At 44.4% G+C, this 57,671-nt stretch carries 58 protein-coding genes, 1 tRNA gene and 1 pseudogene (1 of these 60 running past the window's edge); 29 read left to right on the forward strand and 31 right to left on the reverse strand.

Annotated elements, in window-relative coordinates; genetic code table 11:
- Both AACX38_RS18180 and AACX38_RS18185 read right to left on the reverse strand, forming a co-directional pair.
- Positions 1–99 (reverse strand): annotated as a pseudogene (locus AACX38_RS18180) (IS982 family transposase); the annotation flags it as partial.
- Positions 100–300: 201 nt separating this feature from the next.
- Positions 301–1,305, reverse strand: coding sequence for a hypothetical protein (locus AACX38_RS18185; RefSeq protein ID WP_228863209.1), 1,005 nt, complete (start codon positions 1,303–1,305; stop codon positions 301–303).
- Between the two features lie 605 nt (positions 1,306–1,910).
- On the opposite strand from AACX38_RS18185, the gene AACX38_RS18190 reads away from it, so the two are divergent.
- The 7 genes from AACX38_RS18190 to AACX38_RS18220 all read left to right on the forward strand — a co-directional run bounded on the left by AACX38_RS18190 (position 1,911) and on the right by AACX38_RS18220 (position 7,470).
- Positions 1,911–2,426: an antirestriction protein gene (locus tag AACX38_RS18190; RefSeq protein ID WP_228863210.1), complete on the forward strand. Its 516-nt coding sequence runs from the start codon at positions 1,911–1,913 to the stop codon at positions 2,424–2,426.
- Positions 2,427–2,544: 118 nt separating this feature from the next.
- Positions 2,545–3,087 (forward strand): hypothetical protein, encoded by a 543-nt coding sequence (locus tag AACX38_RS18195; protein WP_187650625.1) that lies wholly within the window; start codon positions 2,545–2,547, stop codon positions 3,085–3,087.
- Between the two features lie 55 nt (positions 3,088–3,142).
- Positions 3,143–3,274, forward strand: coding sequence for a hypothetical protein (locus AACX38_RS18200; RefSeq protein ID WP_228863211.1), 132 nt, complete (start codon positions 3,143–3,145; stop codon positions 3,272–3,274).
- A gap of 209 nt (positions 3,275–3,483) precedes the next feature.
- Positions 3,484–4,407 (forward strand): DUF1281 domain-containing protein, encoded by a 924-nt coding sequence (locus AACX38_RS18205; RefSeq protein WP_228863212.1) that lies wholly within the window; start codon positions 3,484–3,486, stop codon positions 4,405–4,407.
- A 108-nt stretch (positions 4,408–4,515) separates the two neighbouring features.
- Positions 4,516–5,199, forward strand: a complete 684-nt coding sequence (locus AACX38_RS18210; RefSeq protein WP_228863213.1) for an N-6 DNA methylase — start codon at positions 4,516–4,518, stop codon at positions 5,197–5,199.
- 168 nt (positions 5,200–5,367) lie between these two features.
- Complete coding sequence (locus tag AACX38_RS18215; protein ID WP_228863214.1) at positions 5,368–6,255, forward strand: TraI domain-containing protein; 888 nt, start codon at positions 5,368–5,370, stop codon at positions 6,253–6,255.
- 207 nt (positions 6,256–6,462) lie between these two features.
- Positions 6,463–7,470 carry a tyrosine-type recombinase/integrase gene (locus AACX38_RS18220; protein ID WP_228863215.1) on the forward strand — a complete coding sequence of 336 codons (1,008 nt, stop codon included), beginning with the start codon at positions 6,463–6,465 and terminating at the stop codon, positions 7,468–7,470.
- A 641-nt stretch (positions 7,471–8,111) separates the two neighbouring features.
- Here AACX38_RS18220 and AACX38_RS18225 read toward each other — a convergent pair.
- The 13 genes from AACX38_RS18225 to mutY form a co-directional block, all read right to left on the reverse strand.
- A complete protein-coding gene (locus AACX38_RS18225; RefSeq protein ID WP_228863216.1) occupies positions 8,112–8,384 on the reverse strand; it encodes a helix-turn-helix domain-containing protein in 273 nt (90 codons plus the stop codon).
- A 1,160-nt stretch (positions 8,385–9,544) separates the two neighbouring features.
- The gene (locus AACX38_RS18230; RefSeq protein WP_099123350.1) at positions 9,545–9,916 is read right to left on the reverse strand and encodes a hypothetical protein; all 372 of its coding nucleotides are present in this window, start codon (positions 9,914–9,916) and stop codon (positions 9,545–9,547) included.
- Positions 9,906–10,709: an N-acetylmuramoyl-L-alanine amidase gene (locus AACX38_RS18235; protein WP_099123351.1), complete on the reverse strand. Its 804-nt coding sequence runs from the start codon at positions 10,707–10,709 to the stop codon at positions 9,906–9,908. The genes AACX38_RS18230 and AACX38_RS18235 overlap by 11 nt, the downstream gene beginning before the upstream one ends.
- Positions 10,710–10,825: 116 nt before the next feature.
- Entirely contained in the window at positions 10,826–11,095 is a 270-nt protein-coding gene (locus tag AACX38_RS18240) for a PAAR domain-containing protein (protein ID WP_099123352.1), read from the reverse strand.
- Between the two features lie 43 nt (positions 11,096–11,138).
- Entirely contained in the window at positions 11,139–11,948 is an 810-nt protein-coding gene (locus AACX38_RS18245; protein ID WP_099123353.1) for a DUF4123 domain-containing protein, read from the reverse strand.
- Complete coding sequence (gene tssI / locus AACX38_RS18250) at positions 11,945–13,957, reverse strand: type VI secretion system Vgr family protein (protein WP_228863217.1); 2,013 nt, start codon at positions 13,955–13,957, stop codon at positions 11,945–11,947. Before tssI ends, AACX38_RS18245 begins: the two co-directional genes overlap by 4 nt.
- A gap of 370 nt (positions 13,958–14,327) precedes the next feature.
- Positions 14,328–16,328, reverse strand: coding sequence for an AAA family ATPase (locus AACX38_RS18255; protein ID WP_228863258.1), 2,001 nt, complete (start codon positions 16,326–16,328; stop codon positions 14,328–14,330).
- Positions 16,329–16,541: 213 nt separating this feature from the next.
- Positions 16,542–16,748 (reverse strand): helix-turn-helix transcriptional regulator, encoded by a 207-nt coding sequence (locus AACX38_RS18260; protein WP_228863259.1) that lies wholly within the window; start codon positions 16,746–16,748, stop codon positions 16,542–16,544.
- Positions 16,749–16,887: 139 nt separating this feature from the next.
- Positions 16,888–18,162, reverse strand: coding sequence for a tyrosine-type recombinase/integrase (locus AACX38_RS18265; RefSeq protein ID WP_228863218.1), 1,275 nt, complete (start codon positions 18,160–18,162; stop codon positions 16,888–16,890).
- Positions 18,163–18,327: 165 nt separating this feature from the next.
- Positions 18,328–18,403 (reverse strand) — tRNA-Phe (locus AACX38_RS18270).
- A gap of 151 nt (positions 18,404–18,554) precedes the next feature.
- Positions 18,555–19,628 carry a membrane-bound lytic murein transglycosylase MltC gene (gene mltC, locus AACX38_RS18275; RefSeq protein WP_099120187.1) on the reverse strand — a complete coding sequence of 358 codons (1,074 nt, stop codon included), beginning with the start codon at positions 19,626–19,628 and terminating at the stop codon, positions 18,555–18,557.
- 92 nt (positions 19,629–19,720) lie between these two features.
- The gene (locus tag AACX38_RS18280; protein ID WP_099119861.1) at positions 19,721–19,993 is read right to left on the reverse strand and encodes an oxidative damage protection protein; all 273 of its coding nucleotides are present in this window, start codon (positions 19,991–19,993) and stop codon (positions 19,721–19,723) included.
- 61 nt (positions 19,994–20,054) lie between these two features.
- Positions 20,055–21,092 (reverse strand): A/G-specific adenine glycosylase, encoded by a 1,038-nt coding sequence (gene mutY / locus AACX38_RS18285; RefSeq protein ID WP_228863260.1) that lies wholly within the window; start codon positions 21,090–21,092, stop codon positions 20,055–20,057.
- A gap of 259 nt (positions 21,093–21,351) precedes the next feature.
- Between mutY and trmB the strand changes: the two genes are divergently transcribed.
- The 5 genes from trmB (at position 21,352) to AACX38_RS18310 (ending at position 25,259) form a co-directional block, all read left to right on the forward strand.
- Positions 21,352–22,071, forward strand: coding sequence for a tRNA (guanosine(46)-N7)-methyltransferase TrmB (trmB, locus tag AACX38_RS18290; protein ID WP_099119863.1), 720 nt, complete (start codon positions 21,352–21,354; stop codon positions 22,069–22,071).
- Positions 22,071–22,397: a YggL family protein gene (locus AACX38_RS18295; protein WP_099110798.1), complete on the forward strand. Its 327-nt coding sequence runs from the start codon at positions 22,071–22,073 to the stop codon at positions 22,395–22,397. The genes trmB and AACX38_RS18295 overlap by 1 nt, the downstream gene beginning before the upstream one ends.
- Before the next feature lie 66 nt (positions 22,398–22,463).
- Positions 22,464–23,390, forward strand: coding sequence for a glutaminase B (glsB, locus tag AACX38_RS18300; protein WP_099110808.1), 927 nt, complete (start codon positions 22,464–22,466; stop codon positions 23,388–23,390).
- Between the two features lie 79 nt (positions 23,391–23,469).
- Positions 23,470–24,192 carry a DUF2884 family protein gene (locus tag AACX38_RS18305; protein ID WP_099119864.1) on the forward strand — a complete coding sequence of 241 codons (723 nt, stop codon included), beginning with the start codon at positions 23,470–23,472 and terminating at the stop codon, positions 24,190–24,192.
- A 122-nt stretch (positions 24,193–24,314) separates the two neighbouring features.
- Positions 24,315–25,259 (forward strand): siderophore ABC transporter substrate-binding protein, encoded by a 945-nt coding sequence (locus tag AACX38_RS18310; protein WP_228863219.1) that lies wholly within the window; start codon positions 24,315–24,317, stop codon positions 25,257–25,259.
- Positions 25,260–25,365: 106 nt separating this feature from the next.
- Here the strand turns inward: AACX38_RS18310 and hemW are convergent, their stop codons facing one another.
- Genes hemW through AACX38_RS18335 form a run of 5 tightly spaced genes read right to left on the reverse strand, consistent with a single transcriptional unit; the run spans position 25,366 to position 29,268 of the window.
- Positions 25,366–26,496: a radical SAM family heme chaperone HemW gene (hemW, locus tag AACX38_RS18315; protein ID WP_228863220.1), complete on the reverse strand. Its 1,131-nt coding sequence runs from the start codon at positions 26,494–26,496 to the stop codon at positions 25,366–25,368.
- Positions 26,489–27,082: an XTP/dITP diphosphatase gene (locus AACX38_RS18320; protein ID WP_228863221.1), complete on the reverse strand. Its 594-nt coding sequence runs from the start codon at positions 27,080–27,082 to the stop codon at positions 26,489–26,491. The genes hemW and AACX38_RS18320 overlap by 8 nt, the downstream gene beginning before the upstream one ends.
- 28 nt (positions 27,083–27,110) lie before the next feature.
- Entirely contained in the window at positions 27,111–27,665 is a 555-nt protein-coding gene (locus AACX38_RS18325) for a YggT family protein (protein ID WP_099119868.1), read from the reverse strand.
- Between the two features lie 31 nt (positions 27,666–27,696).
- Positions 27,697–28,518: a pyrroline-5-carboxylate reductase gene (proC, locus tag AACX38_RS18330; protein ID WP_228863222.1), complete on the reverse strand. Its 822-nt coding sequence runs from the start codon at positions 28,516–28,518 to the stop codon at positions 27,697–27,699.
- A gap of 45 nt (positions 28,519–28,563) precedes the next feature.
- Positions 28,564–29,268, reverse strand: coding sequence for a YggS family pyridoxal phosphate-dependent enzyme (locus AACX38_RS18335; protein WP_228863223.1), 705 nt, complete (start codon positions 29,266–29,268; stop codon positions 28,564–28,566).
- 22 nt (positions 29,269–29,290) lie between these two features.
- Here AACX38_RS18335 and AACX38_RS18340 point away from each other — a divergent pair, with 22 nt between their 5' ends.
- The gene (locus AACX38_RS18340; protein ID WP_228863224.1) at positions 29,291–30,307 is read left to right on the forward strand and encodes a type IV pilus twitching motility protein PilT; all 1,017 of its coding nucleotides are present in this window, start codon (positions 29,291–29,293) and stop codon (positions 30,305–30,307) included.
- Positions 30,308–30,401: 94 nt separating this feature from the next.
- On the opposite strand, the gene ruvX is transcribed toward AACX38_RS18340, so the two are convergent.
- From ruvX to rsmE, 4 genes are all read right to left on the reverse strand, one after another.
- Entirely contained in the window at positions 30,402–30,821 is a 420-nt protein-coding gene (gene ruvX / locus AACX38_RS18345) for a Holliday junction resolvase RuvX (RefSeq protein ID WP_228858297.1), read from the reverse strand.
- Positions 30,821–31,384 (reverse strand): YqgE/AlgH family protein, encoded by a 564-nt coding sequence (locus tag AACX38_RS18350; protein ID WP_228863225.1) that lies wholly within the window; start codon positions 31,382–31,384, stop codon positions 30,821–30,823. The genes ruvX and AACX38_RS18350 overlap by 1 nt, the downstream gene beginning before the upstream one ends.
- A gap of 239 nt (positions 31,385–31,623) precedes the next feature.
- Positions 31,624–32,583: a glutathione synthase gene (gshB, locus tag AACX38_RS18355; RefSeq protein WP_228863226.1), complete on the reverse strand. Its 960-nt coding sequence runs from the start codon at positions 32,581–32,583 to the stop codon at positions 31,624–31,626.
- Positions 32,584–32,592: 9 nt separating this feature from the next.
- Positions 32,593–33,324, reverse strand: coding sequence for a 16S rRNA (uracil(1498)-N(3))-methyltransferase (gene rsmE / locus AACX38_RS18360; protein WP_228863227.1), 732 nt, complete (start codon positions 33,322–33,324; stop codon positions 32,593–32,595).
- A gap of 248 nt (positions 33,325–33,572) precedes the next feature.
- Between rsmE and AACX38_RS18365 the strand changes: the two genes are divergently transcribed.
- Both AACX38_RS18365 and AACX38_RS18370 read left to right on the forward strand, forming a co-directional pair.
- Positions 33,573–34,112 (forward strand): prepilin peptidase, encoded by a 540-nt coding sequence (locus AACX38_RS18365; RefSeq protein ID WP_228863228.1) that lies wholly within the window; start codon positions 33,573–33,575, stop codon positions 34,110–34,112.
- A gap of 64 nt (positions 34,113–34,176) precedes the next feature.
- Positions 34,177–34,980 carry an MBL fold metallo-hydrolase gene (locus AACX38_RS18370; protein WP_228863229.1) on the forward strand — a complete coding sequence of 268 codons (804 nt, stop codon included), beginning with the start codon at positions 34,177–34,179 and terminating at the stop codon, positions 34,978–34,980.
- 642 nt (positions 34,981–35,622) lie between these two features.
- Here the strand turns inward: AACX38_RS18370 and AACX38_RS18375 are convergent.
- On the reverse strand, positions 35,623–36,522 hold the full coding sequence (locus AACX38_RS18375; RefSeq protein WP_370630595.1) for an MBL fold metallo-hydrolase: 900 nt from the start codon (positions 36,520–36,522) through the stop codon (positions 35,623–35,625).
- Between the two features lie 133 nt (positions 36,523–36,655).
- Between AACX38_RS18375 and AACX38_RS18380 the strand changes: the two genes are divergently transcribed.
- Positions 36,656–37,570, forward strand: coding sequence for a LysR family transcriptional regulator (locus tag AACX38_RS18380; protein ID WP_228863230.1), 915 nt, complete (start codon positions 36,656–36,658; stop codon positions 37,568–37,570).
- On the opposite strand, the gene AACX38_RS18385 is transcribed toward AACX38_RS18380, so the two are convergent.
- The gene (locus tag AACX38_RS18385; RefSeq protein WP_228863231.1) at positions 37,553–38,497 is read right to left on the reverse strand and encodes a LysR family transcriptional regulator; all 945 of its coding nucleotides are present in this window, start codon (positions 38,495–38,497) and stop codon (positions 37,553–37,555) included. The two genes, AACX38_RS18380 and AACX38_RS18385, sit on opposite strands and share 18 nt — an antisense overlap.
- Before the next feature lie 211 nt (positions 38,498–38,708).
- On the opposite strand from AACX38_RS18385, the gene lysA reads away from it, so the two are divergent.
- On the forward strand, positions 38,709–40,001 hold the full coding sequence (gene lysA / locus AACX38_RS18390) for a diaminopimelate decarboxylase (protein WP_228863262.1): 1,293 nt from the start codon (positions 38,709–38,711) through the stop codon (positions 39,999–40,001).
- Between the two features lie 61 nt (positions 40,002–40,062).
- Here lysA and fadE read toward each other — a convergent pair whose 3' ends face one another.
- A complete protein-coding gene (gene fadE, locus AACX38_RS18395) occupies positions 40,063–42,504 on the reverse strand; it encodes an acyl-CoA dehydrogenase FadE (RefSeq protein WP_228863232.1) in 2,442 nt (813 codons plus the stop codon).
- Between the two features lie 258 nt (positions 42,505–42,762).
- On the opposite strand from fadE, the gene lpcA reads away from it, so the two are divergent.
- Positions 42,763–43,344: a D-sedoheptulose 7-phosphate isomerase gene (gene lpcA, locus AACX38_RS18400; RefSeq protein WP_099119882.1), complete on the forward strand. Its 582-nt coding sequence runs from the start codon at positions 42,763–42,765 to the stop codon at positions 43,342–43,344.
- A gap of 76 nt (positions 43,345–43,420) precedes the next feature.
- Positions 43,421–44,188: a class II glutamine amidotransferase gene (locus AACX38_RS18405; protein WP_099119883.1), complete on the forward strand. Its 768-nt coding sequence runs from the start codon at positions 43,421–43,423 to the stop codon at positions 44,186–44,188.
- On the opposite strand, the gene AACX38_RS18410 is transcribed toward AACX38_RS18405, so the two are convergent.
- Positions 44,159–44,899 carry a L,D-transpeptidase family protein gene (locus AACX38_RS18410; protein ID WP_228863233.1) on the reverse strand — a complete coding sequence of 247 codons (741 nt, stop codon included), beginning with the start codon at positions 44,897–44,899 and terminating at the stop codon, positions 44,159–44,161. The genes AACX38_RS18405 and AACX38_RS18410 overlap by 30 nt on opposite strands.
- Positions 44,900–45,330: 431 nt before the next feature.
- On the opposite strand from AACX38_RS18410, the gene AACX38_RS18415 reads away from it, so the two are divergent.
- From AACX38_RS18415 to nqrM, 8 genes are all read left to right on the forward strand, one after another.
- The gene (locus AACX38_RS18415) at positions 45,331–46,674 is read left to right on the forward strand and encodes a Na(+)-translocating NADH-quinone reductase subunit A (protein WP_228863234.1); all 1,344 of its coding nucleotides are present in this window, start codon (positions 45,331–45,333) and stop codon (positions 46,672–46,674) included.
- 3 nt (positions 46,675–46,677) lie between these two features.
- Entirely contained in the window at positions 46,678–47,916 is a 1,239-nt protein-coding gene (locus AACX38_RS18420) for an NADH:ubiquinone reductase (Na(+)-transporting) subunit B (RefSeq protein WP_099110777.1), read from the forward strand.
- Positions 47,909–48,703 carry a Na(+)-translocating NADH-quinone reductase subunit C gene (locus AACX38_RS18425; protein WP_099119887.1) on the forward strand — a complete coding sequence of 265 codons (795 nt, stop codon included), beginning with the start codon at positions 47,909–47,911 and terminating at the stop codon, positions 48,701–48,703. The genes AACX38_RS18420 and AACX38_RS18425 overlap by 8 nt, the downstream gene beginning before the upstream one ends.
- Positions 48,696–49,325 (forward strand): NADH:ubiquinone reductase (Na(+)-transporting) subunit D, encoded by a 630-nt coding sequence (locus AACX38_RS18430; protein WP_099110775.1) that lies wholly within the window; start codon positions 48,696–48,698, stop codon positions 49,323–49,325. The genes AACX38_RS18425 and AACX38_RS18430 overlap by 8 nt, the downstream gene beginning before the upstream one ends.
- An 8-nt stretch (positions 49,326–49,333) precedes the next feature.
- The gene (gene nqrE / locus AACX38_RS18435) at positions 49,334–49,930 is read left to right on the forward strand and encodes an NADH:ubiquinone reductase (Na(+)-transporting) subunit E (protein ID WP_099110774.1); all 597 of its coding nucleotides are present in this window, start codon (positions 49,334–49,336) and stop codon (positions 49,928–49,930) included.
- Positions 49,931–49,945: 15 nt separating this feature from the next.
- Positions 49,946–51,172: an NADH:ubiquinone reductase (Na(+)-transporting) subunit F gene (gene nqrF / locus AACX38_RS18440; protein ID WP_099119888.1), complete on the forward strand. Its 1,227-nt coding sequence runs from the start codon at positions 49,946–49,948 to the stop codon at positions 51,170–51,172.
- 124 nt (positions 51,173–51,296) lie between these two features.
- Positions 51,297–52,328 (forward strand): FAD:protein FMN transferase, encoded by a 1,032-nt coding sequence (locus AACX38_RS18445; RefSeq protein WP_228863235.1) that lies wholly within the window; start codon positions 51,297–51,299, stop codon positions 52,326–52,328.
- A gap of 11 nt (positions 52,329–52,339) precedes the next feature.
- Positions 52,340–52,564 carry a (Na+)-NQR maturation NqrM gene (nqrM, locus tag AACX38_RS18450; protein WP_092511537.1) on the forward strand — a complete coding sequence of 75 codons (225 nt, stop codon included), beginning with the start codon at positions 52,340–52,342 and terminating at the stop codon, positions 52,562–52,564.
- A gap of 88 nt (positions 52,565–52,652) precedes the next feature.
- Here the strand turns inward: nqrM and AACX38_RS18455 are convergent, their stop codons facing one another.
- Together AACX38_RS18455 and AACX38_RS18460 are read right to left on the reverse strand one after the other, a co-directional pair.
- A complete protein-coding gene (locus AACX38_RS18455) occupies positions 52,653–53,168 on the reverse strand; it encodes a sigma-70 family RNA polymerase sigma factor (protein WP_228863236.1) in 516 nt (171 codons plus the stop codon).
- A 130-nt stretch (positions 53,169–53,298) separates the two neighbouring features.
- Positions 53,299–55,611 (reverse strand): TonB-dependent hemoglobin/transferrin/lactoferrin family receptor, encoded by a 2,313-nt coding sequence (locus AACX38_RS18460; RefSeq protein ID WP_228863237.1) that lies wholly within the window; start codon positions 55,609–55,611, stop codon positions 53,299–53,301.
- Positions 55,612–55,801: 190 nt separating this feature from the next.
- Between AACX38_RS18460 and AACX38_RS18465 the strand changes: the two genes are divergently transcribed.
- Together AACX38_RS18465 and AACX38_RS18470 are read left to right on the forward strand one after the other, a co-directional pair.
- The gene (locus AACX38_RS18465) at positions 55,802–56,308 is read left to right on the forward strand and encodes an apolipoprotein A1/A4/E family protein (protein WP_228863238.1); all 507 of its coding nucleotides are present in this window, start codon (positions 55,802–55,804) and stop codon (positions 56,306–56,308) included.
- A 161-nt stretch (positions 56,309–56,469) separates the two neighbouring features.
- A complete protein-coding gene (locus tag AACX38_RS18470) occupies positions 56,470–56,907 on the forward strand; it encodes a GNAT family N-acetyltransferase (protein ID WP_228858317.1) in 438 nt (145 codons plus the stop codon).
- 205 nt (positions 56,908–57,112) lie between these two features.
- On the opposite strand, the gene betA is transcribed toward AACX38_RS18470, so the two are convergent.
- Positions 57,113–57,671: the end of a choline dehydrogenase gene (gene betA, locus AACX38_RS18475; RefSeq protein WP_228863239.1), read on the reverse strand. 1,133 nt of this gene lie beyond the right edge of the window; the window shows 559 of its 1,692 coding nt (coding positions 1,134–1,692); its start codon lies off the right edge, out of view; the stop codon is at positions 57,113–57,115.

Here is a 57,671-nt window from a genome sequence, read left to right on the forward strand (position 1 = left end):
CAGGCGGTATCCGTTATCGAGACAAAACTGCTCCCACTGGGGGATGAAAAGACGGCAAAAGTCGTCGACATCGCAGAAAATTTCAACTAACTTGTCCATGGCCTGTTCCTCCCCGGAGTCGTTTTAGGCTTTCACCAAAACTTTGCTCCTGGAACAGGCCTCTCGTCAATTTCTTATCCAGAATTCAGGTTAATTATTCAAATCGCCGCTGTAGCCATCCGAAGATTATATAAATTCACTGTCTGTCTCCTATTCGGATTGTAGGGATTGTGTATACAGCCCCTACATGATACTGAAAAATCAAATAGAAAATGCATTTCTTTTTTGATATTTTTCGATTATTTGATTCTTTCTTATTTTATAACCACCAAATTGTTTTTCGGTTCTTTCTTTTATACGCTTAATTCGTAAGTTTATGTGTGCTTCAGATGAAACCTTAGCATTTGATATGGATAGGATGGATTTTGTTGTTAAAAATTCTTCTTCAGAGTCATTACATACATAGATTAGTGCATCTAGATTTTTGGGTTCTAAAAAAAATTTTATTTCGTTTTTATATAAATTACATTCATTTTCATAATTTTCTTTTTCAGATAATATTTCATGAATTCTTTTTAGCCTAGGTGTTTTTATTTCTTCAGGTTTAAGACTACAAACTTCATGGTAAGTATCAATTAGATACTTTATATTATTCATAAGGCTAATTATCTTTTGCATTGTTGGGATTGGTTTTAAATTACATAAGGTTCCAACAACCCACTGGGATTTATTTTTTTCAATATCGGCGTGTGGTTTTTTTAATATATCTATCTTTATCTCCCAGTTTTTGTTTTTTTGTGCATTGTAAATAAATTGTAGTACTACATTGGGGAAAATTTTATAAAATAAAGCTGCTTTTTCTCGTGTTTCAATAAGATTAAATCTTAGATTTGAAAGTTCTTCATTCCAAATTAAAACCTGAGAGCGATATTCCTGTATTTTATCTAGCGTTTTTTTTCTTTCAATTTCTTTTTTGACACGCTTTCTTTCAAGAATGAAATTTTTATCCGCCTTAAAATAATTTCGTGCACAATGACCGCCAATTAAAGCTTCTTTACCATCTGTAGTGATACCGAGCCACCCACTTTTATGATTTTGATGACAGATTCCTTTATGCCCCTTAACCTGACAAGCAACATCTTCATCAAATTTATATTGGCCAATTAACTCTTTGAAGTTTTCCGGACTAATTTCTTGTTCATTTGAAAATGCAGGGCGGTTTTCAATTTCAATAAAACTTGAAAAAAACTCCGATTTTTCTGACATTTAAGCTCCTGATATAGTATTTCTGGTTTAACATTGTCCGCTTGTTAAATATACAGTTTAAATTATGGGTGGGCAAGAGGGGTTGTACGCTAAAATCCTTGAAAATTCCGTTGAATAGGTATTGTCTGGCATATGGGTGCTCCTATTGTGAGAAAGTCTGTTCCTGAATACGAGGGTTTTAAGAATAGCACCATTTTACTAGTTATTTGGTGGGGTGCCAAAGAAACATAGCAGCGGAGAAAAAGCCATCACACTTTATTTTGACATTATTTTTTTGTCCCGGGAAATGAATTACCCATTGACCTGATGATTTCTGTTGATTAGCGTAGTCAGACTTATCCATGATCCGGTCGCTTGTGAGGAGCACCTTCGGGCAGCGACAGCAACACTCCCGTAGCCTGCAAGGGAGTACACTACGGTGTGGTACATCTGCGCCCCTTTGGAAGCAGATATCGTCAGTCTGATGACGATGAAGGTCGCTTAATCTCATCCATGATGGCCAACCGGCCAGTCACCCAACGGGGAACACATTTCCCATTGGGTCAGGTGTTCTCCGTTGTTTTTATCAGGAGAATACTATGCAACAACATACCCTACTGGCCACGGTGCACACTGTGTCCCCGGCTGAACGCTCCCCTTTTGCTGAAATTTTTCCGCACACCGGTTCACTGGAACTGATGCTGCTGGACAGCCTAGCCCTGTCGGTCGTGTTTCCCGACAAAACGCCACTGGAACGGTTGTTTCTGGGATTCCTGCTGGCGAATACCGCCTCACAGTTGTGTGGTGAATATCGTCCTGAGCAGTGGCGCAGCCGGAACGTGTCTGATTCCCTGACGTATATGATCCCCACCGCGGCAAAAACCTATTCGGTTTATCTGCCGGAGACGACACTGACGGCCACGTTGTCTGCGGATGCGTTTGGTCTGGCTGTCACCGCGATTGTGTTTGCCCGTATCGCCGAGCTGGATGAGCCGAATGCGGATGCGTTCCGGTTCTGCGAACTGCGGGAATACGCGCTGCACCACCCGGAAACTGAGCTGCTACGTGCGGTACTGGCGATGCAGCCCAAAGAGGAAATCATTAGTTCGTCACTTATCCATAACAACCCTCATCATCACTGACGTTATCAGTCCATGAGGCTGTTAACCCTTTTCTTTAGCGCCTGACCGGGGAGCCGACAACACCTTCCCGTATTGGGCGGGTGTTGTCTTTTTTAACGTCAAATCAAGGAACAACACCATGAACGCCATTTTTTTGCCCGTGCCGGAGAATACTGCTCAGGTATTACCGGAAGACATTTTTACCGTGCAGGTCACCGGCCTGATGCAGCATCCTCACCGACCGCAATCGCTGCAAGAGGAAATCCTGACCGTGTGTGAAACTGCCTCCATCACCGAAGCGGTACAACGATTGAAAGTCATCCATTTGCTGGGTGACTGGCCGATACCGGAAATCTCATCGGGTCAGTATCGACGCGCCTTTTTTCCCCTGACCGTGATGATATATGACGCCAAAGATAACAGTGTGCTCGGGGGGCGCTTTTATGACGAGATCGTCTGGGCACAGCCGGTTACACTGACGTCAGAACGTTTGTCACTGGAACGAAAACAACAGCAGTTATGTCAGGCAGCCACCGTTGAGCTGAGCTGGCAGGATCCGCAGGCAGCCCACGTTTTGTGGCAGGAGGCGAATTTGTTGTCACTGCATATGATTTCACCCGATTACCACTATCATCACGAAGTGCAGGATATTCTCCGGCATAGCGCAACGGTCAGCGTTTGATGGTGTCACCCTGGAAGCCTGACGTTTAACCGTCTGGCAGGTGATTGCCGCCGCGTTGCTGAAACGTCATTCTGGCCTGAGCCTGAATGATACGGCATTGTGTGAAACCGAAACTGTCACCGAACTTATCGCCAGTGGCATCCGGCCGTTTGATGCCATCAATGAACGGGGGATAAATACGATTTAACCCGCATGAATGCGTCTGAAATATCAGACAGTACACCATATCTGGGGATGCATGATGAACTGACGGTCATTGTCGACAGTCAGGTTGCCGGTATCTTCAGACGGGATTTCAACTGACACTTTTCTTCAATCACCCATCGGGGGAACTGACTCCCGTGGGGGGAACAGTTTCGCCGGTTTTTTAAACTTAAAAATCAAAGGAACTTAACCATGGCAGAATGGGTCACTAATCAACTGGAAGTTACGGGCAAATCCGTGTGTCTCGATGTGATGCAGCAATGGGTTTGTGGGGAAGAAGTCCCCCGTTACCGCCAGGCGGTATTACAGAGCCTGCGCCTGTTTCTGGCCGGCTGTGCGGGGATATTAAAACCCACCAAACCCCTCACTTACACACCGTATCCGGAACTGGTGCGGGGTACGGCAGCGCCGACCGCGCAGAATCTGGCGTTTGAACAGTGGCTGGCGTTGTTGCAGGACAATGTGCTGCTAACCACAGAAAACATGAAGCGGATTGACAGTATCTACCGCCAGTCGGGCTTAAGTCTGCTGCGCTGGGAGACTATACCGGCGTCAGCGCGTGACATTATCGCCCACCTGCTGACCCGCCAGTACACTGACTGGTTCGGCGTGGTGGGCTGGTCTGATAGCCTCGATATCGGCGCGTGCTGGGAGAAACTGTCTGTTTATCCGACCTCTGCTCAGCCCTGCGATATGCTGATGATACGACCGACCCGGCTGGCTCCGGAGATTAACGGTAACAGTGGTTTATTAAAAGGAATGACCACCACAGCGCAGTGCTACGATGAGCACTATGGGCTGGAGTGGCCGTTCGGCCATCATGTCCGCTGGGAACGGCGCCATGTCAGCAGCTTAACCGTGCGTTTTGACACCCCGTGGGTACCGCCGTCGGCGGAACTGATGGGCGGGCTGTCCTCGGTATTTGACTGTGAAATCCGCCACTGGTACAGCGAACCGTCAGGCCAGCTTAAAGGTTACGACTGCTATGACCAGGGCGAGCATGTGGACAGTCATAACGGGCAGGCCGGGCGCGAAAACCGTCCGGCACTGTATCTGGTTAACGGCGATAAGCCCGAAACAGCACTGGCGTTACCGGCGATGGCCGTCGGGCAGTAACTTTTTGTTCAACGCAGCATCCACTTATCTTGACTTCAACCGGAAGGGGAAACACGTTCCCCTTCCGGGGTGTGTTTTCCTTTTTGACTCTTATCAGGAAAACACGCTATGCCCTCTCGCCCTGACTACCAGAAAGACTTTATTTCGCTGTTTAAACAAACCGCCCGTTCCCGTAACCGTTATCGGGTTTTTCAGGATTTTTGCAACTGTGCGATGGCGGCCATTCACAATAAATACTGTTTCAGTGAGGAACTGGAACAATTCTATCTGAAAACCATCAATAAGTATGAACGGGAAGATATTGACCGGATTGTGGAACTTTTCTCAACTACCGTGCTGGCACTGGCGGAAGAACCCGGTGATTTTCTCGGCAGTGTGTTTATGCAGTTGGAACTGGGCAATAAGGAACTTCAGCAGTTCTTTACTCCCTGGAGTGTGGCCAGAGTCATGGCACAATTGCAGTTGAATGAGGTGTCTGAATTGTTGCAGACCCGACCCTTTATCACCTTCCACGAACCTTGCTGCGGTGCGGCCTGTATGATGCTGGCCGCTGCGGAGGTATTAAGGGAGCAGGGACATGATCCGTTGTCCAGTATGTGGGTGTCTGCGATTGATATCGACCCGCTGGCGGCGGTGATGGCGTATATCCAGCTTTCCCTGACCGGTATTCCGGCAGCGGTCACAATTGGTGATGCTCTGCATGATGGTGGCAGCCAACGAACCCGCTACACACCGGCTCATTATCTGGGCAACTGGTCGCAACGTTTGCAGGCCTATGACCCGGCGGCCTGATTTCTGTTTGCATCTTCTTTGTTTCACGACTGCGCCTTTCGGGGCGCTTTTTTACGTTTAAGAGTAAGTCATACAAACAATTTTCATTTTCGCAAAAAGAGTTTCGCCTTGTTTCAGCGTGGGATTGACCGACACTGGGCTAAATTTGAACCCAGAGAGGAAAAAACCATGTTGGAACGTTTTAAATCCCATTTTGCCCGCCCGTCTGTGACACCATCAAAATCATCCGGACAACCAGCGGAAACCCTTCGCGACAACCGGGGGTATTTCCAGCCACAGTCAGCAGAAGCGTTGCTGGCAACCTCAGAACGTTGTCAGGCTCTCCGGCAACTGTGGGAAAACAGTGCGCTGCCCGCCGGATTGTATCAGCAGTTTTATCTGGATCCGCTCCGGCAATTATGCGCCCGTGTGCAGCATATTCCTGCCACACCGGAAGGCGTCTGGTCTTATCGTGGTGGGTTTATAGATTTGACACTGCAATTTACTGCCTGTGCTGTGCGGCTGGCGAAAGGACACATGCTGCCACCCGGCGTGGCACCGGAAACACAGGCCGCACAGAGCTTGTTGTGGCAGGCAGTGGTATTCTGGGCCGCGTTGTTTTACCACCTGCCGCTGTTGCGGCAACTGGAAGGTGAACTGGATGATGGGCACCCCTGGCTGCCGGGGTTGTGGGTGCCAGTACGCCGTTTCCGCTTCCGGTTTCATGCCTCACTGTCTGAGCTGCCTGTTTCTCATAAAACGCTGCTGGCTGCCCGTTTGTTACCGGAGGAAGCGGTCATCTGGCTGTCTTTAGTGCCCGGTGCGTGGCAATGTCTGATGTTGCATCTTGGCGGGTCTCCTTCTTCTGTTCCGTTGACGGATTTACTGCTTCAGTCAGCAGCTGAGCAGGTGAAATCGCCATTGCTGAAGCCGGTTGAATCTGCTGAAGAGAGGGTGGCTACCGCTCATCCATCGCCTGCTTCGGTTACTCCGCTTGTCACACCGATGACCGTCCCAGCACCTGACACCCGCGATGATACCCGGACATTACTGTCACTGTTTCAGACAGAGGAGTGAACTTTTGGTGGGAAATAATACAAATGATAACAATAACGATTTGAAATTGTTCAAACGCCCCGTATCAGCGTCAGAACGCCTTGTTTCAGCAATGTACAAAAGGTCATTATATGAAAAATAAAATAATTCAACGTGTTAATTAATTTTTAGTTTATTAACAGGACGTGGCTGTACCGGGACACAACTTGACACACTAAGGAAACCATCATGTTCAATAATGAGGAAAAAATGGGTTGGGATGAATTACTGGAAGAATACTTTTTCTCGCATATGCTGCGACCGGCTACGGAGTGGAGTTATCGCAAGGTGACCCGGGTTTTTATCGGGTTTATGGGCGATACGGTGTTGCCGGAACAGGTGACTCACCGTGATGTACTGCGGTGGCGACGCTATCTTCTGACCGAGAAAAAACAGTCGAGCTACACCTGGAACAATAAGGTAGCCCACCTGCGGGCGATTTTTAATTTCGTGATGGAAAGAAAACTGCTGCCGCTCACTGAAAACCCGTTTAACGAGGCGGCAGTGAAAAAAGAGAAGAAGACAAAGAAAATTCTGAGTAAATCCCAGATAACCCGCCTCTATCTGCTGATGGGACAGTATGAGGAAGAAGAGCGCAGGCAGGTGACTCCCCGGGGAGGGCGTTGTGCGTTGTACCCGACCGGCTATTGGCTGACGGTACTGGATACGTTCCGGTTAACGGGGATGCGCCAGAATCAGCTATTGCACCTGCGGTTGCGGGATATCAATCTGGACAGCAATTATATTGTTCTGCGGGTCGAAGGTAGTAAAAACCACAGTGAATGGCGGATACCGATGATCCGGCAGCTTAAACCCCGCTTGGCGAAACTGGTTGAACAGGCAAAAGCCTGCGGGGCGAAAGACGATGATCCGCTGTTTGACTTAAGTCGTCTGGATTTCCATGCTCACGGGCGGATGAACCGTTACCGGTATGATCACGATAAAGAAAGGCAGCATATCCGTTCTTTCTTCAACCGGTTGTCGAAAGAGTGTGGTTTTGCTGTCTCTCCTCACCGTTTTCGTCATACGCTGGCCACTGAGCTGATGAAAGCACCGGATCGTAATTTGCAGCTGGTCAGGTGTTTGCTGGGTCATCGTAGTCTGGCAACCACCCTGGAATATATTGATATCGATATGGAGATCGCAGGGAAAACGCTGGAGAATGAACTGGCAATCTATCTGGATATTGCGGTGTAAGGAGAACTGGCAGTAAAAAAGACAGGGCAGGTCTCAGACAGGATTGAGGAGGTGGAGGCGTGAGTCACTGCCCTGCATCAATAGGGATGATATGAAAAAAGGGCTATTTGCGATCCCCTGTCCCGTAAAGTCTTTCCCTTACTTGACATCAGAATCAATTACTGAAATCATTACCTTGAACGAAAAAAGAGTGCTTGCAAATGCAGGCACTCTGTATTCTTTAATTTACGGCTTTTTTAAACATTGAACGTACAAACTAAGCGAACAATTGTTTAACATCTTCTTAACAGCCCTAAATTTTAACTTATTTGTTAATTACCTGATAGTATTCAACAAATTAGCTTTAAAATCTTGGTGCCGGAGGCGGAATCGAAAATCATTATAACGTGTTGAATTTATAAAGTCTATTATCTTTCATTCCGTTTATGCCCCTTTTAATGCCCCTAAGTTTTTTTGTTTGCTTTTTCTTCTATATCTGACTGATTTTTATTATTTATATCGCTACCTATGTGCTTTTTAATCATCTTAAAGCAAAAAAAAGCCGTGAGGGTTAAAAATGGTCAAATTGGGCTGCCATTTTACGCTCAGGGCTTAAGATAAAAATGTTCATTTTTACGACATCGATCACAAATTACAGCGGGTTATTCCTGTGGCTTAGCGCGGGCTTTCCTTTCTAATAATTCTCCGGTATGAGAATCGAAATAACGGCTGGGCCAGATCTCTGAGGGATGGATGCCAAGATAATCTGCAATAATCCATTCGCCTTTCGGCCACGGTCTGCTGAATGCATTTGCCAGTGTCGATGAACTGAGTCCTGCCTCACGAGAAACCGCTGCTAAGGTTGTCCCGCGTTTGCGCAATGCTGCGATGATATCGGCCTGATGCCAGTCATTTTGAATATTGTTGTTATTCATTCCTGCTACCCCTTCCATTAATTAATATTGATGGTGGCGATTCAAGCAGGGTTCGCAATACCGGAGATCAACCAATCCGGCGAGGCCGAAGCCTCCCCCACCTGAACCGCCATAGAAAAGGCGAACGCAGGCGCACTGGCAGAAACATCCTACCAGTGGGTTGATCATTACAGGGTTGCGAATCCCCGACCATCGGATTTTGCCAATGGCGGGAACACTTTAACTGATTGTTTTACCTAACACAATAATCGAACGGTTAAGTTTAACGGTTATTCATCCTCTCAGAGCGCATAAACTCAGGGGATAATACGGACGACTAATCAATCTTTGTTGTTTGTTCTCGTTCGTGATCGCTTCGCTATCCGTATTTTCCCTGTGATTTTCAGACTCATTTTACTCATTTAGAAACATTTTCCCTGCGTGTCGGTTAGGTTCACCGTTCCGCGGTGCGTCAGATAATGTGTAGCAGGGCGAGGGTTATGTTGAGTTTTTGCAGGAGTTCGCTGCGTGCTCAGCACGGCGATGGTTTACTCCCCGTTCAGTGCCTAATTCAATCAGGATGAACGCCTCATTATCCGTGACGTGTGATATCTCCTTTCTTTACTGCATCGGCCTTTTACAAGGCGGTGAGTGAAAAACAAACGAAATAAGTGAATTAAGGCAGAAAAATGCCAATGAAAAGTGGTGACACTGAGTAATACGGGGTTTAAATCGGTCGTAAAGCCAGACTGGACGTGCTCTGGACGTTTGCCGCCCAGCGGCGTCACTTGGTAATCGCTGCGCTTTAACGCAAGTGACGCCACCAAGCTTTCAGGGCGTTTACCGTGCGTTAATCAAAGCATAGGTAAAACATTGTGATTGTGGCAGGGGCTATTGCTCTGCATGAATGATAAGCCGGTGCATAACAAGACCGGGAGACTTTCACCGCCAGACGATAGGTTAGGTGTCTGACGATATCTGCTTCCAAAAGTGTGCAGATGTACCGCAATGCTTGCTCTCCCTTTCAGGCTACGGGAGTTTTTTTATTGTCGCTAAAAAGCGATTTAAACAAGTTTAGATTAACTGATTTTTTTAGTTGGGGCAATGAAGGCTGTCATTTGAGATAATATTAGAGATGGTCAAGATTAAAAAATAGCTTAAAGTTTGACCATCTGTTATTATTATAGATTCGTGTCATCAAAAGGAAAAAGAAAGAAAGGATCACATTCTTTCGAGTTACAACCTAGATAAATAGTATCATTGTTCTTTTTAAGAATGGTTATACCTCCTCCATTTATATAAAAATTCCATATTTCGCCATTTAAACTAACCTTCCCTTCCATATCACATGGCGCATAATCAAATTCACGGTGTGGATTATACTCATATTTATTACTTATCTTAAAGATTTTATAAATATCATCTGTATTCAAATTCCATTTTCTACATGCTTCTATAGTTCCCACACCATTGCTTTGAGATAGTTTTAATCCAATTAAATCAATTAGCTCTATTTTATCACTTATTGAGTGAGAAAAGTGACTAAATGTCATTAAAATAAAGATTAGCACCTTCACCTTTAGTTTTGTAAGCAATCTTGTCATGTTCATATATATCACCATTCTTTAAATTATATTTACATTTTAATAAATTTACTAATTTTTTAATTGACTCTTTTTGCTGTTCAGTTGCCTCTTGATAATAAGGTTCCCCATTTTTTGGTTTCTCATATTTGGCAACAACTTCAATTCCTATACTATCACTACTTGTAGGATACCTATCAGGGTACGATTTTAATCTTTCATAAGCAGTAATTTTCGATGGTTTCCAACCCCAACTGATTATTTTTTTTCTTTCTGCATCATTTTTGCAAACCCCTTCCTCTTTGCATTTTGATTTTATCTTACCTACATGCTCTGTAATTTTGTTTAAACTAGCTGTTTGTTTTATTGTGCCATCCTTGTCTACAATAAAATGCGTTCCCAATTTTATTGTTCTGAATGATGCTATTGCTGATGACATAGTATAACTATCAGTTCTATGCAGAACAATTGCATTTACTGTCTTTATATTACCTTTCTCTAAAGCAGTAACATGATCTTGAATTATATCAGTATTTTTAAAAAAACCATCCTCATTAACATATGGGATCTGATTTAATACATGTTTAATAAAATCATCTCTCGCTTCTGGCGGTGGGCATGTCGCACAGGCTTTACCAGCACTCCATGTGTTATTTTCATCATGTTTAGATAATTCTTTTATTAACTCCTCTTTTTTGTTAAAGCAGATATTGTTATTAAGTGCTAATAACATCGTTTTTTCCTTTTCGTTGATAGGTTTCATTTAGTCTTCCTTTTGACTATAAATTAACAGAATTTAAGCAATAAATGCTGGTTAAATATAGTTCATAAACTGTGTTCTTTTCTTGTATGAACCAAAAAGTGTATTTATATGTGCTTTCAGCCAATATTTACACTGCCTCCACCAATAACAACACCGCCACAATCAATAGCATCTCCTGTTCTAGCAGCAGGTTTTCCTTCAATAAATACAGAGCCAGAACCCCCTTCTATTGTTCGTGAATGTGATGAGTGTGATTCTAAAGTATCTCCCTGTCTGGCTAAATATAAACCATCTACTTTCACACTGCTGGCACCAGTAATAACAGGTGTTGCTGGGCAATCACCATGCTTTGTGCCTATATCTCCGATTCTGACGGCATTTCCCATACTGTTTCTCTCCCGAATTAATTTCAATATACAGATAGATTTATTAAATATTAAGAATAAATTTCTTAGCTCTATACCAGCCGGGAGTCTCATCATCAGAAAGTCTGGTTAAAATGGATTTATCAAACTCATCAATATCGAAATTATCTTCTCTGACCACCTTCTTAAGAATTTCCTCTATAGAACGCATGTCTGTTATTTTCTCAGAAATAAGATAATCATAGAAAAAAGCTAAAAATGGTAATGAATTATTGATACTGATACTTTTTCTTAGATTTGCTAATTCAGATAGCAAAATGGAGTCAAGTTTTTGTAAATATTTTTCTTTTTGCTTCATTTCAATTAATGTGTATTGCTCTTCATTGATTTTGAAAATTTTATATTTCCCTTTGGCGTTAGCAGGAAAAGGTTCTCTGACTTTTACAAAGTTATCCGTGTGTTCTTCTTCAAGGTAAAGTGTTGTTATCCGTGTGATTGGTCCCAAAAAACAATGCACTTCCCAATCACTCAATACCCCCAGAAAATCCCAGATATTGCGGGGATCATAAAAACGGAAAAAGACCGGTTTTTCCTGTTGGGGAAGCAGAACTTGCAGGTATTTTCGTAAATGCTGGCGCACGGTCTTCATGTCTGCTGCACTGTGGACGAAAATTCCCCACGGGGTTTTGCGGCATTCCAGCCAGATTTTGACCTCTTCCGTGACCTGTACCAGATAAGGGGCGATTTCCACCAATTCTGGCTGAAGAGGCTCACCATAAAGACAGGCGGAAGGCGGGTCATAACGTTCCAGCATCAAAAACAGATCAGATTCCGCCGCACCATCAATAATGGCGTAGAGTTTTTCCTGACTCATTCGGGCTTCTCCTTTTCTTTCATTGGGCAGTGGGCGACAAACATAGAGCCTTCGCTTGCTGCGGCCAGCAGGATGGTGGGGTTAGCGGGTGCCAGTAAATCGCCGGGGCTGCCACCGGAGTTCAGGTTAATCGCCGCACCTTTGATATCAATCCCGCCTGCGTGAAGCACAACAAAGTTTCCACCGACATTTAATGTGATTTTGCTGCCACTTTGCAGGGTGATATCGCCCTGTGCATCCACACTGACTATCCCTTGAATTTTTTCAGCCCGATCGCCTTTGAGCTGTAACGAACGGTCGCCGTCAATCTGCTCAATATAATTTCCTGTGGTTTTATGATCCTGTTGACCTTCTACGGTCACCTTGCGGTTATTGGCTATCACCAGTTCATCATCATGGCCAATGCTGGTTGTGCGGTCATAGTTAATGCGTTCCCCGCGTGAATTGCGCACCTGAATGGCGAGGTTTTTCTGAGCATGAATAAAGACCTCTTCGCGATCTTTTTCATCTTCAAAGCGTAATTCGTTAAATCCTTCACCTTTATGGGTTTTCGAGCGGATCGACATCTGGGTTTTTGCCATTGGCAGGCGGTTTGGTGGGATATTGTTGGCATGGTAGGCTCGTCCGACAATAATTGGTTGATCGGGGTCGCCGTGGACAAAATCCACCAAAACTTCGTGCCCAATACGTGGAATGGCAATCATACCCATTAATTGCCCTGCCCACGCCTGACTGACCCGTACCCAGCAAGAACTACGGTCACTAAAGTCACCGTATCTATCCCAGTCAAACTGAATACGAACGCGCCCGTGTTCGTCACAGAAAATTTCTTCGCCTTCTGGCCCAACAACCGTGGCAATATGCGGCCCTTCCATTTGGGGTTTCGGATAGGGAGAAGGTCGGTAAGAGTTTTTTCGAGTGGTAAAGGTAAAGTGATTGGACAGCCATGTACCGCTACCACCTGATTGCATTTCATCGGCTTGTGGCTGTTGACCTGAATGGGTTATCTGAATTAACTGCCATTGGTCATTAAAAACCTCTCTGGGGTGATCCATCAGGTTAAATAACTGCCCCGGCCACATGGCAAAACAGTCACTCTGACCGTTACCAAGCTGAGTGTCCCGGCGCAGGTATTCCAGACGATATTGGCTTGCCCGTTGTCCCAGATCGTCATCTTTATAGCGGCTGGGAAAATCATAATAATGGTAGCTGTTCAGTATTCGCTGATTATCAAGATTGCGCCCTTCATACCAGAATTCCCGGTTCCAGCGAGGGTTTTTAAAAGTCCTGTCTTTGGTCGTGATATTAGCCACACCAACGCGCTCTGACCAGCTAAATTGGCGGATACAGGTTGTTTCGCCAGTCACATCACTTTCTGGGCGATAAGGGACGGTAACCACCTGATTAAGAGACAGGCAGGAATCGTGAAACACAATGCGTTGCTCGTGCTGCTCCTGATCGAATGTGAAATAGTAAAAAATGCCCTCATCAGCCAGTAAACGCTGGATAAAAGCCAAATCGCTTTCATCGTACTGAACACAGAACTCTCTCGGAGGGTGTTTGTAACCAAGTGCAAAGAAAAAGTTTCGTACCCCATTTTCTCTGAGCAGGATTTCCACAATATCCACAACAGACTGATTTTGGAAAATCCGGCTATTGACCCGCAAGGATGCGCGCCATAATGGAGGTTGAAGAGTGATATGGTAGTGGCTTTGATGACGCCCGGTTGATTGCAGTGAAAAATGCGTTACCATGCCCGTGACTTGCCGTTCAATTCGCCCGTTACGATGAGCAGCAAAAGCGGCGCTACTGTCGAGGACATCGGCAAAGTCAATCTCCGGAGTTTTGCAGGTCAATGTGGCTTCCAGCCGAAAAGGGGTTGATAGCGCTTCATTCAGAGAAAAATCGACAACAGCGAAAGTTTGTTCAGGTAAATTTTCCGTAATCAGTGTATATACTAAACCTGAGCGATCAAGTAGTTGGCTGGTTTTATCCATTACCCTGCTCATTTGTATTCTCCATAATCTTTTGGTGTATCAATCCTTAGTGACTATCTGAATAGTAAGAGTAATTTAACAATAAAATTACCATTGCACATTTTTGGTACAATGAGGAGCAGGATATAATAGAATTATTTATACATACAATCACGAATAAAAGAACATCAGAAAAATTGTCATTAACGTCTCTTCTTAAATGAAATCAGCTTATTACGTCATCTCAATTTCACGTAATACAACGAATTAAATCCACACTGACGCGCTGCGCTTGTCTTCTCCATGTTACCGAGCTAATACATTAACCCGGTAACATGGAGAGCCGAAAAACACCTGCCAGAAAAAATAGTTCCTCACCGTTCCTCACTTTCTGACTCACTTTTTAATCTTTATTGTTCTGGTTAATAATTGTGAGTTCCTGCCCGTAGCGGGTAATCATCCCGGCCTGTTCTAACTTGGTTAACCAACGGCTGAAATTCTTCACATTCACGCCCATCGATTTTAAATCATCACGCACAAGGGTAATGCTGCAAGGCTCTTTCAGGGCAGTGCGCGAGCGGATACACTGCCACAAGGCTGTGTGGTTATCAGTTTTATTGGCGACATGATCGATGTCTTCCTCTTCGACCGGATCGCGTGGCCTGTCAATCAGCGCCAGTGACGTAATATCTTCACCGTCCTTATCGGTAAAAAGCTCCACCACGCGCATATCATAGGCTTTGGTGTCCGGCTCTTCGGCATCTTTCATTTTGGTGCAGCTGATAACCAGTGAGCCGCCTTTTTTCCCTTCCCGGCAGATCTTGTATTCAACATCCAATGCGGCGCGAAGGGCACTGGAGCCTCTCGCGCCTTTGCTTTCGTCTTTGCCGGAGTGGTGAACCACGAGAATACTTGCCCCTGTTTTGGCTTTCAGTTCGTCACAGCCCCGAACGAACGCACCCATATCTTTTGAATCATTTTCATCCGCGCCGCCAAAGCAGCGGGCTAACGTATCCAAAATAATCAGACGCACCGGATGGCCTGTTTCAGTTTCAACCTGTCTGGCGGCAATCACCAGCTCATGCACTTCGGCAGGCGAGGCCGGAAAAATGGGCGTATTGATCAGATACATATTTTCAACAGCCTGACCATTAACGATTTCCCATGCTTTGATGCGCCGGGGCACACCAATTCCGCCTTCACCGACCACGTACAGCACAGCACCCTGAGCAACCGATTTTCCAGCCCATGCCTTACCTGTAGCAATATGACAGCCCCACGCCCCTGCCAGAAAACTTTTATATGATCCGCTCGCTCCGTAAATGCTGCACAGGGAATGTGCCGGAATAATGCCCTTAACCACGTAGTCTAACTGAGCATCAAAGCCCTCAGAGCCAACTGACAGGGGTAATTTTGTTTTACGATTTGGATAGAGGTTTTCAACATTGTCATAACGGCGGGTTTCTATTGCATCGCTACTTATCGGTTCCCTCACCGGATATAACGCCTGACTGAATGCCTGTCGGGCTGCCTCAATGCCGTGTTGCTGGCGATAATCGTCCCAGTCGGCTTTATGTTCTGTCGGTGGTAACGTAACCCAGCCATTCACCGTCAGCGCTGCTTTCTCTGCTGAGATCCTGCCGATATTTACTTTGGGTTTGCCGTGCTTGTCCAGTTCGCCGGGGCTATGCCAGTCATTATCTGCCGCAATAATGATTTTTACGTCCGGCCAGCGTTCCCGAACAGCTTTGGCAACAGAAAATAAATTGCCAGCATCCAGTGCTGCCAGAACGCTGCCTTGATATAACTGGTTAACGGTCAGGGCTGTGGCGTAACCTTCGGTAATGATAACTGTGTCGGGGGACACTTCCAGTGCTGATACGGCAATAAACGCGCCTTTCTTCTGGCTGCCTGACAGTAATTTTTTCTCGTCATTGGGTTTGATAATCTGCGCACCGGTGATTTTTTTATCCAGTGTTGTCAGAGGCAATAAAACCGAATTATCGGACAGTAGTCGCTGATTTGGGCAGTGCAGCCCTTTTGCAGTCAAATAGGGCGATTGTCCGGTGATAGTCTGCTTCATCAGTGCCGCGACGCTTTCGGCAATGGGCTGTGTGGGATAAGTGGTTTTTTTGGCGGGCTTAGGTTCGGGCAACGGCAATGCCAGCACATCCGCGACAACTTTGGCTGCTTCTGTAATTGTGATCCGGTTGGTTCTTGCCACTAAATCCAGCCCGTCACCGTAGTTCGGGGAATCACACTGGCGGCAGTGCCAGTTGCCGTGATGGTGATCGTCGATAAAGTGGAAACGATCGGTGCCACCGCAGACAGGGCAGGCACCATGTTTACCCTTTGCCGGAACATCAATACCGCAAGCGGGCAGCAGGTTTTGCCACGAATACATAGCTGAAGTTTTTACGGTCTGGATCAGATCAAGCTGTTTTGGGTGGCCCGCTGTTTTTTGAACTGTAAATTCAGGGCGAGTTTGGGTATGCTGTGTATCAGCCATCATTTTTACCTTGCTTAATGGTTGTTGGTGAAACGCCTCGCAGTGTTGGTCGCACTTCGGGGCGTTGTGTTTTTATGTTACGTGTCTTATGTCATATTCTTTTCTGTGTTATGCCGCCCGCGATTCTGCAATACGCTGGGCGATCCAGTCATCAATTTCTGCTTCAATAAAAGCCACGGAACGCGGACCAATTTTGACCTGTTTCGGGAATTCTCCATCGCTAATCAGTTTGTAGATCCACGCTTTGCTGTAACCCGTCCTGCGTTGCACTTCCGGCAAACGAATCAAACTTGTTTTTAATGCTGCCATTGTCATATTCATTCTCCTGTTACCGAGTCCCTGAGCGCTCATCGTGGACGTTGTTTGATGACAGGCGGATTATTTAAAATGCAAGATTAAATGAACAGCGTTAATTGTTTTTCTCCCGATGAAAATTAACGGGTTGCAAATTGTACTAACGGTTCTTGCTGTCGCGCAGCGGCTTGGCGAAGTCATACGGTGTAATGGATTTTTCCCGGTTGGCATCCAGATAATCCGCCCACCATTGCACCATCAGCCGCCGTTCATCCAGATGTTTGGAGGTGTGAATATACGCAGCTCTCACGTTGTTACGTTCAATATGGCTTAATTGGCGTTCAATGGCGTCATCACTCCATAGGCCGGATTCCCCCATTGCACCACGCGCCATTGTGCGGAAGCCATGTCCGCAGACTTCGGTTTGGGTGTCGTAGCCCATCGCCCGTAATGCCTTGTTAACGGTGTTTTCGCTCATGACTTTCGCGGAATTATGATCGCTGGGGAACATGACTTCGCAGTTGCCACTCAGTGCCTGTAACGCGTTGATAAGCCGGACAGCCTGACGACTCAACGGGACAATGTGATCGGTTTTCATTTTCATGCCACGCTCAGAAAAGCGAACGCCTTTAATGGGTTGCCTTGTGGCAGGAATTTTCCACACGGCGTTTTCAAGGTCGATTTCCTGCCAGCGGGCAAACCGCAGTTCACTGGAACGGACAAACGTCAGCAGTGCCAGTTCTACCGCTATTTTGGTCAGCAGGCGCCCGCGATAAACAGACAATCGGTTCAGGAAATCCGGTAAATCTTCATGAGGCAGGGCAGGGTGATGGCGTGATTTTACGGTGGAAAGTGCGCCAGCCATATCACTGGCAGGGCTGGATTCGAGAATATCATTCTGGACAGCATAACGCATGATAGCTGTAACACGTTGTTGCAATCGCTGGGCAATGTTGTGTTTACCCGCATTATCAATGGCTTTGATGGGGGCTAAAAGCTGGCTGGTTCTTAATGTGGTGATATCTAACCTGCCAATCTGCGGGAAAATAGATCGTTCAAGGCTGCGTAGCACGGTTTGGCTATGTCTGTCACTCCAGCGTTTGTTGCTGGCATGCCATGCACGGGCGATGTGTTCAAAGGTATGTGTGATTTTCGATGGCGAGGCAGTGCCTTTTTTCTCGGCTTTGGGATCGATGCCCTGTGCCATCAGCTTTTTGGCTTCATCCCGTCTGGCGCGGGCATCGGCTAACGATACTGCCGGATAAACACCAAATGCCAGACGATCTTCTTTCTTATCGGTCGGGCGGTAATACTTCATCCGCCAGTATTTTGAACCGCGTGACGAGACTTCTAAATAAAGGCCCCCGCCATCGGCGAGTTTGTAGGTTTTTTCTTTGGGCTTTGCAGTTTCGATTTGCCGGGCGTTTAGTTTCATTATTAAGGGCATCCTTGTAATCGAACGGTAAGTGCCCCGAATTATGCCCTTCGCTGCATGTTGATTGCAACAGACGAAACTAGACGTAGAAATAGGAAATGGTATTGATTTTGCAGGACTTGCTAAGAATTATTTTACTGGGCTGGACTTTATTGGAAGTTGAAGTGGTGCCCGGAGGCGGAATCGAACCACCGACACGGGGATTTTCAATCCCCTGCTCTACCGACTGAGCTATCCGGGCTAACGGGGACGCATTAAACAGTATTCACTCCAATCCGTCAACGACTTTTTCTATAAACTTATTCAAGCGATTTTTATTTGCACAATTGGTTGTAAATATGAACAAAAATGGAGAGGCACACACCTCTCCACCTCTTATTTGTGCCGATGGTTTATCGGCGATAGCTTTTTTGCGCGTTATTCACTTTCATCAAATAACGGCGTGACTCAGCAGATGGGTGTTTATTAGTCAGTATTTCATAAAAATCACCCGGTGCCATTGTATTGATAATTTGAGCTGCTTTTTTCTTATCGCTGGAAAATACCCTTAAGACACTGCCTGCACCACCGTTGTATGCGGTAATAACAGCATATCGGCGAGAGGTTGCGTTCTGGATTTCGCCCAAATAAACGTTCTGTAAAATCGCCAGATAAGCCGTACCTGCATCTATGTTGTTTTCAGGGTCAAAAAGATAGTTACGGTCTGGCTGGCCCGATTTACCCTGCATCTTGAATACATCCCGTCCCGCAGTATGTTGCATTACCTGCATTAGTCCCAGAGCATCGGAACGACTGACTGCGTAAGGGTTAAAACTAGATTCTGTCTGCATAATGGCAAGGATCAGCGATTCATCAATACCATATTTAATCGCAGCTTTGCGGACAATAGGCAGATATTTATGAGCACGTTTATCCAAGTGATTAGGAACTAATTGCATCGTAACAGACCAAATCACATGCAATCCTGACTGACGGCGTTGTAATTTATTTTGAAGCAAGTAATCGGCAAAGTGGTTTGCGCGCCATTCCCAGCGAATTGGTTCGCCGGCATTATCCAGAACCTGTCCGTAAAGAAAGGGTTCTTTGCTTATTTGAATATCATTCGTGTCAGAGTAAAGGTCGACAGAACCCGGGTCATCCCCCATCAATAAGGTGGTGACAATGGCCCTGCGTAAATGCTCATTTGGCTCAATGGGCGATATTGTTTCAATAGTAATGGTTCCAGCATCGAAATTAATATGGCTGCGGGTTTTATATTTATCTGTATATTTTACGTAATCTTTAGGGCCTGCAATTAAAACTTCACGTAATCCCCAGATATTTTCAATATCATGAGCGAATTGCCCCATTAAGATATCAAATCCGTTAGTGTCTTTTATGTATTCTTCTTTGTATTCAATATCTTTTTTGCTTGAGCAGGAAATCAGAAGTGGGGTGAGCAGGAGCAGTGCCAGCAGTTTTTTCATTTTATGATGCCGTTGGATATTAGGATAAATTCCCATTTATTGGGTGATTTTTAAATATCCTGATTCACCCAATAAATAGCAGATATTAAAAGTTATTTTTCTGGTGGGGTGTAACCGTCGATTTTAATATCTTTCCCTTCAAACAAGAATTTCACCATTTCCTGCTCGAGCAATTTGCGATCTTCCGGATTCATCGTATTCAGTTTCTTTTCGTTGATCAGCATAGTCTGTTTGCTCATCCATTTCTGCCAGGCTTCTTTAGAGATTTCATTGAAAATACGCTTACCCAGTTCTCCCGGATAGAACTGAAAATCCTGGCCTTCGGCTTCTTGTTGCAAAAAAGTACAAAAAATAGTTCTGCTCATGATAAATCCTCAAATGTCGTTATGGAGCAAAAAATAATGGCGCACAAAATATGGGTTAATTTTATCCCAACTGCTGCAAAAGGTACTCAACGGGAGTTGCCAGCCCAATAGTTGCTGGCTGGTGTAAGTTATACCAAAGTCCTTTACTTTCATCCATGCAGGAATCAAAAGATAATATGTTGATTTTAATGGGTACGATATCCAGATGGAAATGACTGAAAGTGTGGCGAAATGAGTTTAGTTGCTCAGGTTGGCTGTGCGAGATCCCTGAATCTTCCAGCCACTGTTTGAGTGAGTTTTCATCAGTAAATTGCGGGAATGCAAATAATCCGCCCCAGATACCGGAAAGCGGGCGTTGTTCCAGCCAGACAGTATCACCATGCTGCATCAATAAAAAATACGCGGTTTTTTCAGGGATGGTCTGTTTCGGTTTTTTACCCGGATAATTGGCCCAGCTGTGATTAGCATACGCGATACAGCCTGCATTAAGCGGGCAAATCTCACATTTTGGTTTGCTGCGGGTACATACCATTGCACCCAAATCCATCATTGCCTGATTAAAATATTCAACACCCAGCGCAGGAGTAACGCGGGTACTGATGTCCCATAGTCGATTTTCTACGTCTTTTTTACCCGGCCAGCCATCAATAGCATAGCAGCGGGCCAGAACGCGTTTTACATTACCATCAAGGATTGGGAAATGCTTGCCCTGAGAGAGAGAAAGAATAGCGCCTGCGGTAGAGCGGCCTACGCCGGGTAATGCAACTACTTCATCAAAGGTGGTTGGGAATTTTCCTCGATGTAATTCAACTACCTGCTGAGCGGCTTTATGTAGATTACGGGCACGTGCGTAATAGCCAAGACCGGTCCACAGATGAAGAACTTCATCCAATGGAGCCGCCGCCAGTGAGGTAACATCAGGAAAGCGTGAAATAAACTTCTGGAAATAAGGTATGACTGTCGCAACCTGCGTCTGTTGCAGCATCACTTCTGAAAGCCAGACGTGATAGGATGTTTTTTCCAGCTGCCACGGCAGGGTTTTACGACCATAACGGTGATACCACTCAAGTACCGCCTGTGAAAATTGCTCGGCTTCCATCATTAGAATAATTGTCTTTATATCTGATAATCGTTTCGTGAACAGGATTGCAACATAGTGTAACCTCAGTGTAAACCCGAACTTTGTTTCGAAGCACCACACAATTTAACATTAAAGTTGTGCTTATGGGCACTGAACTTGATAAACTCAGCCATCTTTGCATAATTGCGCTCTCTTTAGGCAATCCTGCGGCACATAACGTCCCGGAAGCCAGAGCAAAAGCCTTTAAAACTGATAGAAAGTATCAATAGACAGTACCATGATAAATAACGTAATTTCACCGGAATATGATGAAAATGGCAGGGCTTTGCGCCGTGTCCGCAGTTTTGTGCGTCGGCAGGGGCGGTTAACGGCTCGTCAGCAACATGCACTTGATAATGTGTGGCCAAATATGGGTGTGGATTATCAGCCTGCACTGCAAGATATGGCAGAATTGTTTGGCCGTGACGCACCTGTTGTGCTGGAAATTGGTTTTGGCATGGGGGCATCTCTGGTCACGATGGCAAGCCAGAATCCGGAGAAGAATTTTTTCGGAATTGAAGTCCATGCTCCGGGAGTGGGGGCATGTCTGGCTTCCGCTGAAGATGAAAATATCAGCAATCTGCGTGTGATGTGCCACGATGCGATTGAAGTACTGGAAAATATGATCCCTGAACAGGGGCTGGAAATGGTTCAGTTATTCTTCCCTGATCCATGGCATAAAGCGCGGCATAATAAGCGTCGGATTGTACAGCCTGCTTTTGCTCAGATGATCAGAAATAAACTGAAAATCGGTGGTGTATTCCATATGGCAACCGACTGGCAGCCATATGCTGAGCATATGTTGGAAGTGATGAGCGACGCTGAAGGGTATCGCAACATTTCAGAAAGCAATGATTACGTACCACGTCCTGATTCACGTCCTGTCACAAAATTTGAGATGCGCGGTCATCGTTTGGGGCATGGCGTATGGGATCTAATGTTTGAGAGGGTAAAATAATGGCTAAAAACCGTAGTCGCCGTCTGCGTAAAAAATTGCGTATTGATGAATTTCAGGAATTAGGTTTTTCCGTCAAGTGGAACTTTCCGGCTGATACATCCGTCGAAGTCGTAGACAGCACGGTTGATGCTCTGATTGAGGAATTAATCGAGCCAAATGGCCTTGCACTGGATGCCAGTGGTTATTTGCAGTGGGAAGGTCTTGTCTGTTTACAGAAAATCGGTAAATGCACTGAAGAACACCGCCAGCTGATTGATAAATGGCTGAAAGATCGCGGTATGGAAGAAGTTGCCACATCTGAATTATTTGATATGTGGTGGGATTGATTCGCTGTTGAATTAAGAATTATGTAGGGGCTCATTGAGAGCCCTTTTTTGTCTGGAGAAAAAGTGGTGAAAGTAAGGTTCTCTAATGCGTTATTGGCAGATATCTTAGATGAAGTACGCCCTTTGATTGGCCAAGGAAAAGTAGCAGATTACATTCCTGCTCTGGCGGAAGTTCCGATAAATAATCTGGCGATGGCTATCTGTACGGTAGATGGTCAGGTCTTTAAAGCGGGAGATGCGGAAAAACGTTTCTCCATTCAGTCTGTTTCTAAGGTATTGAGCCTGACACTGGCAATGACACGCTATAAAGAAGAGGATATCTGGCAGCGAGTAGGCACAGAGCCTTCGGGGCAACCATTTAACTCATTGGTGCAGTTGGAACTGGAAAAAGGTATTCCCCGTAATCCCTTTATTAATGCCGGAGCATTGGTTATCTGTGATATGTTGCAATCACGCCTGAGTGCGCCTAAGCATAGGATGCTGGAGTTTGTACGTAGTCTCACAGGGCAAAAAGATATTGGTTATGATGAAGTTGTTGCCCGTTCAGAAATGGAACATTCTAGCCGTAATGCGGCCATTGCTTATCTGATGAAGTCATTCGGTAATTTTGAAAATGATGTGCTTACAGTACTGCAAACTTATTTCCAGTATTGTGCTCTGAAAATGAATTGTGTTGAATTATCTCAATGCTTTATTTACTTGGCGAATAAGGGACGGATGATCGATTCCGGTCAGCAAATTTTAAGTCTCCGACAAACCCGCCAGATCAATGCGCTAATGTTGACCTGTGGCATGTATGATGGTTCAGGCGAATTTGCTTTCAGGATTGGAATGCCCGGGAAATCAGGCGTTGGCGGGGGGATTGTCTGTGTTGTTCCGGGAGAGTTTACTGTAACAGTATGGTCTCCGGAACTGGATCGTGCGGGTAACTCTCTGGCTGGTTGTGCAGCATTGGAAAAATTAGCCGCCCGCATCGGACGTTCCATTTTTTAACTTGAAACATTAGCAGCTAATTGCAGTAGCTCTGAATAGAAGATAGAGGAGTGCAACGCTGAGGAGAACAGGAGAAGGTATGTTACGAAAAATTGTGGTTGCGGCATCACTGGTATTTGCTGTTCAGGCACAGGCTGGCTCAGAGTGCCGGACGACACTCAAAGATGACATTATTGTCACGGCCGATTCAGTTCAGATGATTGGTGAAAACAGGAGCCTGAAAATTATGCCAGATGGTTCTGTCTTTCGTAATGGTAAAGCACTATCGCTGAATGCCGATCAACGCAGCAAAGCAAAACAGTTTCAGCAACTTACCCGGCAGGATTTACCATGGGTGAAAAAAGAGGCTTTAAACCATCTCACAGACGCCCGTCAGGCGTTGGATAAAGTTGTCACTGAAACGATGGGAAAAGATAGCAATATCCGTGTTCGTTTGACTCAGCTGGAATCTGGTTTGAATAAGCAAATTGATAAAGTATTGGAAGCCCGTCCTGATGGTATTTTTTTCCATTACAAGGCAATCAAACAGATAGAAACGGAAGGAAAGGATCTTATCCAGCAGAGTTTGGGTGGAATATTGCAGGACAGTATTAACGAAATGAGCCGTAAAACAAGCAATCAAAATGGTGACGGCAAACAGATGTTAATGTCTCTTCTCGGCGGGCTGGGAGGTATGCAGAATGGCTTTGAGGCAGAATGGAAAAAGCAGGAAAAAGAGCTAAAACGCTTTAAAGGAGAAGTGTGCGATAAAGCCAATAAACTGGAACAGTTGCGCACCAGCTTTTTGAATTCCATTAACTAAATCACAGTATTTCATATCAAATAAGAATCATGATGAAATTGATTCTTATTTGATTGACATCCTATATTGGGCATCTAGAATGCAAATCACTTTTTATACACATGATTACTTCAGGTGCCCTAATGAAAAAAATCCTGCCGATTATTTTAGCCTCATTATTTTCTGTTACTAGTCATTCCGCATTTAGCCAGCAATCTACAACATTTACGCCAAATTCAGTCATCACTCAGTCCGGGGATTATCTCACGGTAAAACATCATTCCGGAGAAACTAAGGTTAAGAAAAATCCTCAGCGAGTGGTTTTATTTGACTTCGGTACTTACGATTCAATGGCCAAATTAGGGCTATCTGAGCGTGTTATTGCACTGCCGAAAGAAAGTTTGCCTGAATATGTGAGTAGTCACGTATCTGAAAAGATGAATGATGCTGGCGGAATGAAATCTCCGGATTTAGAAAAACTGGCTGAAATAAAACCGGATTTAATTGTGATCACCGGGCGTCAGGATGATTTTTATGATCGTTTATCCCAAATTGCACCTACAGTGGATTTAAGCACGGATAATAAAAACTACCTGCCATCTGTTGAAAATAATCTGAAGCTATTAGGTGAACTGTTCGATAAACAAGATGCAGTAAAAGCACAGCAGGCTGATTTAGAAAAAACGATAACGACTGCGCAGGAAAAAGCAAAATCTTCAAATAACAAGGTGCTGGTTTTATTACATAATGCTGGCGAGTTATACCCGAATAATCAAACCGTTGTTTACAATGTGGTGAAAGCGCAGCGCGCTGAATTACCACCGAAATCAGATAACGATAAGAGTCGTCTTGTCACTGCGGAAATGATTGCTCAGGCAAATCCTGATGTCATCTTTATTATTGATCGCAGTAAAGCGATTGGAGCAGGGGAGTTAACAAAAGCTCAGTTTGAAACCGTTCAGGTGAAGTCAACCAACGCTTATAAAAATGGCAAGATAGTCTATCTGCAACCTGATTTATGGTATCTGTCTGGTGGCGGGGTAGAGAGCCTGACGCGTCAGGTGAATGCAATCGCTGATGCTTTGTAATCATACTGATTAAATGTGTTCATAAAATAAGGCTGCTCCTTGAGTTTCAAGGGCAGCCTTATTTTTGCAGAAGTCATTTTTACAGAAATAGTGCCATAAAAACGTTCTACAAAAACATTTCTAATAACGAATTCAGGAATAATTTTCCGTGTTTCGTGATCTGCCAGTGTGTATCACTTTCAGTGATATAACCTTTTGCCAGCGCCGCGTCGATTTGTTGCCGAATAGTGCTTTCCGGTAATCCGGTAAAATCACTGAAATCCTTTCGTGGCATTGCTTCCAGCAAACGAAAACGGTTCATGAAAAATTCAAATGGACGATCATCGTGATCCACTTGATGTTGCTTATCCAAATAACGCCCTTGCATATAACCGCGCGGATGTTTGGTTTTCACTGTGCGCAGAATACGCCCGTCTTCAAACGATATTTTTCCGTGGGCACCGCAGCCAATTCCCAGATAATCACCAAACCGCCAGTAGTTCAGATTATGCTGACATTGATAATCCTGTTTGGCATAGGCTGAGGTTTCGTACTGTTGATAGCCAGCTTCTGTCAATAACTTATGCCCTTGAGAGAAAATGTCCCATAGCGCATCATCATCTGGCAGGACTGGCGGGCGTGAGCCAAAACTGGTATTGGGTTCAATCGTCAGCTGATACCACGACAAATGAGGTGGTGAGAGTTCAATAGCCTGACGTAAATCGTTCAGCGCTTCATCCAGTGTCTGGTTAGGCAGGCCATGCATCAAATCAAGGTTGAAACTGCGCAGACCAAGGCTATCCGCCAGCCGCGCAGCTCGTTTTGCTTCTTCCGGGCCATGAATGCGCCCTAAGCGGATAAGCTTATCTGAGCCAAAACTTTGTACACCGATTGAAATCCGGTTAATACCAGCCTGTTGATAAGCACTGAAACGGTCAGCTTCAACCGTTCCCGGATTTGCTTCCATAGTAATTTCTGCCTGCGGAGAGAGGGGTAGTAGCTCCCTGACACCATCAAGCAACCGTTGCATTCCTTCCGCACTAAGCAAACTGGGCGTACCTCCACCGATAAAGATAGTGGAGACTTCCCGTCCCTCAACCATTGGCAAATCATGACGTAAATCTGCCAGCAGATGTTCGACATATTCCTGATGTGGTACATCCCCCTTTAATGCATGTGAATTGAAATCACAATAAGGGCACTTTTGCACACACCATGGAATATGAATATAAAGACTTAATGGTGGTAATTTAAGCATTACGCATGGCTTCCAACAGCATTTTTAAGGCTTGTCCACGATGTGAAATAGCACTTTTTTGTTCACGGCTTAATTCTGCTGCTGTACAGCCAAATTCCGGTGCGTAGAAAACCGGATCATAACCAAAACCGCCATTACCGGCTGGTTCACGGGTAATGAAACCAGACCAGCGACCGTGGAAGACCAGAGGGGTAGGATCTTCTGCATGGCGTAAATAAACCAGAACACAATTGAATTGTGCCTGACGTTGGTCATCAGGAACATCGCTCATGGCTTCCAGTAGTTTTTCCAGATTCTCCTGATCGGAGGCATCGGCTCCCGCATAACGAGCGGAATAAATACCGGGGGCACCACCGAGAGCATTGACGGATAGCCCTGAATCGTCAGCAATCGCAGGTAAACCGGTGACTGCCGCAGCATGACGGGCTTTAATGATGGCATTTTCAATAAAGGTTAAACCGGTTTCATCTGCGGAATCTACACCCAATTCAGTCTGAGCGACGATATCTAAACCAAAGTCAGCCAGTAAACCAGCCAGCTCCCGTACTTTGCCAGCATTTCCTGTGGCAAGAACAACTTTCTGCATTGTTTCTATCCAATTAACTTATTATTTATTAACCAATTAAGCTCGGAATTAACCACGCTAAAACATCAGCACGGAGAGCATTTAGCGCATACAGGATCAGAATCACAATCATGGCTGAGAAATCTAATCCTCCCATAGAAGGGAGAATCCGACGGATAGGAGCCATCAGTGGTTCTGTTAATTGGAGCAGAACGTAATCCACAGGGTTACGCCCCTGACTGATCCAGCTCAATAATGCGCGGGCAATCACAAGCCAGAATACCAGTTTTCCTGCGGCAGTCAGCAGTTCAATTATTCCAAGAGGGAATAGCTGGACAAGAAATTGTCCTGTTGCTAACCAGTAAGGCAGCATCAGTTTGAGCATGACGAGGATGTAAGCAAAAACAACCGATGCTGTATCAATAGGGCCAATAGCGGGAAGAACCCTACGTAATGGGCGTACCACGGGTTGGGTGATTTTAACGATAAATTGTGAGAACGGATTGTAAAAATCACAACGTACCCATTGCATCCAGACTCGAAGCAGTAAAACTGCGGTATATAAATCCAGAACTGTAAAAAAGAGAAAGTTTAAGAATTGCATGTAGCAGCCCTGATCAAATTATATTGGTTGTTTAAAATAATTTTTCCATTTCCTGTGCCCGGCGTATTGCTCCCTGCATAGCTTGGGATACAACTTCCGGCAGATGGTTTTCATAAAAAACGCGTAATGCCTCGGCAGTTGTACCACCTTTAGATGTTACCTGTTCGCGCAGGATAGCAAAAGGAAGTTCTGCCTGTGATTCAGCAAGTTTAGCTGAACCCATAGCCGTTTGCAGAACCAGTTCTCTGGCTGTTTGGCTGTCGAAGCCCAGACGCTCTGCTTCCTGTTGCATCGATTCCATAAACAGGAAGAAATAAGCCGGAGCACTCCCGGCAACGGCAATAATATCATTGATGCCTTTTTCATCGTTTACCCAGCAGACTTTGCCGACACTGTTCATTAATACCTCAGCAAACTGGCGATCATATTGATTGACCTGTTCAGGTGCGAACATGCCGCTGATCCCTTGCCCGATAAGCGAGGGCGTATTTGGCATAATGCGGATAATATTGAGATTTTCCTGCAAAAATGAGTAAAAACGGGAAAGAGGAATACCGGCGGCAATAGAAAGAACAAGTTTTTGCTCGAAATTGACTTGTGAACGCAAGGAACTACAAACTTCTTCCATCATTTGGGGCTTAACAGCCAAAACAATAACATCAGCTTCCTGAGCATAGCGAATATTGTCACTCTGGCTGTTGATGCCATATTTTTCTGCCAGAACATCACGGCGAATGGTATTGGGCGAGCAGACAGTGATTTGTTTGGCAGGATAGCCTTTGTTGATCAGACCCGCGATGATGGCATGAGCCATATTCCCCGCGCCGATAAACGTGATTTTTCTATTTTCCATGAAGAAATCGTCTCGAATATTAATGAGTTAATGTTGAGCTGTTAATTAACTTGCTGTAGACCCATATTCGCGGGCACCAAAAATGGCGGTTCCTATGCGAACTAAGGTTGAGCCACTGGCGATAGCGGCTTCCATATCATCAGTCATCCCCATAGAAAGTGTATCTATCCGTGGGTATTGTGCCTTTAATTTAATAAAAGCCTGTTCCATCCGACGAAAAATAGCGGTTTGCCGTTCATAATCTTCTTCTGGCGCAGGGATGGCCATCAGACCACGTAATACCAGATTAGGTAGTAAATCAACTGTTGCAGCCAGTTCCTCAAGTTCTTCCAGAAGAATACCTGACTTACTGTTTTCCCCACTGATATTAATCTGAATGAGGATATTGAGCGGAGCCATGCTTTCAGGGCGTTGCTCACTTAAACGCTGGGCGATTTTTAATCGGTCGATAGTATGGCACCAGTCGAAGTGTTCGGCCACTAAACGACTTTTATTAGACTGTAAAGGGCCGATAAAGTGCCACACCAAATCGTTGTGGTTAGCGAACAGTTGAATTTTTTCAACCCCTTCCTGAACGTAATTCTCGCCAAACTCCCTCTGGCCTGTGGCTATCGCTTTTGCGATGGCTTCCGCAGGTTTGGTTTTACTGACTGCAAGCAATGTAATTTCTTCTGGAGAGCGCCCGCATTTCTGAGCTGCAAGGGCGATGTTGTTCCTGACATCGTGAAGATTTTGTTCGATATTGTGCATAAGAAACTCAGGAGATTAAAAAATGAATATGGAAAAGTTAGTGGCCCTTAGTGTAAAGCATAATGCCTCCGATCTGCATCTTTGTGTCGGGAAAGTACCAATTTTGCGCATCAACGATGTGTTATACCCTCAGACACATTTGGCAGAGATTGATAATGACTTCATTAATACATGGAGCAACGGAATATTATCTGAAGAACAACAGCGGCAATTGAGGAGCACAGGGCATGTTGATTTTGTCGTGGAAATGTCGAATAAAAGAAGACTCAGAGGGAATTTATTCTATCAGCAGGAGTACCTTTCATTGGTATTACGGTTAATTTCTGACAAGTGCCCGACTCTGGAACAGCTATATGCACCAGATATTATTCAGCGCCTTGTTTTACCGGAGGAAAAGGGACTGGCAGAAAATGGGTTGATATTAGTAACAGGTGCAACCGGAAGCGGTAAATCAACAACATTATCAGCGATGATTAACACTCTTAATAATCATGTCAGAAAACATATCATTACACTGGAAGACCCGATAGAGTTTGTTCACCTAAGCAGGAATTGTCTGATACAGCAAAGGCAAATCGGGGAAAATGTGCCGGATTATCAGACTGCGCTGAAAGGGGCACTAAGACAGGATCCTGATGTCATTCTGTTGGGTGAGTTGCGTGATAAAGAAACGATCCGGTTGGCGCTAACTGCCGCTGAAACGGGTCATTTGGTTTTATCAACACTACATACCCGTGGAGCAATTCAGGCCATAGATCGGCTGGTGGATGTATTTCCCGTAGATGAGAAAGGATGGATATGCGCTCAGCTGGCAGGCAGTTTAAAAGCAGTTATTGCCCAGCAACTGCTTCCTGCTAAGGATGGAGGGAGAGTGGCTATTTATGAAATTTTAGTTGTCAATCAGGCTGTCAGCCATTTGATCAGGGAAGGGAAAAACCACCAGATAGCAACGTTAATGCAAACCGGAGCCGCTTGCGGAATGCAAACCTACGAGCAGAGCCGCCAACAACGCAGATTATCGGGATTGCTGGCGGAATAGCTGGCAAAATAGTGGAACAAATTCCTATGATTATAACTTCACTGTATTATTGGTTTACGATAATAATCTATTAATTATAAATAGCTTTTTATTATCAACAATGTTGCTCAAACCAGCTTTCCAAAATGACGACAGCAGAAGTGGAATCAACTTTGCCTTTATCAAGAGCACGATATCCGCCATGAGCAAATAGATGAGAGCGCGCTTCTACCGTTGTTAATCGTTCATCGTGCAGTTCAACCTGAACACCAAAGCGGCCATGTATACGATTAGCAAATTTTTTGGCCTGTGCAGTGACTGGCTGTTCGGTGCCATCCATATTGAGTGGCAGACCAACAATGACTAAATCTGGCTGCCATTCTTTGAGGAGCTTCTCAATCAGATCCCAATTAGGAGAACCCTCTTTGGCCTTGAAAGAATCTAGTGCTCTGGCTGTGCCGGTTATTTCTTGTCCTATAGCAGCACCAATACTGCGGGTACCGAAATCGAATGCGATCACTGTGCGGTTTTTCATCAGGCATGTCCTGCTTGTAATGCGAGATTGTGGATATTAATTCCCAATAAGGATGCAGCTTCACGCCAGCGATCAGCAACGGGGGTATTGAAAATAATTGAGGGATCAGCATTGACAGTAAGCCAGCTATTTTCCATAACTTCTTTTTCCAGCTGACCTTTTTCCCAGCCGGCATACCCCAGTGTCATTAAAATATTTTTCGGCTGACGTGGAGTGCCTAATGCTTCGAGCATATCTTTGGAGGTCGTTACCATCGTCTCATCAGAGATTCGTATACTGGAACTAAATCCGGACAGTGGCGTATGTAAAATAAAACCATGTTCTTCAGATAACGGTCCACCCGCCATAACCGGGCTGTTCAGATTGATGTTATCGTCTCTGTCTTCGGCAGAGATTTCTAATTTCTCAAGGATCCCCTGAATAGAAACCTGAGCTATTGGCTTATTGATAATTAACCCCATCGCACCGTTTTGATCATGTTCGCAGATATAAACTACAGAACGGTTGAAATAAGGATCAGTGAGCGAAGGCATAGCAATAAGGAAATGGTGCTGTAAGTTCATGTTTTTTGATGATGATTTTTACGATAAATGAATAAGGTGGCCCACACAGTATGCGAGCCTATACCCTTCGTCTTTCAAGCTGCCTCTTTGTTGGCTACGTTCGCTCACCCCAGTCACATAGTTATCTATGCTCCTGGGGGTTTACTCCCTTGCCGCCGCGATGCAACTCGAAATCCATTGGGTATATATCTATATAATAAATGGCAAATGCTACCAGGAAATGGCACCAGTTTAGCCTATTATACCGTTTGTTTACCCAATCGTTTTTCAATTGCATTCATCAGCATACCCGTAACAGAGACCTCAGGGAAAGCCGCTTCTATTTCACGTGCACACGTTGGGCTAGTAACGTTGATTTCTGTCAGACGATCGCCAATGATATCAAGCCCGACAAAAATTAATCCTTTTTCTTTCAGTACAGGTGCGACAGCGCGCGCTATTGCCCAGTCACTTTCTGACAGAGGTCGGGCTTCACCGCGTCCGCCTGCTGCGAGGTTTCCTCGTGTCTCACCTTGTGCCGGAATACGGGCGAGACAGTAAGGTACAGGTTCGCCGTCCACAACCAGAACTCGCTTATCTCCATCCTTAATAGCTGGCAGGAAGTTTTGTGCCATACAGAAGTGGCTGCCATGATTTGTCAGTGTTTCAATAATCACACCGACGTTAGGGTCATCTTGTTTCAGACGGAAAATAGAAGCGCCACCCATGCCATCTAATGGTTTAAAAATAACATCACCATGTTTTTGATGGAATTCACGCAGTGTGCTGGCGTTACGTGTTACCAGCGTATCCGGCGTTAGCTCAGGGAACCATGCAGTAAACAGTTTTTCATTACAGTCACGCAGGCTTTGTGGCTTGTTGACGATCAGGCTTCCTTTAACTTCAGCCCGTTCCAGAATATAAGTCGCGTAGATGAACTCAGTATCAAAAGGCGGGTCTTTGCGCATCAGGATAACATTCAGTGTATCAAGGGCAATATCCTGTTCATGACCAAACTGATACCACTGCTGAGGGTTTTCTTCCACAGTCAGCAAACGGGTGCGCGCACGGCCTTCCCCCTGATGCAGATAGAGATCATTCATCTCCATGTAATGGACTTCCCATCCACGTTTCTGTGCTTCCAGCAGCATGGCAAAACTAGTGTCTTTCTTAATATTGATGGATGAAATTGGATCCATCACTATACCGAGCTTGATCATTCTTTCTCCTTAACCCAGATCACCAAAACGAACTTGTAGTGCTGTAATTGCAGTGAGTGCCGTAGTTTCTGTCCGCAGGACACGAGGACCTAACAGGATATCAGTAAACTGGTGATTTGCCGTCATTTCTATTTCTTCGGCGGATAATCCCCCTTCCGGGCCAATCAGTAGGCGTACCTTTTCCACTGGCAACGGTAGAGTATTGATACTTTGGCTGGCACGAGGGTGCAGATTTAATTTTAGGCTGTTATCGGTTTCTGCACACCACGCTTCGAGTGACATAACCGGTCGGATCTCAGGGATCTGATTACGTCCGCATTGTTCACAGGCAGAAATTGCTATTTTTTTCCACTGTTGCAGTTTTTTTTCCAGCCTTTCCGCATCCAGTTTTACACCACAGCGTTCAGAAAGTAGTGGCGTGATAGTGTTAACACCCAGCTCCACCGATTTTTGGATGGTGAATTCCATTTTTTCACCGCGGGACATAACCTGACCCAGATGCAGATCTAATGGTGATTCGTGATCAGCCAACTCCCCTGTATGGATATATACTTTGACCGTCTTTTTACTGGCTTCTGTAATTTCTGCATTAAAAACCTGATTGCTTCCATCAAAGAGCTGCAACCGTTGACCGTTACTCATTCTAAGTACACGGCCAACATGGTTGGCGGCATCATCACTAAGGCTAATTTCAGCTCCTACAGTGAGAGGATCAGGGTGATAGATGCGGGGAATTCGCATATTTTTCTTTCCTTTTTTCTCCGGATAACCCCGGTATGGCATATGCTGCCATGATAAAGGAGCGCTGGTAGCCTAATCAAGTTGTCTATCAGGCAAAAAGACCTTGCGAGCTGGCTCGCATATTTATTTCATAATGGCAGTTTTAATAGATTTTTCATTGCTAATGACCTGTGGGAAAATTTAATATTCACCGTGTTCTGATTAACGTCAGGAAATAAATAAGGGATATCATTACAGGGATGTTATTTATGGAAGAAGTATTGAGCATTTTCGTGGATGGAAAAAATCAGTGGTTCAATAATCCAGTTAATCTGAATGATATAATAATTTCGTTTTTTTGCATTACTTTAGTTTTCTTAGCCATTATTGATATAAAGACTTATCAGTTACCAGATGTTTTCACTCAGCCTTTATTATGGTTCGGATTGGTGTTTAATAGCGGTGATAATTTAATTCCGATCAAGAGTGCGATATATGGCGCCATATCAGGGTATTTATTTTTGTGGGTATTATATTGGTTATGTCGGTGTATTTTTAAGAAAGAGGGGGTTGGCTATGGTGATTTAAAGCTGGCTGCTGCAATAGGAGCATGGATTGGTATAGAGATGATCCCTGTGTTGATGCTTCTGTCTTCAATCTCCGGACTGTTAGGGTTTGCGATTATCTGGCTGAAAAGGAGAAGTTATCCAGGGTTTATTGCTTTTGGGCCTTATCTTTGTTTTTCTGCCATACTTTTGATGTTTTTTTATCTATCTGGGATTAATATTATCGAGCTAGCTCAAGTTTAGATAACTCAGCATATTGTATATAGTCAGAAAACGATAGAAATATTACAGCTTAAAAGAGTGTACTATGACACTAAAAATAACAGCATTATTAGAAAATCAGGTTTTTGCACCCTACAAAGGAAGCTTAATCAATAAGCAGGGGTTAAGCTTATTAATTCAGGATCAAGAAAATACAATTCTTTTTGATACCGGCCCAGATGGCAGTTTTATCGATAACGCAAAGAAATTAAATATAGATTTATCGAAGATTTCTACAGTTATTGTTTCTCATGGTCATTTTGACCACTGTGGAGGTCTACCTTTTTTTTCTACGAACGCTAAAGTTATTTGTCATCCGGAGGTGAAAAACGAAAGATATTATGGTTGGTTAATAACGAAAAATAATGCTATGAAATTTAAAAAATTATCCAGACAGGTTAATTATGCCAATTTCGACACTTTTTTTTCAAAAGATGAAACTCACATTAATGATAGCTTTATTTATTCAGGTGAGATTAAAAAAGAAGAAAGTAAAAGTTATGGTGTGATTGCAGGTGAGAATTACTCTCCTGATTTTGTCAAAGATGAAGGAGCTTTAATTTATAAATCTCGACACGGATTAATTATTTTTATTGGCTGCGGGCATCGTGGTGTTATCGATATGGTTGAATTTTGTAAATCTATAACGGGTATCGATAAGGTCTATGCCATTATTGGCGGTTTACATTTACGTTATGCTTCTCCCTTGAAGCTATTGCGTATCAGGCGATATATTAAAAAAGAAAATATACAGCATATTTATGCTTGTCACTGTAGTGGTAGATGGGGAAGGTTATGGTTACCGAATGCGAAGAATCTTTCTACTGGGCAATCTATTGAACTTGGTTAGTATTAATTGGGAAATGAATGTAAGAATTGAAAATATGGGAGAGAGCAGGATTAGAGCCTATAGTACACATTAATTACATGGTAGATGTTAAAAGCATCTAATGTATTGGGCTACTTTCTGCATACAATAGATGTTAAAAGCATCTAGTAGGCTGGGTAGCTCCTGTATACGCTAGACGTTGGAAGCATCTAGCTGGTTTAGGCTATTCATCCTGCTTGCGCTAGACGTTGGAAGCATCTAGTTGGCCTTAAGCTGCCTACCTTACATAACCTAGACGTTAGAAGCATCTAATTATCTTAGGTTGGCTTGCTTATCTCTCCGTTGAAACCAAATCTAAATAAAGTGGGTTTTTTATTCAAGTTGATTTATTGCAGTATGGCTCATTGGTCACAACTTCAGTTTATTAATGAGTTATAAAAATAAAATAATGACAAATGTCACTTAATTTAGGAATTGTTTGTGTTTAATTGGTGGATTTGTTTTTTATATTTTTATTATAAGTTTTGTTCGTATTTAAATATAAAGTATTAAAGAGATTTTTGAAATGATAATTTTATTTTTTGTTATGGTGTTTTTTTCGGGGAATGACTATTTGAATAAAATATGGGTGCTACTATTCGTAACACCCATGATAATTTTAATTTATTGAGGCCACGCCATTTCGCCTTTCAGAACTTTTGCACTTAACTCAAGGCTGGATTCTTCCGCAAGGTTTGGATAATGTTTTTTCATAACTGAGATTAATGCTGTGGAATCTTTTGCTTTTGGTAATTCTTTCTCCAGTGTAGCCAGGTAATTTTGAGTAAAATTCACTGACTCCAGTGTCATGGCTGTATGACCGATATAATGACCTGGCACCACAGTTTCAGGTTGCAGGTTTTTAATTTGGTCTAATGTTTGCATCCAGTTCTGACGAGATGATTTAGTCTGAGTGTCCGCAATCCATACATGAATATTTTCAGATACAGTAACACCACCAACAACAGCTTTTAATTTAGGAACCCATACGAAAGTACGATCTGCTGCCGGGCCATTCAAACCTTCAACAATCAATTTTTCACCGTCTACAGTGAAAGTATTTCCTTTCAATGGCTCAGGGACAATAATTTTTTTCGGGGCCTGATCTTGCAGAACGCCACCCCAGTACGCCAGCTTGCCATCTTTGGTTTCATTGATAGCTTTAATCGTTTCTGGCGAAGCGATCACTTTGGCTTCAGGGAAAGCTTCAGTGATCACATCAAGGCCAAAGTAATAATCTGGATCAGATTGGCTGATGTAGATCGTCGTCAGTTTTTTCCCCGTCTTCTGGATCATTTTGACCAGTTCCTGAGCATCGCTTTTTCTGAACTGTGCATCAATCAGCACAACTTCATGTTCACCACTGATAACTTCAGAAGAGACAGGAAAAATGCTTTCTTCACCCGGATTGTAAATATCCATTTTAAGTTCAGCGGCCTGAGCGAATGTCCCCATTCCTAATGAGAATGCTGTGACCAGTGCGGTATTTAATATTGTTTTATGTACTGTAGTCTTGTTAGCCATCATCGAATTCCTAAATGCTTATCTGCTTGAATGGCGCCTATAATAGATTGCATACACCGATTGAAAAATCCCATAATTGGCAACTGTTTGTTGCATAAATCAATCGAATCAGCGTGGGGATACAGAAAAATAGATGGACAGGATCACAGCAGCACAGGTTTTTGTCACAATTGTTGAACAGGGTAGTTTGAGTGCAGCGGCAGAACGGCTTGATATGTCACGGGCAATGGTGTCACGTTATTTGTCTGAAATGGAACGATGGTCAGAAATTCGTCTTTTACATCGTACAACTCGCCAAATCAGCCTGACATCAGCGGGAGAACAGGCTTATCAGCGAAGCCTTAAGCTGATAGAACTGGCGGAAGCAATGCCGGTTCAACAATCGACAGAAGCTAAAACTCTGAAAGGGCAGTTGAGAGTAAGCTGTTGTCAGGCACTGGGAATGAGTGCACTGTCTGTGGCTATCCCCGAATTTATGCGCAAGTATCCGCAAATTGGGGTTAGTCTGGAAATCAGTAATAAAGCGACTAAGTTGGTTGAAGAGCGTATTGATTTAGCCATTCGTATTACTAATAATCTGGGACTGAATTTAATCGCCCGTCCGCTATCGACTTGCCGTTCTGTTATTTGTGCCGCTCCTTCTTATTTAGCCGGAAAAAGGCTTCCCCAGAAACCCGATGATTTGGCGATACATAATTGCCTGACTTATAACCTTTTTGACAAAAATTTATGGTTATTTGAAAAACAGGATGAACAATATTCGGTTCCTGTCAGCGGCACGTTAAGTGCTAATGAATCAACGGTTCTGATGGAAGCGGCTTTACAAGGAGCGGGTATTTCTATGCAGCCTTATTATTCCGTCTCACCCTATTTAAAATCAGGGCAATTAATTGAGTTATTACCTGATTATCAGCCTCAGACGATGGGGATTTACGGTATTTATGTCAGCCGTCAAAATATGCCCGCTACCTTACGGGCCTTATTGGATTTTCTGGTGGAGTGGTTTGATTCATCCTCTCACTGGCAGCAATTAACGTTGAAAAGCTGATGCTAATTTCTGAGGGAATAGCTTAGCCTGTTGTTTTAAATGGCTAATAAATATTTCAACCGGCTCGGAAGATGGGCGATGGAGCGGCTTAATTAAGCTAACGATAAAAGGAATTTCTATACTGAACGGCCGTATACAGAACCCCGTATTTTTATGCTGTGCTTTTTTATTCAGATAATCGAGAGCGGTCAGAGGATTGACAATCGATACTCCGATATCTTCACTGACCATAGCACATACTGATGATGCACTGTGGGTTTCCATAATCATCCTGCGTGAAACCTGATGTTCGTTAAATATCGCATCGATAAGCTTTCTGTAGCTGTCAGTAATAGAAAGGCTGATAAAGGGCTGATCATGAAAATCTTCTGGTGTCAGCTGTGGTTTTTGTGCAAGTGGATGGCTCTCCGGCAGAACGCAGACTTCATTCAATGTCAGTAAAGTTTCACGTTCAGTTCCGGCAGGTGTCTGCATATGTTCGGTTAAACCGATATCGTGGCGTTGTGCCGAAAGCCACTCTTCCAGTAGTGGAGACTCCTGTGGAATGATGGTCAGTTGTGCATCAGGATAGGATTGAATGAAACTGCGGCAGACTGAGGGTAATAAAGATTGTGAGAATACCGGCAAACAGGCGATAGATAGTTGCGCATACTCAAATTGGCGAATACTGTCCGCTGCATTGAGAATCCTTTCCAGCCCATAATAGGATCGCTGGACTTCTTCAAATAACCTCAGCCCTTGCGCGGTCGGGAATAAACGCCCTTTGATCCGGTCAAACAGTTTAAATTTCAACAGATGTTCTAAGCGCGCCAACTCACGGCTTACTGTTGGCTGTGAGGTTTTCAGTAAAACCGCCGCATCAGTCAGGTTCCTTGTGGTCATTACGGCATGAAAAATCTCTATATGTCGCCATGAGCAGGCGTGCATAGTGCTCTCCTTTAGACTTCACTTCGAGACTGTTTCACGAAGAAAATAGTCTGTTAGTGTGTACCATACAACGACGTGTTTAAAAATAAAGCAAAACAATATCAGAAATGAATAGTCTTTAGCAAAATAGATATTTTTCTTCCCGCCTTTTTGCTGACAATAATGAAGTATCTGCTGATTTTGTGAGAATGCTTCAATGACAATACCCACTATGACTGTTAATTCAGGTACTGATAATTCAGGCAATAATTTTACGCCAGAAAACCTTCTTGCTTTGCCCGCGGTTTACGGAACGCCATTATGGGTTTATGACAGCGATATTATTAGCAGACAAATTGGGAAGCTAAAGCAGTTTGATGTTATCCGTTTTGCACAGAAAGCCTGTTCTAATACCCATATCCTACGCTTGATGAGGGAACAGGGTATTAAAGTGGATTCGGTATCACTGGGCGAAATTGAACGAGCTCTTCATGCCGGGTTTCAGCCCGGACGTGATAAATCTGAGATTGTATTCACCGCCGATCTTATTGATGAAGAGACACTGGAGCGTGTCATTGAGCTAGATATTCCTGTCAATGCCGGTTCCATTGATATGCTGGAACAGATTGGTCAGCGTCAGCCAGCACATCCGGTTTGGCTGAGAATTAACCCCGGATTCGGGCATGGTCATAGCCAGAAGACCAATACGGGTGGTGAAAATAGCAAACATGGGATCTGGTTTCAGGATTTGCCTTTAGCTCTTGAGAAAATTCATCAATACAACCTGCATCTGGTTGGTTTGCATATGCATATTGGTTCTGGTGTTGACTACCAGCATCTGGCTAATGTTTGTAATGCGATGGTGGAACAGGTTGTATCGTGTGGAGTAGATATTCAGGCAATTTCAGCAGGCGGAGGATTATCCATTCCCTATAAAAACGGTGAGGAAGCCGTGGATACTTGCCATTATTACAATTTATGGCATGAAGCCTGCCAGCGTATAGAGCAGCACTTGGGACATCATATTAAGCTGGAGATTGAGCCTGGTCGTTTTCTGGTTGCTGAAGCCGGGGTTTTGATGGCAGAAGTGAGAGCGGTAAAGTCAATGGGAAACCGTCATTATGTGCTGGCGGATGCCGGTTTTAATGATTTGATGCGCCCAGCGATGTATGGCAGCTATCACCATATTTCTGTTTTGCCTGATAATCGTGACGGAAAGCATAGTGATATTGGGAAATACAGCAGTGGTTCTGGCTTGAGAGAAACACTAGTGGCAGGGCCATTATGTGAATCGGGTGATGTTTTTACCCAGCTGGAAGGAGGGGAGGTCATCCCGCGTATGTTGCCTGATATTTCTGTTGGTGATTATCTGATTTTTCATGATACCGGTGCTTATGGTGCATCGATGTCTTCAAACTATAATAGCCGCCCTTTGATTCCGGAAATATTGCTTGTTGAGGGACAGCCTCATTTAATTCGTCGTCGACAGACAATACAGGAATTGTTATCACTGGAAGAAGTGTAAAAAAAACGGGGCTGTGATGTGCCCCGCTTTGTTTACTATTTACTTATCACTTGTATCAGCATTAAGCCGCTTTGATTTGCTTATTCGCTTTTTTTGTTGCATTAGGTACAGAGAGTGCGTCTGCTTCAAATTCATCAACATTGATTGAACGCAGTCTGCTGGCTTCCGCTCGTTTCAGAATATCAGCTTCTTCTTTGGTGATCTTATTATCAGATAATGCTTTTTCAGCTAACTGATCCAGACGTGTAAAGCCCAGATTTTTGCCTGCTTCACGGCTCAGGCGGGCATGAATAGGCTCTGCAGCAATAACGTCATGCAGGGCTTCTTCCAGTAATCCATGAGGATTATGCTCGCTTGGTGTCAGATACTGACCACGACCAATCCGATCACGGGTTGCAGAAGGAGTCTGTAATATCTGAGCCAGTTTGTGATCCAGTTTATCCGCTGGAGCAGTGCGTGAACGACCCAGAGGGAAGACAATTCCTCGCATTAAACCAGCCACCAGACGGTTAGGGAAGTTACGCAGTAAGTCATGCAGAGCCAGTTCCGCCTGATACAGAGCATCTTCTACCGCCCATTGTACTAATGGTAAGTCTTCTTTCTGGCGCCCTTCATCTTCATAGCGTTTTAAAGTGGCACTTGCCAGGAAGATTTGGCTCAGAATATCACCCAGACGGGCTGAGATGCGTTCACGGCGTTTCAGGCTGCCACCCAACACTCCCATGGAAACATCAGACATCAGGGCAAGGTTGGCACTCAGGCGATTGATGAGCTGATAGTAACGGCGGGTTCCATCATTAACAGGTGTGCTACTCGTTCTGCCATTAGTAATACCTAACCAGAGGCTACGCAGGGTATTGCTGGCAACATGCCCGAGGTGACCAAACAGCGCTTTATCAAATGCTTTGACATCATTTTTCTCAGCCGCAGCTATTTCAGCCAGTACATAAGGATGGCAGCGAATGGCGCCCTGACCAAAGATAATCATGCTACGGGTCAGGATATTCGCACCTTCTACAGTGATGGCGATAGGTGCGCCCTGATAAGAACGGGCCAAAAAGTTAGATGGGCCAAGGCAGATACCTTTACCACCAGCGATATCCATTGCATCAATGACTGCACGCTGACCTCTGTGGGTACAGTGATATTTCACGATAGCCGACAGAACAGCAGGTTTTTCACCCATCATAATGCCGTTTGTGATCATCGTTGCTGCTGCATCCATCAGATAAGAGTTACCGGCAATACGGGCCAGAGGTTCTTCAATACCTTCCATTTTACCGATAGGCAGTTTGAACTGACGGCGAATGTAGGAGTAAGCACCAATAGCCATAGCGATACTTTTCAGCCCGCCAGTTGCGTTGGACGGCAGAGTGATACCACGGCCAACTGACAGACATTCAACCAGCATACGCCAGCCTTGCCCAGCCATTTTCGGCCCACCAATAATGTAATCGATAGGAACGAAAATATCCTGACCACGGGTTGGTCCGTTCTGGAATGGAATATTCAGTGGGAAGTGGCGATGACCGATTTCAACACCCGGGGTATTGGTTGGGATAAGAGCACAGGTAATGCCCAGAGATTCTGTCTCACCCAGTAAATGGTCCGGGTCATACAATTTGAATGCCAGCCCCAGTACAGTCGCGATAGGTGCAAGAGTGATATAGCGTTTATTCCAGTTCAGGCGCATACCAAGAACTTGTTCACCTTGCCATTCGCCCATACAGACGACACCAGTATCCGGAATTGCACCTGCATCAGAACCGGCTTCCGGGCTGGTCAGAGCAAAACAGGGAATTTCTTCACCACGGGCAAGACCGGGCAGGTAATGTTTTTTCTGCTCATCGGTACCATAGTGCTGCAATAATTCACCCGGACCTAATGAGTTAGGTACGCCGACAGTGATCGCCAGAATACCGGAGACACCAGACAGTTTTTGCAGCACTTGTGATTGGGCGTAAGCTGAGAATTCCAGACCGCCATATTCTTTCTTGATGATCATCGCAAAGAAGCGATGCTCTTTCAGGTAAGCCCACAGCTCCGGAGGCAAGTCAGCTAATTCGTGGCTGATTTGGAAATCATTTGCCATACGGCAGGCTTCTTCCACAGGGCCATCAATGAATGCCTGTTCTTCAGCAGTGAGTTGCGGTTTAGGGTAATTGTGCAATTTTTTCCAGTCAGGATTGCCACGGAACAAATCACCTTCCCACCATGTTGTACCTGCATCAATAGCTTCTTTCTCTGTTCTGGACATGCTTGGCATAACTTTACGGAATGCTTTCAGGCCGGGAGCGGAGAATAAAGAGATTCGGGTCGGGGTGAAAACAAGAGGGAACAGGATAATAGCGAGTGGCAGCAGTAGCCAGTAGCTCCATAAGCCGGTAACACCCATAATGAATGTATAGGCAATAAGCAGCAGGCTGCTAACAGTCAGGCTGACTTTGCGGTAACAAAGCCCGCCAATTAAGGCTAAAAATAAGATGATACTGAGGACGGTCATAGTAAAACTCCTGTAAATCTCAGGTTGAGTTGTCAGAGGTCTGACCTGTTGTGATGTTCTTCTTTTTTAGATGAGGAAAAGGCTTTTATCAATATATTTACATCTTAATTACAATCTAGCTCACAAAGTGATTGCTGTTTTTGCTGTGATAGTTTCGTCAGGGTGTAATGAAATCTTCTTTCAGGAGGGGGAATCCGTTACACTGAATAGCTGTTGTTATTAATCCCGAAGACCTTTCCTTTCAGGAGTATGAGCCCCATGTATCAAGATCTGATCCGCAGTGAATTATCTGAAGCCGTAGAGACACTGACCAACTTTCTCAACGATAATGCCAATATTGATGCCATTCAAAAAGCGGCGGTTTTGTTGGCAGATTCATTCAAGGCGGGAGGAAAAGTACTTTCTTGCGGCAATGGTGGTTCACATTGTGATGCCATGCATTTTGCGGAAGAGTTGACAGGCCGTTATCGTGAAAACCGTCCGGGATACCCTGGTATCGCTATTTCTGATCCCAGCCATCTGTCCTGCGTGAGTAATGATTTTGGCTATGATTATGTGTTTTCCCGCTATATCGAAGCTGTTGGCCAGCAAGGTGATGTTCTGCTCGGAATCTCAACCTCAGGTAATTCCGGTAATATTATTAAGGCAATTGAAGCTGCCCGTGCGAAAGGGATGAAGGTGATCACCCTGACCGGCAAAGATGGCGGCAAAATGGCCGGAACAGCGGATGTTGAAATTCGTGTGCCTCATTTCGGTTACGCGGATCGTATTCAGGAAATTCATATCAAAGTAATCCATATTTTGATTCAGTTAATTGAAAAAGAGATGGTAAAAGCCTGATTGCAGCGTGTTAATAGAAACCAGTGTTAACAGAAATCAGCGTTAACAGGTATCAGGTTCAGGTTAGAGGTAGGCAATGTGTGAATTACTTGGCATGAGTGCCAATGTGCCAACGGATATCATTTTCAGTTTGAGCGGTCTTATCCAGCGAGGCGGGAATACAGGCCCTCACAGGGACGGCTGGGGAATTACTTTCTATGAAGGTCTTGGGTATCGAACCTTCAAAGATCACCAGCCCTGTTATCATTCTCCTGTTGCCCGTTTTATTCAGGGCTATCCGATTAAATCAGAGGCTATTATTGCCCATATTCGTCAGGCTAACCGCGGCAATGTATCCCTTGTGAATACTCATCCGTTTACCCGTGAATTATGGGGAAGATACTGGACTTATGCCCATAATGGTCAATTGAAAGGGCATCGTAACCTGAAAACGGGAAACTATCGTCCGGTTGGTGAAACTGACAGTGAATGGGCATTTTGCTGGATACTGCATCAGTTATCGGTGAAATATCCTAAACGGCCTTCCAACTGGCCAGCGGTATTCCGTTTCATCGCATCACTGGCAGATGAACTTCGGGAAAAAGGTGTGTTCAATATGCTGCTATCTGACGGGCGATTTATGCTGGCTTATTGCTCGACACAATTGCACTGGATTACCCGCCGTTCTCCTTTCGGTAAAGCAAAATTGCTTGATCAGGATATTGAAATTGATTTTCAGGAACATACGCAGCCTGATGATGTGGTATCCGTGATTGCAACTTTACCTTTAACGCATAACGAAGAGTGGCATAAAATTGAACCGGGAAGTTATGCATTATTTCACCTTGGTGAACGCATAGTCTGACGGAGTTTGGCTATCTGGTTGAGCTACCTGATTTAAAACATATTGTCCTCTGATGACTTTAACAGTTGCAGGTGTGCTATGTTGAACGAAATATTCATAAGCAGGCTGCAACTGTTTCCAAAATGGGTAATTGACGTTATTGTGATGGCGTTTCATATTTGATGACGTCATCCTGAAGGGGTAAATGTCAATTTTAATTTCTCGTTGTCCACGATGAAGCGCACTTTCTGCATATCGGTATATTTCATCCATATAAAGATTGGTCATGGCATAGCAGCCAATAGATTTACATGCACCATGGATCATTAAATTCTTGCCGGAATACCCCCGGTATTTATCGAATTGATTGGGAAAGCCTATATTAATGGCTCGGTAGTAGCTGCTGTCGGGTTTTAACTGTTTAAGGCTGACGTGGTAAAAACCTTCCGGGCTTTTTAAGTCCCCTTTCAGGGTCTTAGGGCCAAGCCCTCCGGAGTAATTACAGATAGGATATTGCCGGATTAATTGATAATGGCCTGTGCTGTTTTTGGTGTAGAGTTCAAGTATTTTTTCTTCTTTGAATATTTGAATGAAGACATCAGAGCCGAGCTGTTTTAATGGTGATTTTTCACTTAATTGTTTACTGCCTGATAATAAGCCCTGAGCCTGAGTAAATGCTGATACACTAACGAGAAACCAGCTCAGCGAAAAATAAAGAATACTTTTTTTCATAATATAACCACCTAAGAAGGTAATAACTTAATGACATCCTGCGATTGAGGTTATCATGTCGTGGCAATATGCTGAGTAAATATAACAACGATATTTTGTACCCATAAAAAGACAGTCTGGTTAAAAAGTCCTCCGTAGTAGGGAAAAGTGATGATTGTGCTCGGCTTTATCGAGTAGTTAACGGTTCAGCAGAGAAATTATTCTTATTTGCTTGAGCTAAATCACTCGATTAGTCAGACAGCGTTTGGGGGAAATGTTAGAATCGTTGCCGGCGAAACTTAAGAGAATATTGTAACGATTATCGGCATGAATAACTTGAGATATATGCCGCTCAAGCTGTTTTTTATTACTGAAGTCGCTGCATCACCCCGCGGAAATACCACTGGGTGATCTGTAGCATATGATTTAACTGATAAACTTGTGCAAATCTTATGATTAAAATTAAAAAAGGACTCGACCTCCCGATAGCAGGAGCGCCTGCCCAAGTTATAGAAGATGGTCCGACAATTCGCCATGTCGCCTTATTAGGCGAAGAATATGTTGGAATGCGTCCTTCTATGCTGGTTAAGGAAGGTGAGCATGTTAAAAAAGGGCAAATTCTTTTTGAAGATAAAAAGAATCCAGGGGTAGTATTTACCAGTCCCGCAAGTGGGAAAGTTGTAACCATTGGACGTGGAGAGCGCCGTGTACTGCAATCTGTTGTGATTGAGGTTAATGGTGACGAACAAATAACGTTTGATCGTTATGAGCGTACAGAACTTGCAGGGCTGACCCGTGAACAGGTAGAAAAAAACCTGCTTTCATCAGGAATGTGGACGGCATTACGTACACGTCCTTTCAGTCGTTCTCCTGCTCCAGGCTCCACACCAAAGGCAATCTTTGTTACGGCAATTGATACTCAGCCACTGGCGGCTGATCCGTCCGTTGTTATTGCAACACAAGAAGAGGCTTTTGTTGATGGTCTGAATGTTCTGTCAAAACTGACAGAAGGAAAAATCCACGTTTGCCACGGCGCGGGGAAAATTCCGGCATCGGGGAACAATCCTCAAATTACTTACAGTCAGTTTACCGGGCCGCATCCCGCTGGATTGGTTGGAACACATATTCATTTCATTGAACCGGTCAGTGCTCAGAAAGCAGTATGGCATCTTGGATATCAGGATGTTATTGCTATCGGTAAGCTATTCACAACCGGTGAATTGTATACTGATCGCGTCATTTCTCTGGCGGGGCCGCAGGTTAAAACACCGCGTCTGGTTCGTTCCCGTCTGGGTGCTGACTTGCTGGAAGTGACTCACGGGCAGTTGAAAGAGGGTGAAAACCGTATTATTTCCGGTTCAGTACTGTGTGGCGCTAAATCAGATGAAGCTCATCATTATCTGGGCCGTTTCCACACTCTGGTCTCTGTTCTGTCTGAAGGCCGTGAGAAAGAATTATTTGGCTGGATAGCTCCCGGTACAAATAAATTCTCCATTACCCGCACCACCATCGGTCATTTCCTGAAAAAGAAGCGGTTTGCTTTCTCAACTTCCACAAATGGCGGAGATCGCTCCATGGTGCCAATCGGCAACTACGAGCGAGTAATGCCACTGGATATCATGGCTACTCACTTGCTTCGTGATCTGCTGGCTGGGGACACTGATGGTTCTCAGGCTCTGGGTTGTCTGGAGTTAGATGAAGAAGATTTGGCACTGTGTACTTATGTTTGCCCGGGTAAATATGAGTATGGTCCGGTACTGCGTGAAGTGCTAACTAAGATTGAGCAGGAAGGGTAATTCATGGGCCTGAAAAATTATTTTGAAAAAGTAGAACATCACTTTGAGGCCGGTGGCAAGCTGGAAAAATATTATCCTCTCTATGAGGCAGTGAGCACCGTCTTTTACACGCCGGGCACGGTGACAAAAGGGAAAACTCACGTCCGTGATGCCATCGATCTCAAGCGTATGATGATTCTGGTATGGATGTCTGTTTTTCCGGCGATGTTCTGGGGAATGTATAACGTCGGGAATCAGGCGATACCAGCCCTGACCCATCTATACAGCGGAGAGGCATTACAGCAGGTTCTGTCTTCAGACTGGCATTATATGCTGGCTCAGTATCTTGGTGCATCACTGACACCGGATGCAGGGTGGGGCAGCAAAATGCTGTTGGGCGCAACCTATTTCCTGCCAATTTATGCGGTTGTTTTTGTTGTTGGGGGTTTTTGGGAAGTTTTATTTTCCATTATCCGTAAACATGAAATCAACGAAGGCTTTTTTGTCAGCTCGATTCTGTTCGCACTGATTGTTCCGCCAACGCTGCCATTATGGCAGGCGGCACTGGGTATTACGTTTGGTATTGTTGTCGCAAAAGAAATCTTTGGCGGAACCGGGCGTAACTTCCTTAACCCAGCGCTGGCAGGCCGTGCTTTCCTGTTCTTTGCTTACCCTGCGCAAATCTCAGGTGATCTGGTCTGGACTGCGGCTGACGGCTTTTCCGGTGCGACTCCGCTCTCTCAGTGGGCGAATGCAGGCCAGCATGCTCTGATGAACACCATTTCAGGACAGCCTGTAACATGGATGGATGCTTTCCTTGGTAACATCCCGGGTTCAGTGGGTGAAGTTTCCACTCTGATGATTTTCATCGGTGGTGCCATTATTCTGTTTTCCCGTATCGCTTCATGGCGCATCGTTGCTGGTGTCATGGTCGGTATGATTGCCATGTCCTATCTGTTCAATGCAATTGGTTCAGATACTAACCCGATGTTTGCTATGCCTTGGTACTGGCACATGGTTCTGGGTGGTTTCGCATTTGGCATGATCTTTATGGCTACAGACCCGGTATCTGCTGCATTTACGGATAAAGGTAAGTGGGCATACGGTATTCTGATCGGGGTCATGTGTATTCTGATCCGGGTTGTGAATCCAGCTTACCCAGAAGGGATGATGTTGGCGATTCTGTTCGCTAACCTGTTCGCGCCACTGTTCGATTATCTGGTCGTGCAGGCCAATATTAAGCGGAGAAAAGCCCGTGGCTAATGATAAACCAAAAAATAATGACAGCATCGGCAGAACGTTTCTCGTTGTTTTTGTGCTGTGCCTTGTATGTTCGATTGTCGTTGCTGGTTCAGCCGTAGGTTTGAAAGCGCAGCAGCAGGAACAGAAACTGCTGGATAAGCAGCGCAATATTCTGGATGTTGCCGGTTTGCTCAAGCCAGACATGACAACAGCAGAAATTAAAGAAGTGTATGACAGTCGTATTCAACCTGAATTGCTTAATTTGAAAACGGCAGCACTTGAAAAAAGTGATGGTAAGTTTGACCTGAATAACGCTCTGCGCAGTGATGAAACCAGTATCGCTTTGTCATCGAAACAGGATTTGGCAAAAATCCGTCGTCGCGCTGATATGGCAGAAATCTATCTGGTAAAAGATGATCACGGAAAAACAACTGAGCTGGTATTGCCAATCTACGGTTCAGGTTTGTGGTCAATGATGTATGCGTTTATTTCTATTGATGTGGATGGCGTAACATCTCGCGGCATTACTTACTATTCTCACGGCGAAACGCCGGGTCTGGGTGGTGAAGTTGATAATCCACAATGGCGTAAGCAATGGGTTGGTAAAAAACTGTATAACCCGGAAGGTGCTCCGGCGATTAAGATCGTTCGTGGTGGAGCCGGTGATAATCCTTACGGTGTAGATGGTTTATCCGGAGCGACTCTGACTTCCAACGGTGTTCAGCATATGTTTGATTTCTGGTTGGGTGATAACGGTTTTGGTCCGTTCCTGAAAAAAGTACGCGAGGGAGCCCTGAAAGATGGCTGATAGCAAAGAGATAAAACGCGTCCTGCTTGGGCCGTTGTTTGATAATAACCCGATAGCATTGCAGGTTCTGGGGGTATGTTCAGCATTGGCTGTAACAACCAAACTGGAAACTGCGCTGGTAATGACGATTGCTGTAACACTGGTAACAGCATTCTCTAACTTCTTTATTTCATTGATTCGTAACTACATTCCTGGCAGTGTGCGAATCATCGTACAGATGGCGATTATCGCATCGCTGGTTATTGTGGTAGACCAGATTTTACAGGCGTATGCCTATGAAATCTCAAAACAGTTATCTGTGTTTGTTGGCCTTATCATCACTAACTGTATCGTAATGGGCCGCGCAGAAGCCTATGCTATGAAAGCACCACCGGTGGAAAGCTTTATGGATGGTATCGGTAACGGCTTGGGCTACGGTGTTATTCTGTTGCTGGTGGGTTTTTTGCGCGAGCTGTTTGGCTCAGGAAAACTGTTGGGCATTACAGTGATGGAATCCATCAAGAATGGCGGTTGGTATCAGCCTAATGGCTTGTTCCTGCTGGCACCAAGTGCATTCTTCATCATTGGTATGCTGATTTGGGGTCTGCGGACTCTGAAGCCTGAGCAGGTTGATAAGGAGTAACAGGCAACATGGAACATTATATTAGTTTGTTTGTCCGTGCCGTCTTTATCGAGAATATGGCGTTATCCTTCTTTCTCGGTATGTGTACTTTTCTGGCGGTATCCAAAAACGTAAAAACCGCTTTTGGTTTGGGCGTTGCCGTAACGGTTGTTCTGGGAATTTCGGTTCCTGCCAACAACCTTGTTTACAATCTGGTACTCCGTGATGGTGCCCTGATTGATGGCGTTGACCTGAGCTTCCTGAACTTCATTACCTTTATCGGTGTGATTGCCGCACTGGTACAGATACTGGAAATGATCCTTGACCGCTACGTTCCCGCCCTTTACAACGCATTGGGGATTTTCCTGCCGTTGATTACGGTAAACTGTGCGATTTTTGGTGGTGTTTCTTTCATGGCCCAGCGCGACTATAACTTCAGCGAATCCATCGTATATGGTTTCGGTTCAGGTATGGGCTGGATGCTGGCAATTGTTCTGATGGCCGCAATCCGTGAAAAAATGAAATATGCGGATGTTCCGGCAGGTTTGAAAGGACTGGGGATCACCTTTATTACCACCGGGCTGATGGCATTGGGCTTTATGTCCTTCTCCGGCGTGCAGCTCTAAAGGCGGGAAGAATTCATGGATATAATCATTCTAGGCGTAGTAATGTTTACCCTGATTGTGTTGGCACTGACAGCAATGATTTTGTTCGCAAAATCGAAGCTGGTGAACACCGGGGATATTAAAGTTGAAGTCAACGGCGATGAGGATAAAAGTTTTACTGCTCCTGCCGGTGACAAGTTATTGGGTATGCTGGCTAATCAGGGGATTTTTGTTTCCTCTGCTTGTGGCGGCGGCGGTTCTTGTGGTCAGTGCCGTGTAAAAATCAAGGACGGTGGCGGTGACATCCTGCCTACCGAACTGTCTCACATTAACAAGCGCGAAGCGAAAGAAGGCTGCCGTCTGGCATGTCAGGTTAATGTTAAGCAGGACCTGAAAATTGAATTGCCGGAAGAAATATTCGGCGTTAAAAAGTGGGAATGTGAAGTTATCTCTAACGATAATAAAGCGACTTTCATTAAGGAATTAAAACTGAAAATTCCTGATGGGGAAGTTGTACCATTCCGCGCGGGTGGTTACATTCAGATTGAATGTCCGCCACATGTTGCCCGTTATTCTGATTTTGATGTACCGGATGAATACCGCGAGGACTGGGATAAATTTAACCTGTTCCGCTATGTTTCTGAAGTGACTGAACCAACTGTTCGTGCCTATTCTATGGCGAACTATCCGGAAGAACACGGCGTAATTATGCTGAACGTGCGTATTGCAACACCGCCGCCAAGAAATCCTGACGTGACACCGGGTATCATGTCTTCCTATATCTGGTCACTGAAAGCGGGTGATAAAGTTACTATTTCCGGCCCATTCGGTGAATTCTTCGCGAAAGATACTGATGCAGAGATGGTCTTTATCGGTGGTGGTGCAGGTATGGCACCAATGCGTTCGCATATCTTTGATCAGCTGAGAAGACTGAGCTCCAAGCGTAAGATTACTTTCTGGTACGGTGCTCGTTCTAAGCGCGAAATGTTCTATACCGAAGATTTTGACCAGTTAGCGGCAGAGAATGAAAACTTCACATGGCATGTAGCATTGTCTGATGCGCTGCCGGAAGATAACTGGGATGGTTACACAGGCTTTATTCACAATGTCCTGTATGAAAACTATCTGAAAGACCATCCGGCACCGGAAGATTGTGAGTTCTATATGTGTGGGCCTCCGGTGATGAACGCAGCAGTCATTAAGATGCTGAAAGATCTTGGTGTAGAAGATGAAAACATCCTGTTGGATGATTTCGGTGGCTGATGATTTGAATCAGGCCATGATATATATCCCCACAACGGCAGTAAATTGTGCGGGTATATAACACTTTGATTTAACGATAAGCGCCCACATTTTGTGGGCGCTGACGATTCAGAAAGAGTAAGTTATGTTGAATAAAAAAATTATCAACTGGGGTGTAATGCTACTGGCGGCTATGCTGTTGTCAGCATGTGGTGGCCCTGAACAGCAGAATCTGAGTGGGCAAACGATGGGGACTTATTACTCCGTCAAATATGTTGCTGATTCATCAGTCCCCTCTCCGGAAAATATGCAAAAAGAGATTGATCGTTTACTGGAGGAAGTAAACGACCAGATGTCCACTTACCGACCAAATTCTGAATTGAGTCGTTTTAATCAAAGCCGTGAAGTGAATATGCCTTTTCCGGTATCGGCAGCCACCGCTAAGGTTGTTAAAGAAGCCATCCGCATTAATAAGCTGACGGATGGTGCGCTGGATGTCACTGTCGGGCCATTAGTGAATTTGTGGGGTTTCGGGCCGGAAGGGCGCGTAACGAAGACACCAACAGAGGACGAGCTGGCAACACGTCGCGCATGGATTGGCATCGATAATCTATCTGTTGAAGGTAATAGCCTGATTAAATCCATTCCTGAGTTGTATGTTGATCTTTCTTCCATTGCCAAAGGCTATGGCGTTGATGTCGTCGCAGAATATCTGGCTTCTCAGAATATCGGTAATTACATGGTTGATATTGGTGGTGAAGTCCGCACATCCGGTAATAATGGAAAAGGGACACCTTGGCGAATTGCGATTGAAAAACCCTCCGATAGCGGAATGACGCAAAGTGCTCAGGAAATTATTGCACCGGGTAATATGGCTGTAGCAACATCGGGTGATTATCGTAACTACTTTGAACAGAATGGCGTGCGTTATTCACACACGATTAACCCTAAAACAGGCCGACCCATCGCACACAATCTGGTTTCAATCACTGTTATTGCTCCGAGCTGTATGAGTGCTGATGGTTTTTCTACCGGGATAGATGTTCTGGGGCCGGAAAAGGGTATGGAAATGGCTGAGAAGCTGAACATTCCGGTCTTTATGATTGTCAAAACTAAAGATGGTTTTGAAGAACGTTATAGCCCGGCCTTTAAGCACTATTTACAACAGAAGAAATAAGAGGGAAGGTTATGGAAGTCTTTATCGCAGCCTTTATCTTTTTCCTGCTGGCCTTTGCGGGAATGGCGTTAGGTTATATTGTTAAACGCAAAAGCATTCAGGGAAGTTGCGGCGGTTTGGGAAGCATTGGTGTTGAGAAAGTTTGTGATTGCCCTGAACCCTGTGATGCCCGTAAAAAGCGCGAAGCAAGAGAAGCTGCTCGCCTTGCTCAGTTAGAGAAAAACCGCATTCTTTGATGTATTTTCGTTTTTCAAATCAATTGAGAAATGGGATCTGAAGTCGTTAAAAATAGCCCGCTGCCAGAAAAAGCAGTGGGCTTTATATTTATGGTGTATTAAGAGAGTGACACCTTTTATGCGCCTGTTGTAAGTAACTTTTTACCGAACTCATGGATATCCCAAGATCTTCTGCTACTTCTTTATAGCGCATCCCTTGCAGCTGAGTCAGCAGAAATGCCTGCCTGACTTTTATCGGTAGCTTATCAAGAGTGCTGTCTATCTTTTCTAACTGCTCCAGTAGCACAAGCTGATGTTCTGTTGGATAGGACGTGTTTTTCGGCACTGTACTGATATAGTCCAAATAATTCTCTTCGAGCTTTTTCCGGCGGTAATAATTAGCGATGGTTCTGCGAGCGATGATAATTAAAAACGCTTTGGGATAACGGATCTCAGCCATATCCGGATATTGCATCAATTTGATAAAAACATCATGGGTGAGATCTTCCGCATGGTTGAGACTGGCACAGTTCTGTTTGATCCAGCTCAGCAGCCATTCGTGATATTCGTTATAAAGCTGATGGGCTATTTCATTGTGTCCGAATGTGCTTTTTTGCACAGCCATGTGATATTGCCTGAATGAATAAATTTGATAATGATTATTATTTTTATTTATTGATGGAAGTCAATAGCAGATTGTATTAATAACCCTCTTAAAAATTAAGAGGGTATATTGCATGAGGGTTTAATACTAGTTAGAACTGCTGTGAAATGCTGAGTTTATAGTTGCGGCCAATGCCGGAAACAGCTTCCCCTAAGTATGGATAGTAATCTCGATTGAACAGGTTATCGACGGTGATACGAGCTTCAAGACCTTGTATAAAAGATGGTTTCCAGCTTGCAAACAGGCCGTGCAGGGCATAGCCTTTGGTTTTTGGCAGATCCCAACCTGTTGCCATTGGATCATGGTCAGATACTGAACGGTCTTGTTTACGAATAAACTCACCTTTCCACCCCATTGCCATGTGCCACTGTGGAACTTTAATGCCGAGCATCGCATGTGCAGATCTTGGAGGAATTTCAGTAATCCAGGTTTTATGCCCTATCCACGGATCACGCATGGAAGCATCACGTTGGCCGCGAATGGTGGAAAAGGAAAATTTTCCGAACAGTACCCTGCTATCATAGAAAGTCTCTATTTCCAATCCTTCTATGGTATAACCCGGCAGATTTCGATAATTGGAAAGTGGTTTTTCACAATTTGTATACGAAATACCATCTAACTGGGCTTTACAGTATATTCCACGCCTTTTGAAAATTTCGTTTTTGCCACGGTTGCGGAATAAAGTGGTACGGATTTGCAGGCTGTCACCTTCAAGCATTAAATCATCGAAATCAAGAATTGCACCGAGGCGGATACCCGTCATTCTCTCAACATCAAGATTCCGGCTTGAACCAGGAAGACTGCCGCTCGCCTGCACTTCATATTGCTCATCAACAACGGGTGCACGCCATGTGTGGCTGACATCAGCAAAAAGTGATAGGTTTTTGTGTGCCTGCCATATTGTACCTAAATGGGGAGACCAACCTGCGTAAGTTACGCTGCTGTAGTCATGATTAATTTCAGGTGACATATTGTTATAAGCAGATGCTTTGTTTTTTTCTCCGGTGTTTTTGATGTGATCATAACGAGCTCCTAGTGTTACGGTAACGCTGTCTATTTTCAGAGAGTCCTGAGTAAATAGGCTATAAGTTTGCTGAACTCCGGCTGGCATATAACCGGGCTGATAATAGCCATAATTAAATGTAGGATCTTTCTTTTTATTTTTATCAAACATTAGGACATCACGATCATTTCTATGCCAGCGGGCACCAACTAATAATTCATGCTCTATAAGATTGGTAGAGAATACGCTTTTATTACTGATATCAACCATGGTATCAGTATACTTAATCCAGCTTTTTTGTCCCATAAGTGATGCGGATGTGGGTTTTACATCCTTTATCTCAGGGCGTCGATCATTTTGTCTGGTATTTGAATAGGCTGAAGTTATGGTTAAATTTAACCAAGGGTTATCTTCTGGTGCGATATTCCATTTAGCTGAATAGTTTTGATCTATTTGATCTCGAAATACCAAAAGTTTTCGCCATGCATCATTCCAGCCATATTTTTCTATGTCTCTTTCAGTTGGTACATTCATTTTATCCCGTTTAGCAGCCCACGGTTGCCAGCCATCTGACTCCGAACGCATAGCAGATAAGCTGACAGTATGCGTGTCATTAGGATAGAAATTGGTTTTTAATAAATAGGAAGTTTGATTGTTTTGAGAAAACTCAAAACGTGTCCCATCGGGGCGCTTGATATTATGGCCATCACGTTTGCTGAAATACAGCAAGCCATCCGCGTAGCCATTCGGATCTCTGCCATATAATGCAGCGCTGTTGATCCACTGCCTGTCATTGGTATGGAAGCTTTGCTTAATAAACCCACCCCAATCTTCATCAGGGCGCAATAAGTCATTGGCATCTTTAGTCACAACTTTAATCGAGCCACCAAATCCACCATTACCATTCAAAATATTGTGCGGCCCTTTATCGACATCAATGCGTTTGATTAATTCCGGCTCAATGAAGATAGATCCCTGACGGTATTTTTCAAACCCTTTTGGGGCATCATCCAGTGTCACTTTGACATCTTCTTGCTCTCCCATTCCCCAGATATTTAATGTCTGCCCACCGGGACGTGGTGAACCAGCCATCGAAACCCCGGGAAGCTGTCCGAGCAGCTCAGCAATATTATCCGCCTGAGTCCTGTCAATATCTTCCTTTTTGAGTGCTGAGCTACCCGCACTGGTACTGTTACGAGTGCTTCCCAGAACAGAAAGCGTTGATAGATGCATCACCTCATTTTTCTTTTCTGGCTTTTGGTCAGAAGGATTTTCAGCAGCTGTAACTGAGCTGGAAAATGCTGTTCCCAGCACCAGGGTGCCAGAAAATGTTCCGTTTAAAATTTTTCGGATAAAAGTTGCGATTGGGCGTTTTCCTAAATTTTGACTATTATTTGCCATAAATTTCCCGAAATATGTCTGTATGAAATATTGCATTGCTATAAGTCACCTAAGAGAGCAAATCGGGCAGATAAAAATGAGAATTATTTTTATCAGCAAGGTTTACGACAAAGAGCTTATGGATGTTATGGCATAGAAAGCCAGGACACCCATTTGCAAGGTTATTTCCGTAAGTGCAAGGGGTTAGTCAATGAAGAAGATTCTTAGTGCTCTATTTCTGGTTGGAGTTGTGGCATTCATTGCGGGCTGTGATGATGCAGCCAAAAAAGCGGAAGATTCAACCAAACCAGTTGAAGATAGTGCAACGCAAATGAAGACGGATTCAGGGCAGAACAGCTTGGATACAAAGGAAAAGCCACAGGGAATGCAAGATAATGCTAATCATGAAGACCAGAAAGCGGTAGATAATTCCAAGGAAGTCCAGAGTAGTACGGGGAGTTCGACTGAGAAAACCATAAGCCAACTGCCATCCAAAACGGAAGATTTAAAGAATGACATCACTAAATCTGTCAATGACGCAGCTGATCAGCTGAAAAATAAAACAGGGGAAATACAGCAGCAGGCTACGGATAAAATTAATCAGCTTACAGACGATACAAAATCGAAATCGAAAGAAATAAAATCCGAGGCCGATAAAAAAACGGATGATTTAATTAATAAACTTAAAGGTGATGATGGTAAGAAAGAAGAAGGCTAATACCTTTCCTCTTTTGATGTTCTTCTAGAAATCCATTGGATATAGTTTGTTAGTTGAAATCAGAAGGGCGCTCTGGCAAAGAGTGCCCTTGTTTTTTTACACTCTTGTCACTATTTTTACTATTCCATTCTTCTGTACGTCATTATTTTTAGGATATAACAATGAAAATAAAACACAGTTTAGGAAGACAAGACCCTGAATTAATTCAGCATGCTTTCAATGTCCGCAAGTATGTTTTTACGGATGAGCAAGGATTTGCTGATGAAATTGATATTGATGAATATGATGATATTGCCCTGCATGTCGTGGTATTTGATGCTGAAAATCCTATTGCCGTCTTAAGAGCAGTTCCACAGCACAACGATATGCTCAAAGTGGGGCGTGTTGCTGTTTTGAAAGCCTATCGGGGTCAAGGAATCGGTCGTCTGGTGATGGAATTTGTTGAGAATTATGCCCGCAAAAATGGGGTGGCGACGATTGGTTTATCCTCACAATGTCATGCTCAGCCATTTTATGAAAGCCTGGGTTATCAAACCAAAGGTGAAATTTATATGGAAGACGGAGCAGAGCATATTTTTATGGAATTAGATTTGTTGTAACCAGCATATGTAATACGGGAAAAGTAGCTAATAAATAACTACGTTATTTCCCGTATTAATAATCGACTTTTCAATATACCCGTCGTCTTTCAAGCTGCCTCTTTGTTGGCTACGCTCACACCCCCCAGTCACATAGTTTTCTATGCTCCCGGGGATGTGTTCCCTCGCCGCCGCGATGCAACTCGAAATCCATAGAGTATAAGTATTAATTTGTAGACGAACTGCTTAGCCCTGATTTTCGGACGGGAGCGCCATTGGCGACATAGTATTTTGCCTGACTGCGGGGCAGAGGTGCATTTCCCCGAATGTTATCCGCAATTTTCTCTGCCATCATAATCGTTGTAGCGTTCAGATTACCGGTAATGATTTCCGGCATAATAGAAGCGTCAATGACCCGTAAATTCTCAACGCCATGTACACGACCCTGACCATCAACCACCGCCATCTCATCAAGCCCCATTTTGCAGCTACAGGATGGGTGAAAAGCGGTTTCAGCACGTTCACGAATAAAAGCATCCAGTTGATCATCTGTCTGGATATCCGCTCCGGGGCTTATCTCCCGGCCACAATAGGGCGCGAGAGCAGGTTGTGCCATAATTTCTCTCGTGATACGGATAGCATCGCGGAATTCTTGCCAGTCCTGTTCGGTAGACATGTAGTTAAACAGAATACTCGGGTGCTGGCGTGGGTCACGTGATTTGATTTTCACGTGACCGCGGCTCGGGGAACGCATCGAACCAACATGAGCCTGAAAACCATGCTCG

The sequence above is a fragment of the Xenorhabdus sp. PB30.3 genome (assembly GCF_963895965.1).
Classification (GTDB): domain Bacteria; phylum Pseudomonadota; class Gammaproteobacteria; order Enterobacterales; family Enterobacteriaceae; genus Xenorhabdus; species Xenorhabdus stockiae.

Coding starts and splice junctions, on each gene's coding strand:
- fadE (WP_228863232.1), bottom strand. CDS start 42,504: ATGACCGTCCTCAGTATCATCTTATTTTTAGCCTTAATTGGCGGGCTT.
- AACX38_RS18310 (WP_228863219.1), top strand. CDS start 24,315: ATGAAAAAAATCCTGCCGATTATTTTAGCCTCATTATTTTCTGTTACT.
- mltC (WP_099120187.1), bottom strand. CDS start 19,628: ATGAAAAAACTGCTGGCACTGCTCCTGCTCACCCCACTTCTGATTTCC.
- AACX38_RS18465 (WP_228863238.1), top strand. CDS start 55,802: ATGAAGAAGATTCTTAGTGCTCTATTTCTGGTTGGAGTTGTGGCATTC.
- AACX38_RS18215 (WP_228863214.1), top strand. CDS start 5,368: ATGTTGGAACGTTTTAAATCCCATTTTGCCCGCCCGTCTGTGACACCA.
- AACX38_RS18380 (WP_228863230.1), top strand. CDS start 36,656: ATGGACAGGATCACAGCAGCACAGGTTTTTGTCACAATTGTTGAACAG.
- AACX38_RS18375 (WP_370630595.1), bottom strand. CDS start 36,522: ATGGCTAACAAGACTACAGTACATAAAACAATATTAAATACCGCACTG.
- AACX38_RS18335 (WP_228863223.1), bottom strand. CDS start 29,268: ATGCACAATATCGAACAAAATCTTCACGATGTCAGGAACAACATCGCC.
- AACX38_RS18280 (WP_099119861.1), bottom strand. CDS start 19,993: ATGAGCAGAACTATTTTTTGTACTTTTTTGCAACAAGAAGCCGAAGGC.
- AACX38_RS18295 (WP_099110798.1), top strand. CDS start 22,071: ATGGCTAAAAACCGTAGTCGCCGTCTGCGTAAAAAATTGCGTATTGAT.
- AACX38_RS18410 (WP_228863233.1), bottom strand. CDS start 44,899: ATGAAAAAAAGTATTCTTTATTTTTCGCTGAGCTGGTTTCTCGTTAGT.
- AACX38_RS18260 (WP_228863259.1), bottom strand. CDS start 16,748: ATGACAATGGCAGCATTAAAAACAAGTTTGATTCGTTTGCCGGAAGTG.
- nqrE (WP_099110774.1), top strand. CDS start 49,334: ATGGAACATTATATTAGTTTGTTTGTCCGTGCCGTCTTTATCGAGAAT.
- hemW (WP_228863220.1), bottom strand. CDS start 26,496: ATGCTTAAATTACCACCATTAAGTCTTTATATTCATATTCCATGGTGT.
- AACX38_RS18265 (WP_228863218.1), bottom strand. CDS start 18,162: ATGAAACTAAACGCCCGGCAAATCGAAACTGCAAAGCCCAAAGAAAAA.
- AACX38_RS18460 (WP_228863237.1), bottom strand. CDS start 55,611: ATGGCAAATAATAGTCAAAATTTAGGAAAACGCCCAATCGCAACTTTT.
- trmB (WP_099119863.1), top strand. CDS start 21,352: ATGATAAATAACGTAATTTCACCGGAATATGATGAAAATGGCAGGGCT.
- lpcA (WP_099119882.1), top strand. CDS start 42,763: ATGTATCAAGATCTGATCCGCAGTGAATTATCTGAAGCCGTAGAGACA.
- AACX38_RS18385 (WP_228863231.1), bottom strand. CDS start 38,497: ATGCACGCCTGCTCATGGCGACATATAGAGATTTTTCATGCCGTAATG.
- AACX38_RS18230 (WP_099123350.1), bottom strand. CDS start 9,916: ATGACATTTAGTCACTTTTCTCACTCAATAAGTGATAAAATAGAGCTA.
- AACX38_RS18225 (WP_228863216.1), bottom strand. CDS start 8,384: ATGAATAACAACAATATTCAAAATGACTGGCATCAGGCCGATATCATC.
- AACX38_RS18445 (WP_228863235.1), top strand. CDS start 51,297: ATGTTGAATAAAAAAATTATCAACTGGGGTGTAATGCTACTGGCGGCT.
- AACX38_RS18320 (WP_228863221.1), bottom strand. CDS start 27,082: ATGCAGAAAGTTGTTCTTGCCACAGGAAATGCTGGCAAAGTACGGGAG.
- rsmE (WP_228863227.1), bottom strand. CDS start 33,324: ATGCGAATTCCCCGCATCTATCACCCTGATCCTCTCACTGTAGGAGCT.
- AACX38_RS18470 (WP_228858317.1), top strand. CDS start 56,470: ATGAAAATAAAACACAGTTTAGGAAGACAAGACCCTGAATTAATTCAG.
- AACX38_RS18245 (WP_099123353.1), bottom strand. CDS start 11,948: ATGAGTCAGGAAAAACTCTACGCCATTATTGATGGTGCGGCGGAATCT.
- mutY (WP_228863260.1), bottom strand. CDS start 21,092: ATGGAAGCCGAGCAATTTTCACAGGCGGTACTTGAGTGGTATCACCGT.
- AACX38_RS18185 (WP_228863209.1), bottom strand. CDS start 1,305: ATGTCAGAAAAATCGGAGTTTTTTTCAAGTTTTATTGAAATTGAAAAC.
- AACX38_RS18205 (WP_228863212.1), top strand. CDS start 3,484: ATGGCAGAATGGGTCACTAATCAACTGGAAGTTACGGGCAAATCCGTG.
- nqrF (WP_099119888.1), top strand. CDS start 49,946: ATGGATATAATCATTCTAGGCGTAGTAATGTTTACCCTGATTGTGTTG.
- AACX38_RS18405 (WP_099119883.1), top strand. CDS start 43,421: ATGTGTGAATTACTTGGCATGAGTGCCAATGTGCCAACGGATATCATT.
- nqrM (WP_092511537.1), top strand. CDS start 52,340: ATGGAAGTCTTTATCGCAGCCTTTATCTTTTTCCTGCTGGCCTTTGCG.
- lysA (WP_228863262.1), top strand. CDS start 38,709: ATGACTGTTAATTCAGGTACTGATAATTCAGGCAATAATTTTACGCCA.
- AACX38_RS18430 (WP_099110775.1), top strand. CDS start 48,696: ATGGCTGATAGCAAAGAGATAAAACGCGTCCTGCTTGGGCCGTTGTTT.
- AACX38_RS18305 (WP_099119864.1), top strand. CDS start 23,470: ATGTTACGAAAAATTGTGGTTGCGGCATCACTGGTATTTGCTGTTCAG.
- proC (WP_228863222.1), bottom strand. CDS start 28,518: ATGGAAAATAGAAAAATCACGTTTATCGGCGCGGGGAATATGGCTCAT.
- AACX38_RS18240 (WP_099123352.1), bottom strand. CDS start 11,095: ATGGGAAATGCCGTCAGAATCGGAGATATAGGCACAAAGCATGGTGAT.
- ruvX (WP_228858297.1), bottom strand. CDS start 30,821: ATGAAAAACCGCACAGTGATCGCATTCGATTTCGGTACCCGCAGTATT.
- AACX38_RS18365 (WP_228863228.1), top strand. CDS start 33,573: ATGGAAGAAGTATTGAGCATTTTCGTGGATGGAAAAAATCAGTGGTTC.
- AACX38_RS18455 (WP_228863236.1), bottom strand. CDS start 53,168: ATGGCTGTGCAAAAAAGCACATTCGGACACAATGAAATAGCCCATCAG.
- AACX38_RS18220 (WP_228863215.1), top strand. CDS start 6,463: ATGTTCAATAATGAGGAAAAAATGGGTTGGGATGAATTACTGGAAGAA.
- AACX38_RS18195 (WP_187650625.1), top strand. CDS start 2,545: ATGAACGCCATTTTTTTGCCCGTGCCGGAGAATACTGCTCAGGTATTA.
- gshB (WP_228863226.1), bottom strand. CDS start 32,583: ATGATCAAGCTCGGTATAGTGATGGATCCAATTTCATCCATCAATATT.
- AACX38_RS18210 (WP_228863213.1), top strand. CDS start 4,516: ATGCCCTCTCGCCCTGACTACCAGAAAGACTTTATTTCGCTGTTTAAA.
- AACX38_RS18340 (WP_228863224.1), top strand. CDS start 29,291: ATGAATATGGAAAAGTTAGTGGCCCTTAGTGTAAAGCATAATGCCTCC.
- AACX38_RS18415 (WP_228863234.1), top strand. CDS start 45,331: ATGATTAAAATTAAAAAAGGACTCGACCTCCCGATAGCAGGAGCGCCT.
- tssI (WP_228863217.1), bottom strand. CDS start 13,957: ATGAGCAGGGTAATGGATAAAACCAGCCAACTACTTGATCGCTCAGGT.
- AACX38_RS18235 (WP_099123351.1), bottom strand. CDS start 10,709: ATGAAACCTATCAACGAAAAGGAAAAAACGATGTTATTAGCACTTAAT.
- AACX38_RS18350 (WP_228863225.1), bottom strand. CDS start 31,384: ATGAACTTACAGCACCATTTCCTTATTGCTATGCCTTCGCTCACTGAT.
- AACX38_RS18325 (WP_099119868.1), bottom strand. CDS start 27,665: ATGCAATTCTTAAACTTTCTCTTTTTTACAGTTCTGGATTTATATACC.
- AACX38_RS18255 (WP_228863258.1), bottom strand. CDS start 16,328: ATGTATTCGTGGCAAAACCTGCTGCCCGCTTGCGGTATTGATGTTCCG.
- AACX38_RS18420 (WP_099110777.1), top strand. CDS start 46,678: ATGGGCCTGAAAAATTATTTTGAAAAAGTAGAACATCACTTTGAGGCC.
- AACX38_RS18370 (WP_228863229.1), top strand. CDS start 34,177: ATGACACTAAAAATAACAGCATTATTAGAAAATCAGGTTTTTGCACCC.